This window comes from Sphingobium sp. TCM1, assembly GCF_001650725.1.
Lineage (GTDB): Bacteria > Pseudomonadota > Alphaproteobacteria > Sphingomonadales > Sphingomonadaceae > Sphingobium.
In genome coordinates, this window is the sequence record NZ_LXVX01000005.1 from 221027 (window position 1) to 277133 (window position 56107).

Genomic DNA, 56107 nt, shown 5'->3' on the forward strand with positions numbered 1-56107 from the left:
TGATGCCGAGGAAAAGGGGCTGCTCAAGCCCGGCGGCACCATCGTCGAGGGGACGGCGGGCAACACCGGCATCGGCCTGGCGCTGGTCGCCAATGCGAAGGGATACAAGACGATCATCGTCATGCCCGAAACGCAGAGCCGGGAAAAGATGGACACGCTGCGCGCATTGGGCGCGGAACTGGTGACGGTGCCGGCGGCGCCCTATTCCAACCCCGGTCATTTCGTCCACACTTCCCGCCGGATCGCGGAAGAGACGGAAAATGCGATCTGGGCCAACCAGTTCGACAATATCGCCAATCGCAAGGCGCATATCGTCGGCACCGCCGAGGAAATCTGGACCCAGATGGAAGGGCGCGTCGACGGCTTTACCTGCGCGGCGGGCACGGGCGGCACGATCGCGGGCGTGGGCCTTGGCCTCAAGGCGAAGGATGAGAATGTCACCATCGCGCTCAGCGACCCGCATGGCGCGGCGCTCTATAATTATTATGCCCATGGCGAACTCAAGGCCGAAGGCTCCTCGGTCGCCGAAGGCATAGGTCAGGGGCGCATCACCGCAAATCTCGAAGGCGCGCCGATCGACACGCAATTCCGCATTTCGGACGAGGAGGGGCTGCACTGGGTCCGCCGCCTGCTGGCCGAAGAGGGGCTGTGCCTCGGCCTGTCGTCGGGCATCAATGTCGCGGGCGCGGTGGCGCTGGCCAGGCAGCTGGGGCCGGGCAAGCGGGTCGCGACCATCTTGTGCGACACCGGCTTCCGCTATCTTTCGACCCTCTACAACCGGCAATGGCTCGAATCGAAGGGCTTGACGGTGTTCCCCTGGCTCGCGCACACTGCATGAACGCCGACATGGGTCGCGGCGAAGAAAAAATGAGCGCGAATATGGCTGAAACACCCCGCCGTCAGGAAGGGTTGCAGCGCGTCCAGATCGGCCTGACCGGCCTGGCCGGCGTCGTGCTGCTCGTGGGGCTGGCGAATATCGTGATCGAAAAGGCGCGGATCGACGACGCCGCCCTCCCGCCGCCGACCGTCCCGACGTTGAGCGCCAATGCCGTCTCGCCCAAGGAGCCGCTGGCCGAACTGGGCGTACAGCCCGCGCCCGAACAGGCGCCGATCGTTCCCGATCTTCAGCCCGATCCCAATCTCAACAAGCCCATGGACCGCGACCCGGCGCAGCAGCAGCCGCGCTGATCCATGATGCAGGGCCGGCGTGGGACGCCAAGATGGCGGCGCTGACGCGATTCCTCTGGCTCTGGCTGCCGATGCTGGCTGTTTTGCCCGCGGGTCTGGCGCGCGCCTGGGAAACCGGGCAGGCCGATCCCTGGGATTGGGGCGTTCCGGTGCTGGCGGTCGCGGTGGTGGTCGGCCTGTTGCTCGCGCGCCGTGGCTCGGCCGTCCTGGCCTGGGTGGCGATGGGCGTAGTTGGGCCGGCGCTGCTCTTCTGTGCCCTGGCAGCGGGCCGGATGCCCGACATGGGGGCGTTGCCGGGTTTGCTGGCGCTGGCCGTCATGGGAACATTCGGCGGCGCCTGGCTCCGCTTTCCCCTTCCGTTGGCGCAGGGGCGTCTGGCGGCGGTTGCTCTGCTGGCGCTCGCGGGCCTGCTCCTCTGGCTTGGTCCCGCACGGCCCATCGCGCCCGTCCCCGATCGGCCGAAGCTCGCCGTCCTCACCGCGCTGCCGCTCTTCTGGGCGGAGCCGGGACAGGCTGGGGCGGCGCCGCGCGACGTCCCCATCATCGCCGTGCTGCGCACCCGCTTCACCGTGGAGCCGCTGGACGATCCGCGCTTTCTCGCCGGCTCGGGCGCGCGCAGGCTGCTCGTCGCCCAGCCCCGTGCGCTTGCGCCGGAGCAGCTGGTCGCGATCGACAATTGGGTGAGGGCAGGTGGCACCGCCCTTGTCCTTGCCGATCCATTGCTCCGCTGGCCCTCCGACCTGCCGCTGGGCGACCGCCGCCGGGCGCCTGCGGCCAGCCTGCTGGCGCCCTTGCTCACCCACTGGCGCTTCGATCCCGGCACGCTGGCGTCGGCGGAGGTGCGCCACTTCCTGCCGGATGGCCGCCTGCTCACCCTGTCCGGCGCTGCCATCGGGAAAGTCCTCCCGCAATCCGGGAAGATCGGCCGTGGCCAAGTCCTGCTGCTGGGCGACGCCGACCTGATCGACGACCGGCTGTGGCTGGCCGATCCCGTCCGCCCGCTCGATCCGCGGGCCTGGACGGCTGACACGCCCGCCTTGCTCGGCGAATGGCTCGGCGCACCGATTCCCGGCGAACGGCGCTGGATGCGGACGCCGGCGGCCGTGATTGCGGGCCTGCGCTGGGCGATTCTGGCTGGGACAGGCTGGGCAATTTTGGGTGCGATGTTGTTCGGCCGGCCATTTGCGACGAAAAGGCCGGGAACAAAAAGCGAAAATCGACTGGAAAGGATACAGGAAAACAGTCTAACCCATTTTTGACCGGCTTTTCCCATCCTCTCCCGACTTTTCCCTTTTCAGTCGGCTCCATGCTTGGTAGAAAACCGGCATTGGGGTTCGTCAGGCTTTGTGCAGTCCTGTGCGCCGGATGGTTTCTTCGCGATTCCGGCGAAGGACGGCCTGCGTCCCGGATCAAAGGGGCCTGTTTCCAGCGTGTCGGACGTCATTCTCTATTCGGGCAACGCGTTCAGCGTCGCGGACGGCAAGGGCCGTTTCGTGCTGCCCCTGGAGATGCGCAAGCTGGTCAAGCAGGCCAGCGGCGGCGAGAATCGCCTGTGCCTGTCCGTTCATTTCGACAATGGTTGCGCCACCGGCTTCGGCCTGTCGCACAAGCAGTTCCTGTTCGACGAAGTCGAAAAGCTGGAGCGCCAGGCCTATGAGTCGGGTCGCGACTTCAATGCCGATCTGGAGCGCGAGAATCGCCTCGGCACGATCGAGGATGTGAATTTCGACGATGGCGGCCGTTTCTTCCTCCACCCCGATATCAAGGAAGAGGCCGGCATCACCGATGCAGTCTTCTTCTACGGCGTCGGCCGTTACTTTCAGCTCTGGAATCCGCAAGCGCTGGTCGAAAGCCCCGATCGCCCGGCGCTGATCCGCAACAAGGTTAAACGCTGGCTCGAAGCCCGCGCGGCGGAGGGCGGCAAGTGAGCGCCGTCTCCGCGACCGCCCCCCACATCCCGGTCCTGATCGACGAAGTGCTCGACGCCCTCGCCATTGCCCCTGGCGAGATTCATGTCGACGGCACCTTCGGCGCGGGCGGCTATTCCAGCGCCATGGCCCGCGCCGGCGCGCGCGTCTTTGCCTTCGATCGCGATCCCGATGCTATCCGTGAGGGGCAGGCCGTTGCCGACGCGCATGGCATCACGCTGATCGCGGGCGAATTTTCGCGCATGGCCGAATTGCTGGCGGAACGCGGGATCGATCGGGTGGCGGGCGTCACGCTCGACATCGGCGTCTCCTCGATGCAGCTCGACCGGGCCGAGCGGGGCTTTTCCTTCCAGTCGGACGGGCCGCTCGCCATGACGATGAGCCAGGACGGCATGAGCGCCGCCGATTTCCTCAACACCGCCCCGGAAGAGGAAATCGCCGACGTCATCTACCGCTATGGCGAGGAACCGCGCTCGCGCCGCGTTGCCCGCGCGATCGTGGAGGCGCGCCCGCTGGAACGCACCGGGCAGCTCGCTGCCGTGGTCCGCAAGGCGCTGGGCCACAAGCCGCATGACAAGAAAGACCCGGCGACCCGCACTTTCCAGGCGATCCGCATCCATGTGAATCGCGAACTGGAGGAGCTGGAGCGTGGGCTGGAGGCGGCCGAGGCGCTGCTGGAGGAGGGCGGTCGCTTGGCGATCGTCACCTTCCACAGCCTGGAAGACCGCATCGTCAAGCAGTTCTTCCGCAAGCATAGCGGCGGCGAAGGGGCTGGCTCGCGCCATTTGCCCGAACGCGCCGCCGGGCCGCAGCCGACCTTCGCCAAGCCTGCCAAGCCGGTGCGCCCCGGCGAGGCGGAACTGGCGCGTAACCCCCGCGCCCGATCCGCCACGCTGCGCAGCGCCGTCCGCACGTCTGCCCCTGCCCAGAATTCCTCCCGCCGGAGTCCCCGCGCATGATCGCCGTCAAGAGGTTGCAGAGCCTGATCTGGGTGATCCTGGTCGCGCTGGGCGCGCTGGGGGCCTATATGGTGTCGCTGAAGGTCGCGACCGAGCGCAACGACCTGATGCGCGTGCGCGCGCAGATCGCCGCGACGAAGGCGGAGATCCGCTATCTGGAAACAGAATTCAGCGCGCGCGCCTCGATGCGTCAGCTGGAAAGCTGGAACCAGCATGACTTTCTCTATGCGACGCCGACCTCCCAGCAATATCTGGCGGGCGAGCGCGCCTTGGCGCAGCTGGACGGGGTGCAGCCGAACGGCCCCGACTATGTCGCGCCGCCGGTGATGGTGGCGATGGTCGAAAGCCCCGCCGATCTGCCGTCCGCTCCGCAAAAGGCGCCGGAAAGCCCGGCTGCGACCCAGATCCGCAGCGAGATCGCGGTCATCCGGGAGGCGCACGCCGCCGACAATGTCGACAAGCTGCCCAAGCCCGCGAGGCCCAGTCCGGTGCAGCAGGCAAAGGCCGATGCCGATGTGTCGAAGCCCAATCCGATCGCGCGCAAGGCGGAACGTATGGCGATGCTCGACGCCAAGCTGCTGGATGACAGCACCCTGGGCGACCTGACCGCGAAAGCGGCGCGCGAGCGGCGGAAGGGGGCGCGCTGATGGCCACGATCATCGTCCAGCCGGGCGGGCCGCGGGCGGGCAAGCAACGGGTCAACCTGACCGCCACCGCCCATAACCGGCTGATGTTGCTGCTCATCCTGTTCATGGCAATCACGACGGTGTTGATCGGCCGGCTCCTGTGGGTCGGCATTTTTGCGCATGGGGCGGGCGGCGACGGCGTGCTGGGACCGTTCGTGCCGGCGCGCGCGGATATTGTCGACCGCAACGGCGTGCCGCTGGCGCGGACCATGGACGCCTATTCGATCGCGGTGCGCCCCTCGAAGCTGATCGGCGATCCGGATGAACTGGCGCGCAAGCTGCACGACATCTTCCCCGACGAATCCGAATCGGCCTTCCGCAGGAAGCTGACCGGCCGGGGCTGGGCCTATCTGCGCCGGCGCGCGTTGCCCGAACAGGTGGCGGCGGTGAACGCCCTGGGCGAGATCGGCATCGAATTCCCGCGCGAAAAGGAGCGGCTCTATCCACAGCGGACGCTCGCGGCCCATGTGCTGGGCTTTGCCCCCAACAGCGAGGGCGCGGGCGGCATGGGCGTGGAGGCGGCCTTCAACGACCGGCTGATCGACCCCGCGCTGCGCGGCAAGCCCTTCGCCATCTCGATCGACAGCCGGGTGCAGGGCGCGCTGGAAAGCGAACTCTACAACCAGATGGTGACGCAGCGCGCCAAGGGCGCGGGCGGGATCATCCTGGACGCCAATACGGGCGAAGTGATCGCCATGGCTTCCATCCCGGTGTTCGATCCCAACAAGGTGCAGAAATACGCGGGTACCCGGTGCAGCGACTCGCCGCTCTGCAACCATATGGTGCAGGCGCGCTACGAACTGGGTTCCTCGTTCAAGCCGCTGTCGATCGCCGCCGCCATGGACAGCGGCGTGGTGACGTCGATGGCGAAGCGCTATGACGCGACCGCGCCGCTCGCCGTCGCGGGTTTCCGCATCAAGGACGACCATTCGCTCGGTCGCTGGATCAACGTGCCGGAAATCCTTGTGCACAGCTCCAACATCGGCACCGCGCGCATCGCCGACGAAGTGGGCGCCGCGCCGTTGCAGCGGCTGTTCCGCAGCCTCGATTTCGACCAGCGCGCGCCGATCGAGTTCAATGAGCGCGCGAAGGGCATCTGGCCGTCCAGCTGGGGCCGCATCACCACCATGACAGTATCCTATGGCCATGGCATCGCGGTGACGCCGCTACATCTGGCGACCGCCTATGCCGCGCTGGTCAATGGCGGCATGTGGCGCCCGGCGACGATCCGCAAGCTGGACGCGGACGAGGTGCCGGAGGGACGGCGGGTCTTTTCCGCCGCGACCAGCGCGCGGATGCGGCAACTGTTGCGGATGATCGTGTCGGCGGGTACAGGGCGTAGCGCCGACGCCAAGGGATTCCGGGTGGGCGGCAAAACGGGTTCGGCCGAAAAGCCCCAGGAAGGGCGCTACAACAAGACTTCGCTGGTGACGACTTTCGCTTCTGCCTTCCCGATGGACAATCCCCGCTATGTCGTGGTCGCGATCATGGACGAGGCAACCGGCGCCTTCGGTCTGCGCACCGCCGCCTGGACCGCCGCCCCGGTGGTCAAGCGCGTGGTGGAGCGCACCGGCCCGATGCTGGGGGTGATGCCGGACGAGCGGCGGGACGTCGATATTTCGGATTTGATGCCGCTGCTGCACGGCGACAAGGAGAAAGAATAATGCGCCTCGGGTCGCTTATCGAGGGGCTGGATGTCGAGGTCGGTGAAACCACCGGCCTCGACACGTCCGTTACGGGCTTTGCTATCGACAACCGCAAGGTGGCGCCAGGGACGATTTTCGGCGCTTTCCAGGGGCTGCGCGTGAATGGCGAGGATTTCATCGCTGACGCGGTGAAGGCCGGGGCCGTCGCCGTGGTCGCCCGGCCCGACGCAAGGGTCGAGGGCACGATTCACATCGCCCATGCCAATCCCCGCCGCCTGTTCGCGCTGCTCGCCGCGCGCTATTTCGCGCCCTTCCCGGACGTGACCGTCGCCGTCACCGGCACCAACGGCAAGACCAGCACGGTCGAACTCGCCCGCCAGCTCTGGCGGATGCTGGGTCACAAGTCCGCGTCGATCGGCACGCTGGGCGTCACCACCTCGGTCGATCAGGTGTCGACGGGTCTGACCACGCCCGACATCGTCACCTTCCTGGCCAACATGTCGGGGCTCAAGCGCGAAGGCATCACCCATGCCGCGTTCGAGGCGTCGAGCCATGGCCTGGACCAGTATCGCACCGAAGGTCTGCCGGTGCTGGCCGGCGCCTTCACCAACCTGTCGCGCGATCATCTGGATTATCATGGCGACATGGACAGCTATTTCGACGCCAAGATGCGGCTGTTCGACGAAGTGGTCGCGCCCCACGGCGCGGCGGTCGTCTGGGCGGACGACGCATGGTCGGACAAGGTTATCGCGCGGGCTACGAAGCGGGGGCTTCGTGTGCTGAGCGTCGGGGTGCAGGGGCAGGCTCTCCGCCTCGCCAACCGCACCCCGACCCAGTTGGGCCAGACGCTGGAGATCGAGGCGGACGGTAAGCTCTACAAGGTCAACCTGCCGCTGATCGGCGCCTATCAGGCCGCCAATGCGCTGACCGCCGCCGGTCTCGTCATCGCGTGCGGCGGCGACACCGCCAAGGTGCTGGAACTGCTCGGCCGGGTGCAGCCGGTGCGTGGCCGGCTGGAACGCGCCGTCATCAGCAAGGCGGGCGCCCCCGTCTATGTCGACTATGCCCATACGCCCGACGGCCTCAAGGCCGCGATCGAGGCGCTGCGTCCCCACACGAAGGGGCGGCTGATCGCGCTGTTCGGCGCGGGCGGGGATCGCGACGCGGGCAAGCGTCCGCTGATGGGCAAGGTCGCTGCGGAACTCGCCGACCATGTCATCGTCACCGATGACAATCCGCGTTCCGAAGACCCTTCGGCGATCCGCGCCGCCGTTCTGGCGGGCGCGCCGGGCGCCGAGGAAATAGGCGGCCGCCGCGCCGCCATTGCCGCGGCCATCGGCCGGGCCGGTTCCGACGACATCGTGCTGCTGGCCGGCAAGGGGCATGAGCAGGGCCAGATCATCGGCGACCGCGTCCTGCCGTTCGACGACGTGACCGTGGCGCGGGAGTGCGCGGGGTGAGGCGGCACGCACCTGCATCCGGAGGCTGGCGTTGATGGCCGCGCTCTGGACCTCCGAGGAGATCGCCCAGGCCACAGGCGGCGCCGCGTCGGCGCCGTTCGCCGTTTCGGGCGTCGCTTTCGACAGTCGTGAAGTAGGGCAGGGCGACCTGTTCGTCGCGATGAAGGGTGAAACCACCGACGGCCATAAATTCGTCGACAGGGCGTTCGGCCAGGGCGCGTCCGGCGCGATCGTCAGCGAGCCGGTCGCGCACCCGCATGTGCTGGTCCCCGACAGCGCCGCCGCGCTCGAAGCGCTGGGCAAGGCGTCGCGCGGCCGCATGGCAGGCAAGGCGATCGGCGTCACCGGCTCGGTCGGCAAGACCGGCACCAAGGAGGCGCTTTTCCTCGCCCTCGATCGCGCCGCGCCGGGGCAGGTGCATCGCTCGGTCAAAAGCTACAACAACCATGTAGGCGTGCCGCTGAGCCTCGCCCGGATGCCGCGGACAAGCGCCTATGGCGTGTTCGAGATGGGCATGAACCATGCCGGCGAACTGGCGGCGCTGACCCGGCAGGTGCGGCCCCATGTCGCCATCGTCACCGCCATCGCGCCCGCCCATATCGAATTTTTCGGCACCGAGGACAAGATCGCCGAGGCCAAGGCGGAGATATTCGAGGGGCTGGAACCGGGCGGCGTGGCGATCATCCCCTATGACAGTCCCCATGTCGCCACCCTCTACAGCAAGGCGGAACGCCATGCCGGCCGCATCCTGACCTTCGGCACCAGGGCGGAGGCGGATGTCCATGTGCTGGAGACGGTGGCGGCGCCCGGCGGCGGCACGCTGGTCACGGCCCGGCTGCCCGACGCCGAACTCTGCTTTACCGTCGCGGCGCCCGGCGACCATTGGGTGTCCAACGCGCTGGCGGTGCTGGCGGCGGTCGACGCGGTCGGCGGCGATCTGGCGGCGGCCGGGCTCGCGCTGGCCGAAATGCCGGGCCTGCCTGGACGTGGCGCGCGGCGTATCCTGCCGGTTACGGGCGGCGAAGCGCTGCTGATCGACGAAAGCTACAACGCCAATCCCCTGTCGATGGTCGCGACGCTCAGGCAGCTGGGACGCGAGCGCGCCGAGCGCCGCATCGCCATATTGGGCGGGATGCGCGAACTGGGCGACCGCAGCGCCGAACTTCATGCGGGCCTTGCCGATCCGATGCGGGCAGGGCAGGTCGATTTCGCCATTCTGGTCGGCGCGGAAATGGCGCCGCTGGCCGACGCGCTCGACGGCGCCATCCCCTATGCCCATGTCCCCGACACGGCGAGCGCCATTCCCCTCATCCAAACCGAAATGCGCGCGGGCGACGCGATCCTGGTCAAGGGCTCCAACGGCGTCGGTCTGTCCCGCCTGGTCGCCGCCCTGGCCGAGGCCGTCCGCGACGGAGACCATGACTGATGCTCTACTGGCTGGCCGAAACCCTTGATTTCGCTGGGGTCTTCAACCTTATCCGCTATCTGTCCTTCCGCGCGGGCGCAGCGATCGCGACCGCGCTGATCCTCGGCCTGCTGATCGGCCCCCGGTTCATCGGCTGGCTGCGGGTGCGCCAGGGCAAGGGGCAACCGATCCGCAGCGACGGTCCGCAGAGCCATCTGGCCAAGCGCGGCACGCCCACCATGGGGGGGCTGATGATCCTGACCTCGATGGTGATCTCCGTGCTGCTGTGGATGGACCTCAGTTCCACCTATGTCTGGGCCTGCCTGTTCGTGACGCTGGGTTTCGGCGCGATCGGCTTCCTCGACGACTATGACAAGGTGACGAAGGCCAGTCACAAGGGGCTGTCGGCCAAGATGCGGCTCGCCTTCGAATTCCTGATTGCCGGCATCGCCGCCTGGATGATCGTCAACCAGCATGGCAATACCGCGCTCTACGTGCCCTTCTACAATGGCCCCGCGATCGAACTTGGGCCTTTCTATTTCTGCTTCGCCGCCTTCGTCATCGTCGCGTTCGGCAATGCGGTGAACCTGACCGACGGCCTCGACGGCCTCGCCACCATGCCGGTCATCATCGCCTGCATGGCCTTCATGGCGATCGTCTATCTGGTCGGCCGCGCCGACTTCGCCCAATATCTGGGCATCCCCCATGTGCCCGGCGCGGGCAACCTGACGATCCTGTGCGGCGCGATCATCGGTTCGGGCCTCGCCTTTCTCTGGTTCAACGCGCCGCCCGCCGCCGTGTTCATGGGCGACACCGGCAGCCTGGCGCTGGGCGGGACGATCGGCGTGATTGCCGTCACCGCGCATCACGAGATCGTGCTGGGCATTATCGGCGGCCTCTTCGTGGTGGAGGCGATGAGCGTCATCATCCAGGTCTTCTTCTACAAGCGAACCGGCCGCCGTGTGTTCAAGATGGCCCCGATCCACCATCATTTCGAACAGCTGGGCTGGGCCGAGCCGACCGTGGTGATCCGTTTCTGGATCATCGCCTTCGTCCTGGCGCTCGCCGGGCTCGCCACCCTGAAGCTGAGGTAAGCGGATGATCGTTTCGGACGCTTTTGCAGGCAAGACCTACGCCGTGCTGGGGCTGGCCCGGTCGGGCCTCGCCACCGTCGACACGCTGGTGGCGAGCGGCGCGCGCGTCGTTGCCTGGGACAGTCGTGAGGAAGCCCGCGCGCTGGTGGAGGGAAAGGCGGAACTGGGCGATCCGATGGAGATCGACCTGGCCGGCTTCGACGGGGTGGTCGTTTCGCCCGGAGTGCCGTTGAACAAGCATCCCATCGCCATGCGCGCGAAGCTGGCGGGCGTCCCGATCATCGGCGACATCGAACTGTTCGCGCTCGCACGGCCGACGCTGCCGCCGCACAAGGTCGTGGGCATCACCGGCACCAACGGCAAGTCGACCACGACCGCGCTGATCCATCACATCATCGAGCAGGCCGGCTATCCCGCCGTGATGGGCGGCAATATCGGCCTGCCGATCCTCAGCCAGCCGCCGCTGGAGCCGAACCTGCACGGCGTGGGCGTCTATGTGCTGGAACTGTCCAGCTACCAGATCGACCTGACCCACAGCCTGGACTGCGACGTCGCGGTGCTGCTCAACATCACGCCGGATCATCTGGATCGCTATAATGGCTTCGAGGGCTATATTGCGTCGAAAGCGCGGCTGTTTGAAATGCAGTCGGCCGCGCATGTCGCGGTCATCGCTACGGAGGACGAGCCGAGCCGCACCATCGCCCATATCGTCCGTCATTCCCGCCAAGGCGGCAACCCATCTCCCGACCTGGCGCCCGGTATCCACGCCGGGGAGATGGTTCCTCGCCTCCGCGGGGAGGATGTGGTGGAGGTGGCTTCGTCCGACATCGACCCCGTCGAACAGCTAGGCTGGCCCGCTTTGCAAGGCCCGCACAACGCCCAGAACGCGGCTGTCGCGATCGCTGTCGCAAAGGCGCTGGGCATCGACACGGACACCATCGTCAACGCCCTTGCCAGCTACGCCTCTCTCCCCCACCGGATGCAGGCCGTGGCGACCCGCAATGGCGTCCTCTACGTCAATGACAGCAAGGCGACCAATGCCGCCTCGACCGCGCCCGCGCTCGCCGCCTGGCCCGCGATCGACGGCAAGCCCCGTATCCACTGGATCTTGGGCGGCGTCGCCAAGTCCGACAATCTGGACGAGTGCGCTCCGCATTTCGCCAATGTCGCCCACGCCTACACCATCGGCGAAGCGGGCCATATGTTCGCCGACCTGCTGCGTCCGCATATGGCGGTGGACGACAGCGAGATGCTAAGCGCCGCCGTCCGCCGCGCCGCGCGGGTGGCCCGGCCGGGCGATATTGTGCTGCTGTCGCCGGCCTGCGCCAGTTTCGACCAGTTCCGCGATTTCGAGGCGCGCGGCGATGCGTTCGCTGCGGCCGTGAACGCGCTGGAATAGGAAGGCCATGGGGCGGCGATGAGCAGAAGGGGAACAGGCATGTCCAGGGCTGGCGAACTGGTGAAGGGCTTTCGCACCCGCACCGTCCCGCGCGAGCGGACGGCGCTCGCCATCTGGTTCTGGGAAATCGACCGCGTCCTCCTGTCGCTGATCGTCGCGCTGATGGCGATCGGGCTGGTCGCCGTCGCCGCCGCATCCCCCGTCGCCGCGATCGACCGCTCGACCGCGCAGGTCGCGGTCAACCCGCTCATCTATTTCTATCGCCAGCTCATGTGGGTATTCATCGGCCTGCCGATCATGCTGGTCATCTCCATGCTGCCCCGGCCGCAGGCGCGGCGGCTGGCTATCTTCATGTGCGCCTTCTTCTTCCTGATGCTGCTGTTCGTGCCGCTGCTGGGGTCGACGGTGAACGGCGCCAAGCGCTGGATCGACCTGCCCGGCTTCCGCTTCCAGCCTTCGGAATTCCTCAAGCCCGCCTATGTGGTGACGCTGGCCTGGCTGCTGTCGCTGCGCGCCAAGGACCAGAATCTGCCGGTGATGCAGTTGACCGGCGCGATGACGCTGCTGATCGCGGCGGTGCTGATGCAGCAGCCCGATTTTGGCCAGACGGTGATCTTCCTGGCCTGCTGGGGCTGCCTGCTGCTGCTGTCGGGCCTGGAAATGCGCTGGATCGCGATGCTTGGCGGCGCGGGCCTTGCGGGGCTGGTCGGAGTCTACATGTTCTACGAAAATGGCCGGCAGCGGATCAACGACTTCCTGGGCATCGGCGTGCAGATGGACACCGGCCCGGACCAGACCGACCTTGCCTTCCGCACCATCACCCATGGCGGCTTCACCGGCGTCGGGCCGGGCGGCGGCCAGAACAAGTTTCGCCTGCCCGAAGCGCATACCGACTATATCTTCTCCGTCATCGGCGAGGAGTTCGGCCTGCTCGCCTGCATCGCCATCGCCTGCGTCTATCTTGCCATCGTGGTGCGGGTGCTGCTGCGCCTGTTGGACGAGGAAGATAATTTCACCATCCTCGCCGCCGCGGGCCTCACCACCCAGTTCGGCTTGCAGGCGATCATCAACATGGGCGTCAATGCGCAGATATTTCCGTCGAAGGGCATGACGCTGCCCTTTATCAGCTACGGTGGCTCCTCTATGCTGGCGCTTTGTATCGGCGTCGGCCTGCTGCTCGCATTCACGCGGCGCAACCCCTTCATGGGTCGGCACACGGTCGTCAAATGGAGTGGTCGATGAGCATTTCCCGTCACTTCGTCCTCGCCGCCGGCGGGACGGGGGGTCATATGATTCCAGCCCATGCCGTGGCCGAGGAGCTGATAGCGCGCGGTCATCATGTCGCCCTCGTCACCGATGAGCGCGGCGCCAAAATTCCCGGTATCTTCGATAAGGCACAGGTCCATGTCATGCCGGCCGGGCGCATGACGAAAAATCCGGCGAGCTGGCCGGGCGCATTGAAGGCGATCCTCGCCGGCCGCGCCATGGCCCGTCGCCTCAATGAAACCTTCCGCCCCACCGCCGTCGTCGGCTTCGGCGGTTATCCCGCCATGCCCGCGTTGCTGGGCGCACTGGCGGACGGCATCCCGACCGCCATTCATGAACAAAATGCGGTGCTGGGCCGGGTCAACCGCCTGCTCGCCGGGCGCGTGGACGCCATCGCCACCGCCTATCCCGACGTCCAGCGCCTCAAGCACAGATATGCCGCCAAGGTGCATCTGGTCGGCAACCCCGTGCGCGAGGAAGTGAAGCAGTTGCGCGAGGAGGAGTTTCCCGCGCTGACCGACGAAAGCGTCTTCCGCGTGCTGGTGATCGGCGGCAGCCAGGGCGCGACCGTATTGTCGAGCGTCGTGCCAGAGGGATTGTCGATGCTGCCGGTCGCGCTCCGTCGCCGCCTTCAGGTGACGCAGCAGTGCCGCGCCGAAGATATCGAGCGTGTGCGCAAGGTCTATGCGGAGATGGAAATTCCCGCCGACCTCGCCACCTATTTCAACGATGTGCCGGAAAAGCTCGGCTGGTCGCATCTGGTGATCGCGCGCGCTGGCGCATCGACGCTCGCCGAGCTGACCTGCGCGGGCCGCCCGGCGATCCTCATTCCGCTGCCCAGTGCGATGGACGATCACCAGACCGCCAATGCCAGGGAAATGACCGAGGCGGGCGGCGCACGCACCATCCCGCAGGCGCGCTTCACGGCGGTCGAACTCGCCAAGCAGATGCAGAAGATGGCGATGGAGCCGGGCGCGCTTCAGAATGCGGCGAAGCGCGCGTGGAATTGCGGTCGCCCCAATGCGGCGCGCGACATGGCCGACCTGCTCGAAAGCATCGGCAAGGCGCCGATCATGAATGATCCCGTAAAGGTCGGCCCTACGCCGACCAGCCTCAATCTCCAGGGAGTTCCCGCATGAAGGGTGTCGGCACCGACATCGGCACGATCCATTTCATCGGCATCGGCGGCATCGGCATGTCCGGTATCGCCGAAGTCATGCATAATCTGGGTTACAGCGTGCAGGGGTCCGACGTGGCCGAGGGCTATGTCGTCGAAGGGCTGCGCAAGAAGGGCATCAAGGTGATGATCGGCCACAAGGCCGAAAATCTCGGCGACGCTGCCGTGGTCGTCACCTCTACCGCGATCAAGCGCGGCAATCCGGAGGTCGAACTGGCGCTGGAAACCCGCATCCCGGTGATCCGCCGCGCCGAAATGCTGGCCGAACTGATGCGCCTCAAATCCACCGTCGCGGTGGCAGGCACTCATGGCAAGACCACGACCACCTCGATGGTCGCGGCGCTGCTGGACGCGGGCGGGGTCGATCCGACCGTCATCAACGGCGGCATCATCAACAGCTATGGCTCCAACGCGCGGCTGGGCAATAGCGACTGGATGGTGGTGGAGGCCGACGAGAGCGACGGCAGCTTCCTGCGTCTCGACGGCACGATCGCGGTCGTGACCAATATCGATCCGGAGCATCTCGACCATTACGGCTCGTTCGACCGGGTGAAGGACGCCTTTGTCGAGTTCGTCGGCAATGTGCCCTTCTATGGTGCTGCGATGCTCTGCCTCGACCATCCCGAAGTGCAGGCCATCCTGCCGCGGGTGCAGGACCGCCGGATCGTCACCTATGGTTTTTCCGCGCAGGCCGACATTCGGGGCGAGAATGTCCAGCCGATTCCCGGCGGCAACCGCTTCGACGTGCAGATTCGCGAGCGTGACGGGTCGGTCCGCCGCATCGAGGGAATCGAAATGCCGATGCCCGGCCGCCACAATGTGCTCAATGCCATGGCGGCGATCGGTGTGGCGCTGCAAATGGGCATCGACGACGCGACCATCCAGACCGGCTTCGCCAAGTTCGGCGGCGTGAAGCGCCGCTTCACCAAGGTGGGCGAAATCGCCGTGGGCGGCGGTACTGCGACCGTCATCGACGATTATGGCCACCATCCGGTCGAGATCAGGGCGGTCCTCGCCGCCGCCCGCGAAGGCGCGAAAGGCCGCGTCATCGCCGTGGTCCAGCCGCACCGCTTCACCCGCCTGCGCGACCTGATGGATGAGTTCCAGCAGGCGTTCAACGATGCCGACATCGTCTATGCCGCCCCGGTCTATACCGCCGGCGAACAGCCGATCGAGGGCGTGGACAGCGCGGCGCTGGTCGCCGGCCTCAAGCGACGCGGGCATCGCCATGCCTCGACCGTCACCGACGCCGACGATCTCGTCGCGCTGGTCGCGGCCGATATCCAGCCCGACGACATGATTATCTGCCTGGGTGCGGGCGACATCACCAAATGGGCCGCGGGCCTTGCGGCGGCCGTCTCGGCAAAGGTCAAGGAAACCGCCTGATGTTCGAGCTGTTCGCCGTTGGCCTCGAAATGCAGAAGCGCATGATCGACGTCCAGATGCAGGGCGTCGAAGCCGCGCGCGACATGGTGGAGGCGGCGCAGCGCCAGGTCGAAACCGGCCTTGCCGCGACCCAGGCCAACGAAGCGGGCATGAAGGCGATGAAGAGCTGGATGAACCTCTGGGGCATTCGCGGTTGACTGCGACCGCCACCCTTCCGGCCGTTCGCGGCACGCTCAAGGCCGACGCTCCGCTGGCCCCGCTCGTCTGGTTCAAGGCGGGCGGCGCGGCGCAATGGCTGTTCGAGCCGAAGGATGCGGACGATCTCTCCGCCTTCCTCGCGGCGCTCGATCCGGCGATGCCGGTGATGGCGCTCGGCCTCGGTTCCAACCTCATCGTCCGCGACGGCGGCGTGCCGGGCGTGGTCGTGCGGCTGGGCAAAGCTTTCGCGAAGGTCGAGAGCCTTGACGCCACCACGCTCCTGTGCGGCGGCGGCGCATCGGGCATCCTCGTCTCCTCGACCGCGCGCGACGCAGGCATTGCGGGCCTCGAATTTCTCCGCTCCATCCCCGGCACGGTCGGCGGCTTCGTGCGGATGAACGGCGGCGCCTATGGCCGCGAAACCTGCGACATACTGGCCGAATGCGACGTCGTGCTTCGTTCGGGCGAGCGGGTGACGCTGTCCAACGCCGACCTTGGCTATAGCTATCGTCATTCGACCCTGCCCGATGGCGCGGTCGTGGTGTCCGCGACCTTTCGCGGCCATCCCGGCGAACCCGCTGCGATCCAGGCCGAAATGGACCGCATTGCCGCCGCGCGCGAGGAAAGCCAGCCGCTGCGCAGCAAGACCGGCGGCTCGACCTTCAAGAACCCGGATGGCCACAAGGCCTGGGCGCTGGTGGACGAAGCGGGCTGTCGCGGCCTGGCTCTGGGCGGCGCGCAGGTGAGCGAAAAGCACACCAATTTCCTGCTCAACACAGGCGACGCCACCAGCGCCGACATCGAGGCATTGGGCGAGGAGGTCCGCCGCCGCGTCAAGGCAAAGAGCGGCGTCGAGCTGGAATGGGAAATCCAGCGCGTGGGGTTGGCGAAGTGAACAATGCTCCCAATCCGTTCGCCCTGAGCCTGTCGAAGGGCTTTCCTTCTTTAAAAAGTGAAGGGCGGGGCTTCGACAAGCTCAGCCCGAACGGTTTTAGTGTGGAGTGTTACGCATGACCCGTGGTCCCTGGCATGTCGCCGTCCTGATGGGCGGCTGGTCGGCGGAGCGGCCGGTGTCGCTGTCGAGCGGGGAGGGCGTCGCCAAGGCGCTGGAATCGCGCGGGCATCGGGTCACGCGGATCGACATGGATCGAAACGTCGCCGCGCGCCTTGCCGAAACGAAGGCGGATGTGATCTTCAACGCGCTCCACGGCGTCCCCGGCGAAGACGGCACGGTGCAGGGCATGATGGACCTGATGGGTCTCACCTACACCCATAGCGGCCTCGCCACATCGGTCATCGCCATCGACAAGCAATTGACCAAGCAGGCGCTCGTCCCCCACGGCATCCCCATGCCCGGCGGCCATATCGTGGAGAGCGAAAGCCTCTTCGCCGCAGACCCGATGCCGCGTCCCTATGTGCTGAAACCCGTCAATGAAGGCAGCTCGGTCGGCGTCGCCATCGTCACGGCCGAGGGCAATTACGGCAATCCGATCGCGCGCGATGCCGTTGGCCCATGGCAGGATTTCCCCCAACTGCTCGCCGAACCCTATATTCGCGGCCGCGAACTCACCACCGCCGTGCTGGGCGACGAGGCGCTGCTGGTGACGGAACTCCGCCCCAAGAGCGGCTTCTATGATTTCGACGCCAAATATACCGATGGCATGACCGAACATGTCTGCCCCGCCGACATCCCGGCGGAGATCAGCGAGGCGTGCAAGGCGATCGCGCTGCGCGCCCACCAGCTGCTGGGCTGCAAGGGCGCGTCGCGGGCCGATTTCCGCTGGGATGATAATCAGGGGGTGGAAGGCCTCTATCTGCTGGAGGTCAATACCCAGCCGGGCATGACGCCCTTGAGCCTCGTTCCCGAACAGGCGGCGAAACTGGGCATTGACTATGCGACGCTGGTGGAGACTATTGTCGAGGAGGCGCTGAACCGCGCCGGGGGTAAGCAAGATGGCTGAAGCACGGATCAGGCGCGGCGGCACCGCGCGGCTGAGCAGCGCCAGGGGCAGGGCGACGAAAGGCAGCCGTGGCCGCACGCTCAAGCGCCGCAGCTGGGTCGACCAGCTGATCGAACTGCTGCCGGTCAGCGAAGCCACGCTCCAGCGCATGGCCAGCTGGGTCATCGTCGCCATCGTCGGCGGTCTGGTGATCGCCATCGCCATCTTCATGGGTCTGCCCGGCATGGTGCGGCAGCAGGCGGCGGACATCGCCGCGCGCGCCGGCTTCGAGGTCGAGAAGGTCGAGGTGCGCGGCGTCGAACGGATGGACGAACTGCCCGTCTACAATATCGCGCTGGGGCAGGTGGACCGCTCCATGCTTTCGCTGGACCTGCCCAGGGTCCGCGAGGACATGCTGAAACTCGGCTGGGTCAAGGATGCGCGCATTTCCCGCCGCCTGCCCGACACTCTCGTGGTCGACATCGTCGAGCGCGATCCGGTGGCCGTCTGGCAGCATGAGGGCCAGTTGCACCTGATCGACGTGGCCGGGGTCGTGCTCCAGTCGGTGTCTGCGGGTGCCATGCCAGACCTGCCCCTGGTCGTCGGCCCCAACGCCAATCTCCAGACTGCGGGCCTCAACAAGCTGATGGAAAACGCCCCTGCCTTGAAACCCATGCTGGCCGGGGCGACCTGGGTCGGGAACCGCCGCTGGGATCTGCGCTTTCAGTCGGGGGAAACCCTCTCCCTGCCGGAAGGCGACAGGGATTCGGCATCCGCCTTGGTGAATTTCGCGCGGATGGACGGGGTCAACCGGCTGCTCGGCCGGGGCATCGTCAAGTTCGACATGCGTGATCCCGACCGGTTCGTGCTGCGCCTGCCGCAGGGTCGGGTCGAGGAAAAGCCGGTGGACGCGGCGGCCGCTGCCGCCAAGACGCCGGACGAAGGCGAGGAAGGCTAAGGTCCATGGCGCAGCCCAAGGTCGAAAAGCTCATCACCGCGATCGACATTGGCTCCTGGAAAGTGTCGGCGCTGATCGCCGGCCGCACCGACACCGGCGAACTCGCGATCCTGGGCACGGGCCAGCGCGAAAGCCGGGGCGTGCGCCGGGGCTTCATCGCCGACATGGAGCGGACGGAACTCGCCGTGCGCGAAACGGTGGAGCAGGCCGAGCGGGTCGCCGGCACCAATATCGAGGATGTCTGGGTCAGCTTCTCGGGCGGCAGCCTGGTGAGCGACGTCGTCACGGTCGAGCGCGACATGGGCGGCTATCGCGTCGAGCAGGCGGACATTGACGACCTCCTCACCACCGGCCAGCAGGGCATCGACCCCGATGGCCGCATCGTCCTCCATGCGCAGCCGACCTGCTTCACCATCAACGGCAAGGTGCCGGTCAAGAAGCCGCTGGGGATGCACGCGGATCTTCTGGGCGTCGACATCCATGTGGTGCTGGCCGACGGCGCGCCGCTCGCCAATCTCGACCTGTGCGTGCGCGGCGCCTATCTCAACGTCAATTCGATCGTTGCCTCGCCGATCGCGACCGGCCTCGCATGTTTGTCGGAGGAGGAGCGCGACCTCGGCGTCGCGCTGGTGGAACTGGGCGCGGGCGTCACCAATGTCTCGCTTTATGCTGGCGGAATGCTGGTGGGCCTCCATTCCATTCCGTTCGGCGCGTCCGACATTACCGACGACATCGCCTCGGCCTTCGGCATCCGCCGCAGCCAGGCGGAGCGGATCAAGTGCTTCTACGGTTCCGCGATGCAGAACCCCCGCGATTTTCGCGAGATGATCGAGATCGCACCGCCCCATGGCGAGGTGGCGGTGCCGGGGCAGGCAGCCGGGCCGAATGCGGAAGGGGGCAAGATCACCCGCGCCGCGCTCGTCGGCGTCATCTGCGAACGGCTGAACCAGATCATGACCGAAGTGAATGCGGCGCTGTCGGGCATGGGCTTCAACAGCACCGGGCGCCAGGTCGTGCTGACCGGCGGCGGCGCGGAAATGAAGGGCATTGCCGATTATGCGCAGGGCGCTTTGGGCCGGGCCGTGCGGATCGGGCGGCCAAGGGGCTTGTCCGCCATGCCCGAAGCGCATAGTGGGCCGGCTTTCGCGACATTGGCGGGACTCGCGCTTTACGGCGCTTCCAACCCGGTTGATCTCCGCACGATGGCGCCCGCGCCGCAGACCGTGCATCGTCTTGGCGCGCCCCAATGGTGGCAGCGCATGATGCGCGCGATGCGGACCAACTATTGATATGAATGAACGCAAAGACGAAAATAGCTGGTGAAATCCTCTATTTTCTGGTGTTAACAAATGATGACGGTGTTGCTTCCTGACGAGGAAGCTGAGGGAGCAGTAAATATGAGCATTGAGATCAGCCCGCCTCATGTGGACGAACTGAAGCCGCGCATCGCGGTAATCGGCGTCGGCGGCGCGGGCGGCAATGCCATCGCGAACATGATCGCCGCCTCGGTCGAAGGCGTTGACTTCATCGTGGCCAATACCGATGCGCAGGCGCTCAACAGCTCGCCGGCCGAACGCCGCATCCAGCTCGGCCCGCAGATCACCGAAGGGCTGGGCGCGGGTTCGCGGCCCGAAATCGGCAAGGCGGCGGCGGAGGAAACCATCGCGTCGGTCGAACAGGCGCTCGACGGTGCGCATATGTGCTTCATCACCGCCGGCATGGGCGGCGGCACCGGCACCGGCGCGGCCCCCGTCATCGCCAAGGCGGCGCGCGAACGCGGCATCCTGACCGTCGGCGTCGTGACAAAGCCCTTCACCTTCGAGGGCAATCGCCGCATGAAGTCGGCGGAAAGCGGCATCGAGGAGCTTCAGAAGCATGTCGATACGCTCATCGTCATCCCGAACCAGAATCTCTTCCTGATCGCCAACCCGAACACGACCTTCAAGGAAGCGTTCCAGATGGCGGACGAGGTGCTGCAACAGGGCGTGCGGTCGATCACCGACCTCATGATCATGCCGGGCCTCATCAACCTCGACTTCGCTGACGTCCGTTCGGTGATGGGCGAAATGGGTAAGGCGATGATGGGCACCGGCGAAGCCGAAGGCGATGGCCGCGCGCTCCAGGCCGCCGAGAAGGCGATCGCCAACCCGCTGCTCGACGGCGTGTCGATGCGCGGCGCTAAGGGCGTCATCGTCTCGATCGTGGGCGGCGACGACATGCGCCTGATGGAAGTGGACGAGGCCGCCAACCATATCCGCGAACTGGTCGATCCGGACGCCAACATCATCTGGGGCAGCGCGTTCAACGACAATCTGAACGGCAAGATTCGCGTCTCGGTCGTGGCGACCGGCATCGACAGCGATGTCGGCGCCCAGGCTGCGCCCCTGACCCAGCCTTTCAGCTTCGCCAGCCGCCCGACCGTCGCCGTGCCGCAGCCTGCGTCGCGTCCGGCTGCCGTCGCGCCCGCGCCGCAGCCGATCCCCGCACCCGCGCCCGAACCGGAGACGCTGGAACTGGACGTGCCCGAAGCGCCGGCCCCCGCGCCGGTCGAAAAGCCCGTCGTGGCCGCCCCGGCGAGGCCCGCGGCCGTCTTCTCCGACGAGGGGCCGGACCAGGATGAGCTGGTGCTGGGCGCAGACAATGCCGAACAGCCCGCCCCCGCTCCGGCCGCGCCGGCCCAGCCCGCACCGCGCGTCGCCACCGGCGGCACCCTGTTCGAGCGGATGGCGGGCCTGACCCGTGGCAGCGAGAAAGCGCCCAGTTCCGACGAGAGCGCGCCGGGGGTTGACATCCCGCGCTTCCTCAACCGGCAGAGCAACCAGTAAGGATCGGCCGCGCGGTTCCGCCGCGCGCCGCCGCCAAAATGAGCGCGCCATCGGTCGTCCGGAGCGGCCCGGCGCGCTTTTTTGTGACATCAATTTGCCATTCACCCCGGATCGGTTAAGGCGGGCATGTGATACAATCTCTTGCCTGGATTCTCGTCTCCACCGTTTCTGTCGGTGGCCTGATTTCCGCCAGTCCCGCCCTGGCCCAGACCGATCAGGCGCAGATCGCGCGCCCGACCGACGCTGCCGATCTCAACACCCATCTCACCCGGCTTGCGAGTAATCCTCGTGATGTCGCCGCGCTGATCGGGGCGGGTGAAGCGGCGCTCGCGCTGGACGACCCCCATGGCGCCGCCGGCTTCTTCGCGCGGGCCGATGCGATCGAGAGCGGCAATGGCCGGATCAAGGCGGGGCTGGCGCGGGTCATGCTGAAATTGCAGAATCCGGCCGAAGCCGCGCGGCTGTTCGATCAGGCGTCCCGCCTCGGCTATCCCGACACCGGCATCCTCGCTGATCGCGGACTTGCGCGCGACATGACCGGCGACCAGGCTGGGGCGCAGCGCGACTATCAGGCGGCGCTCGCCCGCACCCCCGACGATGCCGAACTGCGTCGTCGATATGCCGCCTCGCTCGGCATATCGGGGCAGGTGCAGGGGGCCGACAGGATGCTGGAGCCGTTGCTCTACAAGAGTGACCGTGCGGCCTGGCGCTATCGCGCCTTCATCTACGCGATGAACAACCGGCAGGCCGAAGCGAAGAAGATCGCCGATGAGACCATGCCCGCGCAACTCGCCGCGGCGATCACGCCCTATATGCAGAAAATGCCCTATCTGACTGCGTCGCAGAAGGCGGCGGCGGTTCATTTCGGGCAATTCCCGGCGCAGACTGGCACGACGATCGCCGCGATCACGCCGACGCCGCCCGCGCCGGGCGTCGCGGTCGCGCCGAAGCCTCCCGCCGTTGTCGCGGCCGCGCCTGCCACCATCCCGCCGGCCCAGGCCAAGCCGCTCAGCCGCGCCGAACAGCGTCGCCAGCAGCGCGCGGCGGCGCGGATCGCCCGCGCCGAAGGTCTGCCCACCTCCCGCGCCGTGGCATCGGCCCAGCGTCCGCCGGTGCCGACGACCGCCCCGGCACAGGTCGCGCAGGCGCAGACGCCCCCACCGTCCGCTGCGCGTCCGGCTCTGTCGACACCAGCCGCCGCGACGGCACAAATGGCGCCGCCGCCCTCCGCGCGCCAGCCCACGATCCCCTCCACGCCCTCCCCATCGGTGCAGGGACCGCCGGCGCCCGGTTTTGAATCGTTCGACAGTCCGCCGCGCCCGACGCCGCAGCCCTCCAATGCCGGCTCGCAACTCAACGCGATCGCGCTGGCCCAGGCCGGGACGCCGGCCACGCCGCCAGCGTCGCAGGCGGCTGCGCCTCCGCCAACGCAGCCTCCGGCGACGGAATCCGCGCCGTCGTCGGTCCAGCCCATCACCCCGGTGCCGCCCTCGCCCAACCCGGAGGCGACGCGGACGCTGGCCGACATCATCCGTGCGATCGACGTGCCCGACACCGAGCGGCAGGCTAGCGTCGCCGCCGTCGACCTGAATGAGATCGCCGCGCTTCAGGCTCAACGCCGCGCCGAGCGTCAGGCCGCGGCGAAGGCGGCGGCGGACAAGGCGAAGAAGGAAGCCGCCACCAAGGCCAAGGCGGAGGCAGACGCCAAGGCGAAGAAGGAAGCCGAGGAAAAGAAGCGCCTCGCCGCCAACCCGTCGCGCAACTGGCTCCAGGTCGGCGTCGGCCAGAGCAAGTCGGCGCTCGGCTTCACCATGAAGGGCCTGCGCCGGAAATACGCGACGCTCGCGCCGCAGGATGCCTGGAGCGCCAGCTGGAGCCGCACCAATCGCCTGCTCGTCGGCCCCTTCGCCAGTTTCGCCCGCGCCAAGGAACTGGAGGCCAAGCTGAAGGCCGCCGGCGCCGACGTTTTCGCCTGGAAGAGCGACGCCGGCGAGGTGGTCGAGAAATTGCCGGGCGATTGATCGGTCCGCCCGAGGGGCGGGGCGATCAGTCCAGGTCATTCCTCCTCCCTTGAGGGGGAAGGGCCAGAAGGTCCACGCGGCCGGCCGCAAAATGCCCCACGGGAATCGGTAGCCGTTCAATATTGATCGAACCTGTTCTAAGAGGCACCGCATGACGACGCTCGCGCCCTATGCCTGCCATCCCGCCGCCAGCCGTGGCCGCCTCCATGCCGAGCCGGGCGGGGAGATGCGGGGGCCGCGCGATGTCTTCCAGCGCGACCGGGACCGGATCATCCATTCGATCGCCTTCCGTCGGCTGCGGCACAAGACGCAGGTGTTCGTCTCGCCCGACGGCGATCATTTTCGCGTCCGCCTGACCCACAGCCTGGAGGTCGCGCAGATCGGCCGCACCACCGCGCGCACGCTGGGGCTGAACGAGGATCTGACCGAAGCCCTCTGTCTCGCGCATGACATTGGCCACCCCCCCTTCGGCCACGCCGGGGAGGATGCGCTGGAGGTCGCGCTCGACGATCATGGCGGGTTCGATCACAACGCCCATACGCTTCGGACGCTGATGCTGCTGGAAAGCCCCTATCCGCGCTTCCGTGGTCTCAATCTCAGCTGGGAAATGCTGGAGGGGCTGGCCAAGCATAATGGCCCGATCGCCAGTCCGGGCTGGGCGATGCGGGAACTGGACGGGATGTTTCCGCTCGACCTGACGAGCCACGCCTCGCTGGAGGCGCAGCTTGCCGCCATTTCCGACGACATCGCCTATGACAATCATGACATAGACGATGGCCTGCGCGCCGGGCTGCTGACGCTCGAACAGTTGCTGGACGTGCCGTTGGTGCGCCACAGCTGGGATCGGGTGCGCGCCCGCTATCCCGACGTGCCGCAGGACCGGCTGCTGCGCGAACTGGTGCGTGAGCAGATCGGCGTCATGGCCAACGACCTGATCGAGGCGACCCGGCGGAACATCGCGGAGTCCGGCGTCGAGACGGTCGCGGATGTCCGGACGCTCGGTCGCACGCTGGTCGCCTTCTCGCCCGCACTGGCGGCACAGGAACGCGAACTGAAGCGCTTCATGTACGCGACCCTCTATCATCATCCCGATCAGCTCGCGGCGGCGGACCGCGCGCGGGTGATCGTCACCGACCTGTTCCGCGCCTATCAGGCCGATCCGGCCCTGATGCCCGCTGAATGGCGCGACGACTGCGCGTTGGAGGAACCGACCCGCAGCCGCCACATCGCCGACTTCATCGCGGGCATGACCGACCGCTATGCCGAAAAGCGCCATGCGGAGATTTTCGGCGGGGTGCTCGCCTGATCTCGCCCTTTTGGGGGGCAGGCGAAGTTGCGATTGACGCCGCCACGCCTTTGACGCATTGCACAATTGTCTCCCGGTGCTGTGGATTCGGCAGCGGGGCACGATGCGGGAGAGCATGGGAAGCCTTTGAGGCCTTGCCCGTCGCCGAAGGAGCAACCGCCCCGGAATCTCTCAGGCCAAAGGACCGCATCGCGCGCAAGGCACTCTGGAAAGCGGACGGCTTCCCGTCCCACCGAAGGGGTAAGCTTGTCGGCCGCAAGGCCGCTGGTCAAAGCTCTCAGGTTCCGTGACAGAGGGGGTGGCAGAAAGGACGGGTCCGATTCCGGGCCGCGCCGTTTGTCGCCAGCAACTCGCACGGAAAGGCCGCTCCATGTCCGGCACTGATGACGTCGCCCACCTCGAAGAAGAATTGCCGCTGCAGGAACTGCCGCTCGACGCCTGGCACCGCGCCAGAGGCGCGCGCATGGTCGGTTTCGCCGGCTATCATATGCCGATCCAGTATGACGGCATCATGGCGGAACATGCCTGGACCCGCGAACATGCCGGTCTGTTCGACGTCAGCCATATGGGCCAGATCGCCTTTTCGGGCGAGGGCGTGGACGAGGCGCTCGAATATCTGCTGCCCAGCGACATCAAGGGGCTAAAGCCTTTCCGCCAGCGCTATTCGATGCTGCTGGATGAAGAAGGCGGCATTCTCGACGATTTGATGGTGTCGCGGCCGGGCGACGGCGCCTTCGATGGGGCCGCCATCTACATGGTCGTGAACGGTGCGACCAAATATGACGATATCGGCTGGATGATCGAACATCTGCCCGACGAAGTCGTGATGAATCACATGGACGATCAGGCGCTGCTGGCGCTGCAAGGACCGGAAGCGGGCGAGGCGCTTGCCGCGCTGATTCCCGAAACCGCCGACCTCATCTTCATGCAGTCGGGTCTCTTCGCCTGGCGCGGCGTTCCGCTGTGGATCAGCCGGTCGGGCTATACCGGAGAGGACGGGTTCGAGATCAGCGTGCCGGCGCAGGATGCGACCCTGCTGGCGGATGCGCTGTGCGACCTGCCGCAGGTCAAGCCGATCGGCCTTGGCGCGCGCGACTCGCTGCGTCTGGAAGCCGGGCTACCGCTCTACGGCCATGACCTGTCGCCCGCCGTCAGCACCATCGGCGCGGACCTAGGCTTCGCCATCCAGAAGCGCCGCCGCGAGGAAGGCGGCTTCATCGGCCATGCCCGCGTAATCAAGGAACTGGCCGATGGGCCGGGGTCGAAGCGCGTGGGGCTGAAGATCGAGGGGCGCCTGCCGGCCCGCGAAGGCGCGCCGATCTTTGCCGCCGGCGCGCAGGTCGGGGAAGTCACGTCGGGCGGCTTCGCGCCGACCGTCGGCGCGCCGATCGCCATGGGCTGGGTCAGCCTGCCGCACAGCGCGGAGGGCACGGCGCTGGAAATCGAGGTTCGCGGCAAGCGCATATCCGCCACGGTTGCCGCGATGCCCTTCGTGCCGCATCGTTACCGCCGCAAGGCCTGAACCTTATTCTTTCCGACGTTTTTGTTGGTCATGATTTCAAGCAAATCATTCCGGGGAGTATCATCATGAGCCGCTATTTCACCGACGAACATGAATGGATCGACGTGGAGGGCGACATCGCCACCGTCGGCATCACCGATTATGCCCAGGAACAGCTGGGCGACATCGTGTTCGTCGAACTGCCTGCCGAAGGCACGAATTTCGAGAAGGGCGACGACGCCGCCGTGGTGGAATCGGTCAAGGCCGCGTCGGACGTCTATGCGCCGATCTCGGGCGAAGTGGTCGAAAGCAACAGCGCGCTGGAGGACGAACCCGCGCTGGTCAACAGCGATGCCGAGGAAGATGGCTGGTTCTTCAAGCTGCGCATCACCGACGCCAGCGAGCTGGAAGGCCTGATGACCGAAGCCGCCTACAAGAAATTCGTGGCGAGTCTCTGATCTCTTAATCGTCATCCCCGCGCAGGCGGGGGCCCATCTCCCCGGCGTCCCGCTTGGCGCAAGGTCTGGAGTTGGGTTCCCGCCTTCGCGGGAATGACGCCGCAGGAAAAAATCATGCGCTATCTACCCCTTACCGACACCGACCGTCAGGAGATGCTGTCCGTCATCGGCGCGACGTCGATCGACGACCTGTTCGTGGATGTCCCCGCTGAAGCCCGCCTCAGCGGCAAGATCGCGGACTTGCCCGATCATGCCAGCGAACTGGCGGTCGAACGCCACATGGCGGCGCTTGCGCGGAAAAACCTGTCGGCGGGGGAAGCGCCTTTCTTCCTGGGAGCGGGTGCGTACAAGCACCATGTCCCGGCCAGCGTCGATCATCTGATCCAGCGCGGCGAGTTCCTGACCGCCTACACGCCCTACCAGCCGGAAATCGCGCAGGGCACGCTCCAGGTGCTGTTCGAATTCCAGACCCAGGTGGCGCGCCTGCTGGGCTGCGACGTGGCGAACGCCTCCATGTATGATGGCTCGACCGCCTGCTGGGAAGCGATCGGCATGGCCCGTCGCATCACCAAGCGGGGCAAGGCACTGCTCTCGTCCGGCCTGCATCCCCATTATGTCTCGGTCGCCAACACCATGGCGAAGTTCACCGGCGACGCGCTGGTGCATGAAGCGCCCACGCTCGACGCCGCGACCGACATCGACGGGCTGATCGCTGCCATCGACAAGGATACGAGCTGCGTCGTCGTGCAATATCCCGACATATTGGGCCGCATCGCCGACCTGACCCCGCTCGCCGACGCCGCCCATGCGGCCGGGGCGCTGCTGGTCGCGGTTGTGACGGAGCCGGTAGCCCTCGGTGCGATCAAGGCGCCAGGCCATATGGGCGCGGACATTGTCGTCGGCGAAGGCCAGTCGATCGGCGTCGGCCTCCAGTTCGGCGGGCCCTATCTCGGCCTCTTCGGGTGCAAGCAGAAATATGTCCGCCAGATGCCCGGCCGCCTGTGCGGCGAGACGGTGGACGCGGCGGGCAAGCGCGGCTTCGTGCTGACCCTCTCCACCCGCGAACAGCATATCCGCCGTGAGAAGGCGACGTCGAACATCTGCACCAATTCGGGCCTGTGCGCGCTGGCGTTCAGCATCCACATGACCCTGCTGGGCGAGCGGGGCCTGCGCGATCTCGCGGCGCTCAACCACGGTCTTGCGGTTCAGGCCGCCGACCGTCTGGCTCAGGTGCCGGGCGTGACCTTGCTCAACGACAGCTTCTTCAACGAATTCACGCTGATCCTGTCGAAGGACGCGCGCGACGTCGTCCGCAACCTCGCCGACAGGGGCGTGCTGGGCGGCGTCTCGCTCGGCCGTCTCTTCCCGGCCGCGCCGGAGATCGGCCACGGCCTGGTCGTCGCCGTCACAGAGACGGTAACTGCTGAGGATATCGAAACCCTTGCCAAGGCGCTTGAGGAGGAACTGGCATGACCATGCTGAAGGAAGGCCGCCCCACCGCGCCGCAAGCCGTCGACGAACTGGACAGCTCCCCCGCGACCGCCACGGGCAATCGTGCGCTGATGCTGGAGGAAGCGCTGATCTTCGAGATCGGATCGACCGCCACCACCGGCGTCGATCTGGCCGATGCGCCGAAGGTCGCCAGTCGCCTCGGCACTCTCGCCCGTACCGACTCCATCGGCCTGCCCGGCCTGTCGGAGCCGGAAACGGTGCGCCACTATACGCGCCTCAGCCGCCAGAACTATGCCATCGACCTCGGCCTGTTCCCGCTCGGCTCCTGCACGATGAAGCATAATCCGCGCCTTAACGAGAAGGTCGCCCGGATGCCGGGCTTTGCCGACGTTCACCCCCTCGCACCCCAATCGACGGTGCAGGGCGCGCTGGGCGTCATCAACGAACTGGCCGTCTGGCTGATCAAGCTGACCGGGATGCATGGCGTTGCCATGACCCCCAAGGCCGGCGCCCATGGCGAACTGTGCGGCCTGCTCTGCATCCGCGCCGCGCTGGAAGCGCGCGGCGACGCGCGGCAGGTCGTGCTGGTGCCCGAAAGCGCGCACGGCACCAATCCCGCCACCGCCGCCTTCTGCGGCTACAAGGTGGAGGATATTCCCGCGACCCCGGACGGCCGTGTCGATCTGGAAGCGCTCAAGGCCCGTCTCGGCCCGGACGTGGCGGCGGTGATGATCACCAACCCCAACACCTGCGGCCTGTTCGAGCGCGACATGAAGACGATCTCCGATGCGGTCCATGCCGCAGGGGGGTTCGTCTATTGCGACGGCGCGAACTTCAACGCGATCGTCGGCCGGGTCCGCCCCGGCGACCTCGGCGTCGATGCGATGCACATCAACCTGCACAAGACCTTCTCCACGCCGCATGGCGGCGGCGGTCCCGGTTCGGGGCCGGTGGTGCTGTCCGAAGCGCTCGCGCCCTTCGGCCCGCTCCCCTATACCGCGCGCATGGCCGACGGCAGCATCCACCTGATCGAGGAGGAGAATGTCGGCGAGGAAATGCCACAGAGTTTCGGCCGCATGTCGGCCTTCCATGGTCAGATGGGCATGTTCACCCGCGCGCTCACCTACATCCTCAGCCATGGCGCGGACGGCCTGCGGCAGGTGGCGGAGGATGCGGTGCTCAACGCCAACTATATCCTGCGCAGCCTGGAGGATGTGCTGGACGCGCCCTTCGCCGCCAGTGGTCCCTGTATGCACGAAGCGCTGTTCAGCGATAAGGGACTGGCAGAAGGCTTCACCACGCTCGACATCGCCAAGGGGCTGATCGACGAGGGCTTCCACCCGATGACCATGTATTTCCCGCTGGTCGTCCATGGCGCGATGCTGGTCGAACCGACCGAGACGGAAAGCAAGGCCGCGCTCGACCAGTTCATCCTGGCGCTGCGCAGCCTGGCGCAGCGCGCCAAGGCCGGGGACGAGGCGCTCAAGGGCGCGCCCTATCACGCCCCGCGCCGCCGCCTCGACGAAACGCTGGCCGCGCGCAAGCCGGTGCTGACCTGGACAGAAGCCGCGCTGGCGCAGGCCGCCGAATGACGGACAGGCCGGAACCGTGGGAACCCGGTTCCGGCCCCGTCGCGGCGGGCAAGCGATATGCCCCTGCGACCGAACGCAACCGCGACGCCATCCTTGGCGTGCTGCGCGACCAGCTGCCATCCTCCGGTCTGGTGCTGGAGGTAGCGAGCGGCAGTGGCGAACATGCTGTCCATTTCGCTGTCGCCTTTCCCGATCTCGACTGGCAGCCAACCGATCCCGACCCGGCGGCGCTCGCCTCGATCGCGGCCTGGCGGGCCGAAGCAAGGCTGCCCAATCTCCGCGCGCCGCTCCGGCTGGACACGACAGGTGACTGGCCGATCGCGCAGGCCGATGCGATCCTCTGCATCAACATGGTCCATATCAGTCCATGGACCGCGACGGTCGGGCTGCTCGAACGGGCAGGGGCCGCGCTGCCGCGCGGCGGCCTCCTCTATCTCTACGGCCCCTATCTCCGCGACGGGGTGGAAACCGCCCCCGGCAACCGCGCCTTCGACGCCTCGCTCAAGGCCCGCGACCCGCGCTGGGGGCTGCGGCGTCTGGAGGATGTGATCGTGGCGGCTGAGGCGGAAGGGCTGGCGTTCGACCGGCTGGTCGAAATGCCCGCCAACAATCTGTCGCTGTTGTTTCGACGCCGGGATTGAAACAAGGCCCTGCTCCTGCGAAGGCTGGCACTATCCTTCGTCGCGGCGCTCGCAACGGCGAGATCATCAACTGATAGTCATCCATGCCCAGCCAGCTTCTCCCCCTCGTCACCGCCGAACTGACCGCGCCGGCGGATCCCCGCGCCGCCGCCATGGCCGGCGCGCTCGCGTCCCAATATCCCGATGCCGCGCGCGCGGTGCTGTTCTACGGCTCCTGCCTGCGGGAGAAGAATCTCGACGGGCTGATGCTCGATTTCTATCTCATCGTGTCGGACTATGCGGTGGCTTATGGCAAGGGCTGGCTGGCGCGCGCCAACCGGCTGATCCCGCCCAATGTCTTCCCGTTCGAACATCATGGCCTGATCGCCAAATATGCGGTGCTGTCTGAAGCCGACTTCGTGCGCCTGAACAGTCCGGGGGCGGACAATGTCTCCGTCTGGGCGCGCTTCGCCCAGCCATCGCGCCTGCTCTGGGCCTCCGACGACCTCGCCCGCCAGCGCGCCATCGCCGCCGTGGCGCACGCCGCGCCGACGCTGCTGTCGCTTGCCCGGCCGATGACGGAAGGGCAGGGCGACGCGCTCAGCCTGTGGAAGGCCGGCTTTACCCTGACTTACAATGCGGAATTGCGCGCGGAAAAGAAGGGGCGCTCGCTCTCGATCGTTGACGCCGATCCGGCCCGCTATCGCCGGTTCGGCGACGCCGCCCTGGCCGACGGCCTGCCGCCGTCGCCCGTGGATGCGCCCGCGCTCTGGCGCCGTCTCCAGCGGCGCGGCAAGCGGCTCTCCGTGATCCGCCTGGCCAAGGCGAGCTTCACCTATGCCGGTGGCATCGATTATCTGGCCTGGAAGATCAACCGCCACGCAGGCACGCAGATCGAAATCAAGCCCTGGCAGCGGCGCTGGCCGCTGCTGGGCGCGGTCACTCTGCTGCCGCGGCTGTTCCGGGGTGGTGCGATCCGTTGAGCGCCGTCGCCAGCGCCTGGCCCAGCGTCATCAGCGTATAGGGTTTGCGCAGCACCGCATGGCCTTCGAAATCTGCGGTTTCGCTGGCATCGCCGGCATAGCCGGTCACGAACAGCACCGGCAGGTGGCGGTAATGGGCCGGCAGGCCCTTTATCATCTCCGGCCCGGTCATGTCGGGCATCAGCACGTCGCTCATGATGAGGCCGATATCGTCATTATTGGCGAGCAGCCGCGGCGCCTTTGACGGATGATCGCAGGCGACGGGCAAATGGCCCAGTTCGCTGAGCGCCGCCATCGTCTGGTTCAGCACGCGCGGATCATCCTCCACCACCAGAATGCGCGTGGGCGGATGCTGTACCGGCGTGCGGGCGAAGGCGCCGTCGTCCATCGCCAGCCCTTCCAGTTCCTGCGTCGAGCGCGGCAGGTAGAGATGCACGCTGCTGCCCTTGCCCGGTTCGGACTCGATGCGGATCTCGCCTTCGCTCTGGCGCACGAAGCCGAAAATCTGGCTGAGGCCGAGGCCCGTTCCCTTGCCGACCGGCTTGGTGGTGAAGAACGGCTCGAACACCCGCGCCAGAACCTCCGGCGTCATGCCGCATCCATCGTCAGCGACGGTCAGCACGACATAATCGCCGGCCATGCATTCGCCGATCTCCCCGGCCTTGAGCGTCGCGCGGTCGGTGGACAGGGTCAGCTTGCCGCGACCCTCCATCGCGTCGCGCGCATTGACGCACAGGTTCAGGATCGCATTTTCCATCTGATGCTGGTCGACGAAGATGCGCCAGCCGCGCGCTTCATGCGTGAAATCCACGATGATCTGGTCGCCGATGGTGCGGTCCACCAGGTCCGCCAGGCCACGCAGCAGGCTGTCGGGATCGACCGCGCTGGGCAGCAGCGGCTCGGACCGGGCGAAGGCCAGCAGTCGCCGGGTCAGCGCGGCGGCACGGTTGGCGCCCTCCATCGCATTGTCGAGGTGCCGGCCCGCCTCGTCGGGCTTCAGCCGCAGGTTGCGCTTGGCCAGTTCCAGCCCGCCGACGACGACGGCCAGCATATTGTTGAAGTCGTGGGCGATGCCCCCGGTGAGCTGGCCGACCGCGTCCATCTTCTGCATCTGGCGCAGATTGTCCTCGGCCGCCTCGCGCTCGGCCGATTCTTGCTTCAGCTGTTCATAGGCGTCGGACAGTTCGGCGGTGCGGGCGCGCACGGCGTCCTCCAGCCGGTCGGCGCGCTCGGTTTCCAGTTCGGCCTGCCGCCGCGCCTTGCGCCGCTCGCCATAGGCGACATTGGCGAACCAGGCGGCAAAGAGGATGCAGACCAGCATCGCCAGCCCCAGCAGCTGCGACGTCTTGCCGACCAATTCGCTACGGTCGCCCGCCAGCGTCACCGCCAGGCTGCGTTCGCGCAGCCGCGCATTCTCGGCATTGATGACCAGGTCGAGCAGGGCGGTGATGCGCCGAAGATCCTGCGACTTTCCGGCCTGGTGGAAGCGGGCGAGCGCCGCCATCTTCTGGTCATAGGTGGTGCGCAGGCCGATTTCGTTCAGCGTCTTGCCGCGCTGCTGGAACGCATATTGCAGCGCTTCCACATTGCCGCGTTGCCAGCCCGATCCGCGCGTGGCGTAATGGAGCGCCTTGAGCTGGCTCGCCGCGCCGCGCCACTGGTCCTGGAACAGGCGCCCGGTGTCCGGGTCCAGGCTGATGACATAGCGGGCCAGCGTCACTTCGGACCGGGCGATGCGCGCCTCGAACCCGCGCGCCAGGGCGATGATCTCGAAGCTGCGCTGCTGTTCGGCCAGCGCATGTTGATGGTCGCGCGTGGCGTTGCTGGCGGTGTAGAGCAGGGCGCCCAACGATCCGATCAGCAGGGCGACGAGCAGCAATGGCACGGCGCGCCGGACCAGGGCACGCAGCCGTTCGCTCGGATCGTCGAGAAATTCGCCGTCAGCCATCGACCGTTACACTAGTCGAACGAGCGGGATGGAGGAATATGGCAGATCAAAGCTTCCCCCTGAAAGCAACATTTCGTCGCGGCTAGGACTCGGCTCACCCTACTCCCGCACGCATCGCCGATCAACCGATAGCGCCGGTCGCCTTGCCTGCCGCCTCGAACATGGCGATGATCTGGCCGACCTGCTCGTCGCTATGCTCGGCGCAGAGCGAGCAGCGCAGCAGGAAGGTGCCGGCCGGGGTCGCCGGCGGGCGCGCCATGTTGACGTAGAGGCCCAGTTCCAGCAGCGTCTGCCACATGGCGACGGCCTGCGTCTGGTCGGTCAGGATGACCGCGATGATCGCCGACTGTGGCGTCTCGCTGCCCAGCTTGAAACCGAGGTCGGAGAGGCCCTTGTGCAGCCGCTGGCTGTTCTTCCACAGGTGCGCGCGCTTTTCGCCGGCGTGCATCAGCTTGCGGATGCTCGTCGCGGCGGTCGCGACGACGCTGGGCGGCAGCGACGCGGTGAAGACATAAGGACGACACACGAGGCGCAGGATTTCGAACTTGGGGTGGTTCGACACGCAGAAGCCGCCGACCGTGCCGACCGACTTGGAGAAGGTGCCGACCACGAAGTCGATCTCGCCCTCGACGCCCTGCTCCTCATAGGCGCCACGCCCATTGGGGCCGAAGAAGCCCATGCCATGCGCCTCGTCGCACAGGATCATGCAGTTGGGATGCTTGCGGATCGCGGCGACCATTTCGGGTAGGGGAGCGACGTCGCCCAGCATCGAATAGACGCCTTCCAGCACCACCAGTTTCAGCGCATCGGCGGGCAGGCGGCCGAGGCGCTTGTCCAGATCTTCGACACTGTTGTGGCGGAAACGGACGATCTCCGCATTGCCAAGGCCGCAGCCGTCATAGATGGACGCATGGCTGTCGGCGTCCAGCACGACATAGTCGCCCTTGCCCGCGAGGGTGGAGATAATGCCCAGATTCGCCTGATAGCCGGTCGAGAAGACCATGGCGCCCGATGTGCCGTAAAACTCCTTGAGCGCGTCCTCGACTTCCTTGTGGCCCTGATAGGTGCCGTTTAGCACGCGGCTGCCAGTGGTGCCCGCGCCGAACTCGTCCAGCGCCTTCTTGCCGGCCGCGACCACGTCGGGATCGAAGGTCATGCCCATATAATTGTAGGTGCCGAGCAGGATGGTTTCCTTGCCCTGGATGATCGCGCGCGTTGGCGAGAGCACCTTGTCCATCACGATCGCATACGGGTCGCGGACGCCCGTCGCCAGCAGCGCCTCGCGCTCGGCGATCAGCGGATCGAACTTGGAAAACAGGTCGCGCGTTTGGGTGGCGATGGCGGCGTCGGTCATAATATCAGCTATCCCTAAACCGTTCGGGCCGAGCGAAGTCGAAGCCCTCTGTCGAGCGGAGGCGAGGCTGCCTTCCGCGCTTTCGCTCGGGGCGAACGGCAAATTCCAGATCAGGCGGCCTTCAGCTTCGCGACCGCATCCACCAGCTGGCCGACGGTCTCGATCTCGGCCTGCATGTTCATGGTGATGATGATGTCGAACTCATCCTCGATCGCCGCGACGAAGTCCATCACCGTCAGGCTGTCCCATTCCAGGTCGCCGGCGAAGGTCGTGGCCTCGGCCAGCTCCACACCCTTTTTGTTGAAGGGTTCGATCTGCGTTGCGACGCTGTCGAAAATCTCGGCGCGATCCGTCATTATCGTGAAATTCTTTCCGTCAAAGCGCGGCCCTCGCCGCTCCGTCCCGCCCTTTGGCAGGCGATTAAGGCGTCAATCGGGCAGTATCGCGCCCGAATGTGCAAGCATAGGGATTTTCAGTCAGATGGCATCATCTGATGACCCCCACATCGGGGACGGCAAAAGGGGGCAGGCCGCCGATCAGCGAAAATTGTCGGCGTAGGCCTGCAATTTCAGCGTCTTGGGCGGAGTTGCGATGACAGTGTAAGCCACGCCTTTCTTCTCCGCATAGGCGACCGCGCTTTCCTGCGACGGGAAGCTCAGCTTCAGCTGCTGTTGCGTGTCGCCTGAGCCGGCCCACCCGGTCAGCGGATCGGCCTGCTTCGCTTCGGCGGGCGCATATTCCAGCACCCATTTGTGGGTCAGCGCCTTGCCGGACTGGAGGGCGTTCTTCTGGATCTGATAGATGCGCGCGGTCATCGCGATGGGACTCCGTAAAATCGTGATGGTGCGTTGCACCAGCGGTTGCCGCGAAGTCAAGACCTCCGGCGGGCATCCGCATTTTTGGTGCGCAATGTGGCGCTGGCTGCGGCAGGATCGTCGGGCCAGGGGTGGCGCGGATAGCGGCCGCGCATTTCCTTGGCGACGTCGCGCCAGTTGCCGGCCCAGAAACCGGGCAGGTCGCGCGTCGTCTGGATCGGCCGCCCGGCTGGCGAGGTGAGCGACAGGACCAGCGGGATGCGCTGGCTGCCGACGGTCGGATGCTCCGACAGGCCGAACAGCGCCTGCACCCGCAGTTCGACCCGCGGCCCGCCCTCCGCCGCATAGTCGATCGCATGACTGCTCCCGGCGGGCGACCGGAAGTCGGGTGGGGCGAGCCGGTCGAGTTGCTGCTTGCCGTCCCAGCCGATCAGCCCCTCCAGCACCGCCGAAAGCTGCGACCGGTCGATATCGGACAGTCGTCGCTTGCCGGCCAGCAGCGGCGGGAGCCAGTCGTCCAGCGTCTCGATCAAGGCGGTGTCGGACAGCGCCTCGATCCCAGCAAATTCGCCCCGCATCCGCAGCGATTGCGCCGCTTCCGACCAGGGCAGGAGGGCAAGGCCGCCCTGCCGCACGCCGTCCACCAGCGCGGCGACCACCGCTTGCGGGTCGGGCCGGTCATCGGACCCGGACGACAGCCGCACCGCACCCAGCCGCCGTTCGCGCAGCGCTTCGATGCCGCCATTGGCGGGGCGGAACTTCACCGTCCGATGCTCCGCGATCCGCGCGCCGAACAGCCCGATCACGCCGGCTTCGTCGATCGGCGCGGCGGACAATATGCGCGCGCCGGCGGCGCTGCCCTGCACCTCGCCCACCGCCAGCCATGGCTCGCGCGCCAGCGGCGACAGCGGATCGAGCCGGAAGCCGCGCCCGCCGACGCTCGCCCAGTCCGCGCCATCGGCGGAGCGGCGCTTGGCCACGCGATCAGGGAAGGCGAGCGCGAGGCAGAGGCCCGTGGCATCCGCAGGGGTCATGCTGTCGCTTCCGCTGGCGACGAGCCGCGCCCACCGCTTCGCCAGCCCTCTGGCCGCATCCGCACGCTTGCCGCTCTCGCGCCGCCAGCGCTGCCGCCGCAGCGTCAGGTCCGTGTCCTGTCCGCCGATGCCGCGCTCGCCCAGCAGCACCGCCACCTCGGCCGCCACTTCCGCCAGCCCCATCTCCCCCGCGCGCACCAGCATATGGGCGATCCGCGGGGACAGCGGCAGCGCCGCCAGTGCCTTGCCATGCGGCGTGATCCGTCCGTCCGCGTCCAGCGCCTCCAGCACGGTCAACCGCCGCCGGGCTTCCTCGACCGCTGCCGCCGGCGGGGCGTCCAGCCAGCGCAGCGCCCCCGGATCGCTCACCCCCCAAAGCGCGCAATCCAGCAGCAGGCTGCTGAGGTCGCTCTCCAAAATCTCCGGTGGATCGAAAGGCGGCATCCCCGCGCTTGCGGCCGCTTCCCACAGCCGATAGGCGACGCCCGGCCGCTGCCGTGCGGCGCGGCCCGCACGTTGAGTCGCGGACGCCTGGCTCGCCCGCTCGGTGACGAGCCGGGTGACGCCCGCTGCCCGATCGTAGCGGGGCCGCCGCGCGAGGCCGCTGTCCACGACGATCCGCACACCGTCGATGGTCAGGCTCGTCTCCGCGATCGCGGTCGCCAGGATCACCTTGCGCTTCCCCTCGCGCGAAGGCCGGATCGCGGCCCGCTGCGCGCCGGGGTCAAGGCTTCCGTGCAGCATATGCACTTCCGCCACACCCTCGATCCGCTCCGCCGTCCGCTCGATCTCGCGCACGCCCGGCAGGAAGGCGAGCAGGTCGCCTTCCGCTTCCTCGCTCAGCGCGCGGCGGATCGCCGCCGCCATCTCATCCTCGATCTTCCTTTCCGCCGCGCGGCCGATATGGCGATAGTCCAGCGGCTGGATGCGCCCCTCGCTCTCGATCACCGGCGCGCCGTTGAGCAGAGACGCAAAGCGCGCACCGTCCAGCGTCGCCGACATGGGTACGATCCGCAGGTCCGGCCGCAGCGCGCCCTGCGCGTCCAGCGCCAGCGCGAGCCCGAAATCGCTGTCCAGGCTGCGCTCATGCACTTCGTCGAACAGCACGGCCGACACGCCCGCCAGTTCCGGGTCGTCCTGTATCCGCCGCACGAAAATGCCCTCGGTCAGGACCAGCAGCCGGGTCTTGCCCGAAACCTTGCTGTCCATCCGGGTCGCATAGCCAACCGTGCCGCCCGGCTGCTCGCCCATCAGTTCGGCGATCCGCTCCGCCGCCGCGCGCGCCGCCAGCCGCCGGGGCGACAGCAGCAGCACCTGGCCCGCGCACCAAGGCTCGTCCAGCAGCGCGGGCGCCACCGCGGTCGTCTTGCCTGCGCCCGGCGGCGCCACCAGCACGGCATTGCTCCCCGCGCGCAACGCAGCTAGCAGGTCCGGCAGTACGGCATGGATCGGCAGGTCGGTCATCGCCGTTCCTCTCGCGCCAATCGGCTCAAATCGCAAGGCGCGGAAAAATCGATTGTGCAGGGAAATAGTTGCCCGGCAGCACGTTACGCGTCCACAAGGGATCGTACCATGTTTGCGGGGGCGCGCATGGCAGCAAAGGGCGACAAGGATGGCGACTCTGCCGGGGGATGCGCAACGCTATCGCACCCTGTTCGAAACGATGGACGAAGGTTTCTGCATCATCGAATTCTTCGATGGTCCGCACGGACCGCTCAGCGACTATATCCATATCGAGGCGAACGCCGCCTATGAACGCCACGCCGGCATTCCCAATGTCGTGGGGCAGAAGGTCCGCGAAATGGTGCCGGACGAGGCGGACGGCTGGGTCGAACTCTATGGCGGCGTGCTCCACAGCGGCCAGCCGATCCGGTTCCAGCGGGAACTGGTCGCGACCGGCCATTTTCTGGAAGTGCATTCCTTTCGCGTCGGCCCCTTCGAACATCGCCAGGTGGCCGTGCTGTTCAAGGACATCACTGACCGCATCCAGGCGGAAAAGGCGCAGCAAGATGTGAATGCGACGCTGGAGGCGCGTGTTACGGAGGCGCTGGCCGAGCGGGAGGAAGTGGAGGCCGCGCTGCGCCAGGCGCAGAAGATGGAAGCGGTCGGCCAGCTGACCGGTGGTCTCGCGCATGATTTCAACAATCTGCTCGCCGGCATATCGGGCGCGTTCGAGATGATCGGGGTGCGGCTGGCACAGGGGCGGACGGCCGATGTCGAACGCTATCTGGCCGCGGGGCAGGGCGCCACCCGCCGCGCCGCTGCGCTGACCCATCGGCTGCTGGCCTTTTCCCGCCGCCAGACCCTGTCGCCCCGGCCGACCGTCATCAACCGGCTGCTCGGTGATTTTTCCGAACTGGTCCGCCGCACCGTCGGCCCGCAGATAGAGGTTCAGACGATCGCCTCCAGCGGCCTCTGGCCGGCGCTGGTCGATGCCAACCAGCTGGAAAACGCGTTGCTCAACCTGTGCATCAACGCCCGCGATGCCATGCCCGACGGCGGCAAGATCACGATCGAGACGGCCAATCGCTGGCTCGACGATCGCACCGCGCGCGACCATGGGCTCACCCCGGGCCAATATGTAACCATCTGCACCAGCGACACCGGCACAGGCATCGACAAGGCGATCCTCGACCGCGTGTTCGATCCCTTCTTCACCACCAAGCCGATCGGGCAGGGGACGGGGCTGGGCCTGTCCATGGTCTATGGCTTCGCGCGCCAGAGCAACGGCCATGTCCGCATCTATTCCGAAGCCGGGGAAGGGACGATGGTCTGCATCTACCTGCCCCGCCATCGCGGCGAGGAAGAGGAGGACGTGGTGCTGCCCGCCGACATGGCGGTGGAGGCGGATCCCGGCGAGACCGTATTGGTCATCGACGATGAGCCGTCGGTGCGGATGCTGGTCGCGGACGCGCTGGGGGATCTTGGCTATCATTGCCTGGAAGCGGGCGATGGCGCGGCAGGGCTGCGCATCCTCGAATCCAGGTCACGGATCGACCTGCTCGTCACCGATGTCGGCCTGCCCGGTGGATTGAACGGCCGCCAGGTGGCCGACGCCGCGCGCGCCCTGCGCCCGGACCTGCGCATCCTGTTCGTCACGGGCTATGCGGAAAATGCGGTGCTCAACCACGGTCATATCGCGCCGGGCATGGAAGTGTTGACCAAGCCTTTTGCCGTCGACGAACTGCGCCGCCGGGTCGCGACATTGTTGCAGGCGGAATAACTACCTCCGCTCGAAGCGAGCGGGGCATGTTCAGCCGAACAGATAGATGTGGATCGGGTTCTTGGGGTCGAGCAGCATCTTCGTCGTGAGCGCCAGCGACATCAGGATGAGCAGCGGCTTGATCAGCCGCGATCCGAAACGCATCGCCAGATGCGATCCGATTTGCCCGCCGACCAGGCTCCCTGCCGCCATCGCCAGCCCTGCGATCCAGATCACATGGCCGCCCGCGACCATGGTCAGCAGCCCGGCGACATTACTCGCGAAGTTCGCCGCCTTGGTCTGCGCCGTCGCGCGCAGGATGGACAGGCCGCCCAGCGCCAGGAAGATGGTGGTATAGAAAGCCCCTGCGCCGGGCCCGAAAAATCCGTCATAGAAGCCCACGATGCCGATCAGCCCCGACAGGCCCGCAATGCCCAGCCGCGCATGGCGGTCGGCGTCGCCCAGCTTGGGGGAGAAGGTGAAATAGGCGGCCATCGCGATCAGCAGCGCGGGCATCAGTCCCGCCAGGATCGACGGATCGACCCGCTGCAACAGCCACGCCCCGCCCACCGATCCCACAAAGGCGGCGATCACCGGTCCCTTGTAGGTCTTGAGGTCCATATGCCCTCGCCGCCCATAGGCGACGCAGGCGCCGAAAGTGCCGAAGCAGCTCTGCAGCTTGTTGGTCGCAACCGCCTGCACCGGCGGCACGCCGGCCGCCATCAGCGCGGGCAGGGTGATGAGGCCGCCACCGCCCGCCATCGCATCGATGCACCCCGCCATCAGTGCGGCGGCCATGAGGAAGGCGATGGTTTCGGGGGACAGGATCATGAAATGACGGGCCTAACTTGTTTCCCGTTCGCCCCGAGCTTGTCGAGCGAGCGAACGGAACAGCAAACGAACCGGACGGCCCGTCCCCTCAATAGGCGCGCGCTATCGCGAATTCGACCGCCTCGGTAAGGGCCGCTTTCGCCTTGCCGGCATCGAACATGCCCAGTGCGTCGATCGCCCGCTGGCCATAATGGCGCGCGCGGGCCATCGTGTCGGCGATCGCGCCGGTCTTGCGCAGCAGGCCAGTCGCATGGGCGAGGTCCGCGTCGCTGATCTTGTGACCCGCGATCGCCGCCTTCCAGAAGGCGCGATCTTCCTCGGACCCCCGCGCATAGGCCAGGATCACCGGCAGCGTCACTTTGCCGTCGCGGAAATCGTCGCCCGCATCCTTGCCCATGGTCGCCCCGTCCGACTCATAGTCGATCGCGTCGTCGATCAGCTGGAACGCGATGCCGAGGTTGCGGCCATAGACGTCCAGCGCCTGCTCCTCGCCCTCGCTGCGGTCGGCGACCACGGCGGAAATGCGGCAGGCGGCGGCGAACAGGGCGGCGGTCTTGGCGCCGATGATGTCGAGATACTGCTCTTCGCTGGTGTCGATCTTGCGCTGGGCGGTCAGCTGGTTGACCTCGCCCTCGGCGATCACGGCCGACGCGTTGGACAGGATCTTGAGCACCTTCAGCGACTCGGCCTCGACCATCAACTCGAACGAACGGGAGAAGAGGAAATCGCCCACCAGCACGCTGGCGCTGTTGCCCCAGATGATGTTGGCGGTCTTGCGGCCGCGGCGCAGGCCAGATCCGTCTACGACATCATCATGCAGCAGCGTGGCGGTGTGGATGAACTCGACAGCGGCGGCCAGCTTGTAGTGGCGGCTGCCCGCATAGCCGACCAGATCGGCGCAGGCGAGCGTCAGCATCGGCCGAAGCCGTTTCCCCCCACCCGCGATCAGGTGGCCCGCCAGTTCCGGGATCAGGGGAATGCGCGACTGCATCCGATCGAGGATGACGGCATTGACCTGGTTCATGCCGTCGGCGACCAGGTTCAGGATGGGCGTGAGCGATGGCTCCGCTTTCGCGCGGCCGATCGGATGGACGTTACCGGGGGCGGGTGCTGTCATGACCTGCGTCCTCTGGCGATGCAAAAAGCTAAAGGCAAGCGGGAATAGCTTGCGCGCCGGCCCGGATGCGGCAAAAAGCGCGCCATCTGGAACCGGAGGCCCAAGTGGACGAGACATTGACGCGCTATCGTGAAAGCATCGACAATATCGACGCGGCGTTGGTGTTCATGCTGGCCGAGCGGTTCAAGATCACCCAGGCGGTTGGCGAGTATAAGGCGACTCACGACCTGCCGCCGGCCGATCCGGGCCGCGAGGAACGCCAGATCGCCCGCCTGCGCCAGCTTGCGCTCGACGCGAATCTGGACCCGGACTTCACCGAGAAATTCCTGCGCTTCATCATAGACGAGGTGATCCGCCACCACGAACGGCTGCGCGAGGGCTGAAAAGCCGATCTCGGCCCGACCCTACCCCGCCGGATAGCCCTCATGCCCGGCATTGGGCCAATGGAATCCGGTATAGGTCAGCATCGTGGAGAAGCTCTCCGACCGCACCTGATGCCACCAGCCGATCGGGATGAACAGCAGGTCGCCCGGCGTCAGCAGCACCTCGTAGCGCAGCACGTCCCGCGCCTGCGGATGGACCGCCAGCCGCGCCGCATCGGTCACGTCGCCCACATCGCTGAACACATGGGTGCGGTGCGCCAGCCGGGGAGTCTGCGACGGCGGGATCAGGATCACGCGCTTGGTTCCCGTCACCTGTGCCAGCAGATTGTTGGTCAGGTCGAAATGCAGCGGCGTGAACGCGCCCTCGCCACCGATCCACAGCATTCCCGGCGCGCGCGTCAGATAGGCGTCGATGGTTTCCAGATCGGCCTGGAGCGGGGCGAGCGCCGGGCCATTGGCGGCGCTGTTATAGGCGGTGAGATAGGCGTCGTTGCCGCCATCGCGCACCAGCGCTATGAATTCGCGGAACGGCCCGCGCCTCTTGTGCCGGTCCTTCGCCAGTTCATAATCCCCAGCGCCGCTGCGACCGCCCTGATATTCGATCACCGCGTCGCCGACCGCATCCGTCAGATAATCGGGCGTCCACCGCGCCAGCGCCGGCCAGTCCGCCATTGCCCCCTTGATGACCACCGGCCGCCCCGGCGCATAGAAATTGTGCAGGAAATCCTCACCCGACAGATGTTCCGCCGTCAGCAGGCCCGACGCATAGGGGGACAAGGCGCGCTGCCCCTCCATCACATCGAGCAGCCAGTCCCGCCGTTTCAGCGCCAGCCGGTCCTCGGACATTTGCGGCGGGGGCTGCGGCGCGACGGCGCGCGGGGCAGGGGCTGCGGGTCCGCCGAAACCGATCTGGCGCAGGGCCATCTGCATCCGCATGTCGGCGGCATGGGTAGGAAGGGAAGGCGGGCGCTTGCTCATGCCGCCCGATAGCGCAGGATGATGACGCCGATGTTGCAGGATGTGACGATCCTGTGACGGGGGGCGGGTCAGGCCGGTTCGGTCACTGCCACCGCCGCCTTCTTTCCCTGCGACCGGCCCAGCAGCACGCCGCCCAGCGCCAGCGCGAAGCCCACCAGCTGCACCGGCCCCAGCCTCTCCCCGAACAGCAGCCACGCCTCGACCGCAGCCAAGGGCGGCACCAGCAGCAACAGCATCGACATGCGCGTCGCGCCCTGATGCCGCACCAGCCACACCAGCAGGCTCAGGCCCGCGGCCGACAGCCCCAGCACCGACCAGCTGAGGCCGACCCACAGGATGGGATCATTGTCCCAGCGCCATTCGCCCACCACCAGCGTCGCCGCGATCGCGACCAGCGCGCCGCCCAGATTCTGCGCCGCGCCCGACATCAGGATCGGGTCGCCTGCAATCGCGCCCCGCTGGATCAGCGTGCCGCCGGTCATCGCGATGATCGCGCAGATGCCGGCGACGACCGGGACGACGGGCACCGCGCCCGCGCCGCTGCGCTCGATCGCGGGCAGCAACACGCAGGTGACGCCCGCGATCGCGATGGCAAGGCCACCCCAAGCGCGTCCGGGCAATTTCTCTCCCAGCAACGCCACGCTGGCGACGGCCACCATCAGCGGCTGTGTCGCGCCCAGCAGCGACATGATCCCCGCCGGCATCCCATGGCTCACCGCCCACCAACTGACCGTCAGGTACAGGCCGTGCAGCATCGCGCCCGCGCCCAGATGCAGCCCCAGCCGCCGCCCGCGCGGCCATTGTTGCCCAGCATAGGCCGCCGCGCCCGCCAGCAGCAGCGTGGTGGCGCTCAGCCGCACCGCCAGCACCAGTTCCGGCGCGCCGTGCGGGACCACCGCCCGCGCGACGATGAAGCCGGTGGACCAGATCAGGACGAAGAGGATGGACGCGAACAGGCCGAACATGCCGCCGCCTTTGACCGAAGGGCAGGGCAATGTCGAGCCGGCAGAGGGCGGACGGCGTGCGGCCATGCCTCCCGTCAGCCAGGCGAGCGCCGGCCTTCCGTCCTACTGGAGCGGGATCGCGCTTCGTTCGTGGGTGCCAAGCGCCATCATGGCCGCTTCGATCATCTGGCGGTGGGCGTCGCTGCCGCGCGCGACATCGGGCCATGGCTGGCCCGTCAACGACCCATGGCTATCCTGCCAGATCTTGCCCGCAACCAATTCTATCTCGTCTTCGGTGGGCTGATGTTGTTCGGCAAGACAGCGAATTAAAAGCTCATGAAAAAGCTTTCCGGAACTCGTGTGAATTCGGTTCATGGGCATCCTCTCCGTGGCGCCAATGTTTTCTCGGCTGCCGTAGGGGAAACTGCATGATTCGCGCGTCACCGTCAACGGACCCTACCAACCATGAAAATCTTGCAGAATCAGTAATATACCCAACAATATTGCTCTATGTTATATATTATTGTTCGAAAATCGGAAAAATACTTGGGTATGTCCGGAACGTACAATCAGAATCGCGGCAATTGCTTAAGGTGATCGGGCGACCCGGGGGCTCTTATGGTTATAGGGGACTCCGACTTGGGCCGGCCCTACGGGTCGGCCCAGTTTTTTGATGCGCCCCAATCCTGACATGTGCGTCGCCGAGCGAAGGGATTATTCCCGGCCCGCCCGGATCGCGGCACCCCCGGCGAAGGGCGTGATCGCCACCAGCAGCAGCGACGCCGCACCCAGGAACTTCAACGCCGCGCCGCTGCCGTCGCCCAGCGTCCCCGCTCCGAAGATCAACAGCGGCACCGCCAGCGGCAGCGCCAGCAGCCCGGCCAGCGCCCCGCTCGAGCGCAGCCCGGCGGTCAATGTCGCCACCAGCAGTCCGAGCGCCGCCAGAGCGGGCGTCCCGACAGCCAGCCCGATCTCCAGCTTCATGATGGTCGCGGCGTCGAGCTTGAGCAGCGCCGCGGCGGGCAGGGTCGCGATCATCAGCGGCGGCCCGAAGCCCAGCCAGTGCGCCGCCAGCCGCGCGATCACCACCCATTCCTCGCCGATGCCGCGCAACGCGATCTGGTCCAGCACGCCTGCATCCCGGTCCGGCGCGACCAGCCGGTCGACCGGCAACAGGCTGGCGAGCAGGGCCGCGATCCACAACATTCCGCCGCCCGTTCGCCCCAGCAGCGCCGCATCCGGCCCGACGGCGAATGGGTAGAGGCTGGCGACCAGCAACAGGAAGGCGACGGGCAGCCACAGTCCAGCCGATGCCCAGGCCTGGCGCAGGTCGCGCGCCGCCAGCAGCCAAAGCAGCCTCATGCCGCCTCCGCCCGATGATCGGCGAGTGCGAGCGTCACCGGCGCATCGATCGGCAGCGGCTGGTGCGACGCCGCGACCACGATCCCGCCTGCCGCCAGATGCGTCGCCACGGCTCGGCCGAGCAGGTCCAGCGACGCCATGTCGAGCCCATTGCCCGGCTCGTCGAGCAGCCATATGCCCGCGCCGCTGGCGATCACGCGCGCCAGCATCGCCCGCTTGCGCTGCCCGGTGGACAACATCCGCACCGGCACGTCGGCGAGGCGCGTAAGCGCCATCGCCTCCAGCGCCGCGGCCACGGCATCCGGCTCGGCCCGATCCAGCTTCGCCCAGAAATCCAGCGCCCTGCCCAGCGGCAGGTCCATGTCCAGCGCCAGCCGCTCATCGGCCATGCCCACGCCGCCCGACAGCGTGATCGTCCCGGCAAAGGCGGGCAGCAGCCCCCCGATCACCCGCAGCAGGCTGGACTTGCCCACGCCGTTCGGCCCGGTCAGCAGCGCGCCGCCACCCGGCTCCAGCGTCAGGCTCACGCCCCGGAACAGCATCCGTCCGCCGCGCAGGCAGGCGACATCGGCCAGGCGCAGCGCGGCGCCGGTCATAGGGTGACCATGTCCTCCAACACATGCATGTCGATGTCGGACAGGCCGAAATGATGGCCGATCTCATGCACCACCACATGGGTGACGAGCGCGTCGAGCGGTACGCCCGTCTCCACCCATTCATCCAGCAGCGGCCGGCGGAACAGATGGACGGTCGGCGGCATGTCCCCGGTCTGCGCCTCCTGCCCGATGCTGCGCCCGCTGTAGAGGCCGGTCAGCTCGAACGGGTCGTCCAGTTCCATCTCCTTGAGGAGATCGGCCGACGCGAATTCCTCCACGAACAGCAGGACATTGGCGAGATGCTCGTCGAATGGCGCGGGCAGGCGATTGAGCGCTGCCAGCGCGAGCGTTTCGATCTCTTCCTTGGTGGGCGCGAAGCGGGGCGATGACATGGCTGCGGCATAAAGTGGTTTCGCGGCAAATGGAACATTCCCCAGCCCCGAAATCACGCTAAACAATCACGGGAGACAAGCAATTTCGAGGATGAGGCCATGATTGCCAGATTGAACGAAGCGGAACGGGCGGTCGCGCTGGCCGACCTGCCCGAATGGACGCCGGCGGCCGGGCCGGAGGGTATCTCGCGCCGCTTCATCTTCGCCGACTTCAACGCCGCCTTCGGCTTCATGACCCGCGTCGCGATCCTCGCGGAAAAGGCCGACCATCATCCCGAATGGTCGAATGTCTACAACCGCGTGGACATTCTCCTCACCACCCATGATGCGGGCGGCCTGTCACGGCGCGACATAGACCTCGCCCATGCGATCGATGCGCTGCTCGGCTGAGGGGGCGGTGCCGATCCGGCCGGGGTCAGTAAAGGGTGCTGGTCTCGATCCGGTCATCATAGCCGTGCAGCGCGGAGATGACCGACGGATCGCCGGCATAGCGGCGACGCAGCATGGCCAGCTTCGCATCGGTGCCCCGGCATAGTTCGGCGATGCTTTCCTCGATATAGACGCGTCGCTCTGCATCATAGGGCTCCTCGCCCCGGAAATGGTCGCAACCATCGCGCGCCACCATGAACTCGGTGACTTCGCGCGGGAAGGGGGCCGCGCTCGCCGCGACGTCGGAGGGCGGCAGGTCGAGCGGGAAGTAAGGTGCGGGCTGGGCGCGGACGGTCACCACCGGTCCGGGTTTGGGCGCCTCGGCCGGCGGAGCAGGAGGGACCGGCGTCGCGGCATTGTCGGCGACGGCGGCGATGGGCGGCGCGGTCGGGCCATTGTCGGCCTGCGCGGCTTCGTCCGACGCACGGCAGCCGGCGACCAGCGCCAGCATCATCACCATCGGAACCAGCACCACCTGCCTGCTCAACCGATTTCCTCCCGCAAGCTGGCGATCAGATCCGCAACATGCGGCAGCCGCGACTCTTCCTCGTCGAGGATCGCCAGAAACGCGGCACGCCTATAATCGGCGAGCAAGACGGGGGAAAGACGGCTTGCCGCGGGTGTTGCCGAATTCACGATATCCAGAAGCCGCTCGACCCCATGGAGCCGGCCCCAGAGATAGTCGTTCTCGCGATAGACCCTGCTAAAGAAGGCTCCGAAATTGTTGAATTCTATGCCTTTAAGCATGGATTCCGCGCCGCCCGCGCGGATCGCCGTGCAATCCTCGGGCGAGATGCGGTCGACCTTCACCGGATCATATTCATCCAGAGTGTCACCCTGAAGCAACGGTAGGGTGGCAATGTCGGTGAAGGGAAAGCCGAGATAGGCGAGCAGCATCGTCCTGCGCCCGACCCTGGGCAGCCCCGCGAAGGCTTCCGCCAGCATCAGGTCGGCCGCGTCGTCGCGCGCCTTCAGGCCGCGCGCCTGCGCCACCGCGTCCAGCGCGGCGGCGGCGTCGGCCGGTACTGCCTTGGCGGCCGCGACCACCTCGGCGCCGTGGAAATCGCTGTCCTCGCATTCGGCATAGAGGGTCAGCGCGCCATAGATGGCGTCGTGCATCGCCTGCACCGCCGGATCGTCGGCATCCGCCTCCAGTTCCAGCGTGTCGGCCAGCCGTCGCGCCAGATAGCGCAGGCGGCGGATGCGGAAGGCCAGGTCATGCGCGCGGAAGAAGGCGACCGGGGCGGAGGCCGATCCGTTCTCCTCGGCCAGCTGGTCCGCCCCGGCCTTGCGAATCTCCGCCCAGATCGCCTGGCGATAGGCTTCGCGCATCATCGCGCTGTCCTCGCCGCTGAGGCGGAACAGCAGCGCGCAGAGCGATTCGACGATGCCCGACAGTTTGAGGTGGCCATAGGCCGGATAGGCAAAGCCGGCCGCGCTCGCCGCCCGCTGCTGGGCCTTGGCGCGCCAGGCGGAAAGGCGGGCGGGCGTTGGCCGGTCGAGGAAGAGCATCCGGCCGATCGCGCTTTCCACCTCTTCCTCGATGCCCGGCCGCAGCGCATCGAGGATGCGCCGCATCCTTCGGATGCGCGCGCTATGGCGGTCGATCGCCTCCAGATTGTCACGGATCGGCTGCTCGCGCGGAATGTCGCTCAGCGCGCCGAAGATGGTGCGGAAAAATCCGGGCAGGGGTGCGCTCTCGCCGGTCGGCGCATCTTCCTGCTCGCCTTCCTTGTTGAGCCGGATCGATCGATGGCCCGGCTTGGGATCGATATAGACGAAGCGCCGGTCGACCTCGCGCCGCGACGGCCGGTTGCGCAGCGCGCCGATCGCCTGGGCGAAGGGGGCGTTGGCCAGCACCGATCCGTCGATCAGCACCGCGTCCTCGGCCGTCCCGCGCGCGGCATGGCGGGGCAGGGCGCGGGCCAGGAAGGCGTCGCGCGTCGGCCAGCCGCGATGGCGGCGCCTGAGCACCCGGTCCAGTTCGCGCACGGTGAAGGGCGGGAAGGCGCCCGGAAAGCTGGCGGTCGCCCGCGCGGCAAAGACCAGCTCGGCCGTATCGGCGAAGGTCCGTTTCCCCCGTCCGCGCGCCTTGAAGCCGATCGACAGCCGATGCTCTGTCTCGATCACCTGCGGCGGGCTGTTGAGATTCAGGCTCTGGGGATGGCCCTCGAAGTCGGTCACGGTGACGAACAGGTCGAGCGGATGGCCCTCGGGCAGCAGTGGCGATCCTGCCTCGGCCGCCGCCATCGCATCGAAGGCGTCGATCAGCATCGTCGAGAATATCTCCCCGCCAAAGGGCGGTTCGAACCAGCGCGACCGGATGAAGCGGGACAGCTTCATCCGCACCTCCTCGCGCGTGTCGGGTGCGACGGTGCGCTCCACCGCATCGCCCGGCCGCCGCGCCGCCATCCACACCAGCGGCGTCGCCCAGAATTTGGTCAGCGCCCGCGCCGGCCGTGCGTCCGGGTCGAGCAGCCGGTCGACATCGGCATTGTCCAGCCACAGGTCGGTCAGCGGGTCCAGCGACTGGCCGGTCTCGATCGCCTGCGCCAGGAAGATGCCGTTGATCCCGCCCGCGCTCGCCCCGGCGATGATGTCGGGCATGACGCGCAGCCTGATGCCGCCGTGCGCCTCGATCGCTTCCAGCATCTGGCGATAGACCGCCTCGCTGCTGCCGCTGGGCGGGCTATTGTCGTGAAAGGCTCGGCTCGCCCGCGCCAGCCGCCAGACTTCCTTGGTGATGCCGTGCATGTAGATGGCCAGGCTGATCCCGCCATAGCAGACCAGCGCCAGCCGTAATTCCCTCTCCTTCATGGCGCAGGAATCGCAGAGGGCGGCAGGAATGGCAACCAAAAGGAGCGGTGCCTACCCAAGGGCAAATTCGGCCCAGATCGGCAGATGGTCCGACGCTTTCCTGGCCGCCGCGCTTTCATGCACGCCGCAATCCTTCAGCGTCAGCTTCCCGCAATGCATGATCCGGTCGAGCCGCGCCACCGGCCGCCGCGCATGGAAGCTGCGACCGCATGGCGCAAAGCTGTAGTGGCGGGCGAAGTCGGCCAGGCAGCCCCGCTCGGCACTCCATTCGTTGAGGTCGCCCATCAGCACGGTCGGCATCGCCGTGCCCTGCGCCGCGGCGTGGATCACCGCAGCCGCCTGCTTGCGCCGCCACAGGCCCGACAGGTCCAGATGCATCCCGAACACGCGCACCGCCGCGCCCTTCAGGGAAACCTCCGCCATGGTCGCGCCGCGCGGCTCCAGATAGGGCAGGTGCAGCACGTCATGCGCGCCGATCTCGGCTTCCTTGCGCACCAGCAGCGCATTGCCGTGCCAGCCCATGCTGTCCACCTGGACGTTGAGCGGCACCGGCCGATAGCTGCTCTGCTGGTCCATCAGCAGCGGCGGAATGGCGGCGGAGCGCACCCCGAATCGCCGGTCCGCCTCCTGCAAGGCGACGATATCCGCATCCACCTCGGCCAGCACTTCCAGCACCCGCTCGGGCACCCGTCGCCGGTCCGTGCCGATGGCCTTGCGGATATTATAGCTGGCGACACGGATCGTTTTCATGCCGTATCAATGCGCCAGCGCGCTGTATGTTTCCAGCTCAAGCCGCGATGTTCTTGCAATGTTCGCGTCGGCTCGGCATATCGGAAGCATGGCCAAGGCAAAACGCAAATTCGTCTGTCAGCAATGCGGCACCGTCACCACCCGGTGGCTGGGCCAGTGCGAGGATTGCGGCGAATGGAACAGCATCGTCGAGGAAGCGGGCGAGACCGTTTTCTCCGCGCGCCATGACCTGCAAAATGGCGGCCGGGCGATCACCCTGGTCGGCCTCGACAGCGCGGTCGAGCTGCCGCCGCGGACCAGCACGGGCATTGCCGAGTTCGACCGGGCGCTGGGCGGCGGCATCGTCACCGGGTCCGCGACGCTGATCGGCGGCGATCCGGGCATCGGCAAGTCGACCCTGCTGCTTCAGGCGGCAGCGCGCATCGCCTCGCGCGGGCTGTCGGTTGCCTATATCAGCGGCGAGGAAGCGGCCGATCAGGTCCGCCTGCGCGCCCAGCGCCTCGGCCTCGGCAACGCGCCGGTCCAGCTCGCCAGCGCCACTTCGGTCCGCGACATATTGACGACGCTGGGGGAGGGGGCGCCGCCCGCCTTGCTGATCATCGATTCGATCCAGACGATGCACAGCGACCTGATCGAGGGCGCGCCCGGCACCGTCAGCCAGGTCCGCGCCTCATCCCAGGAACTTATCAAATTCGCCAAGCAGCGCGGCACCGCGCTCATCCTCGTCGGCCATGTCACCAAGGATGGCAGCATCGCGGGCCCGCGCGTGCTGGAACATATGGTCGACACGGTGCTGGCCTTCGAAGGGGAACGCAGCCACCAGTATCGCATCCTGCGCGCGGTCAAGAACCGCTTTGGCGGCACCGACGAGATCGGCGTTTTCGCCATGGTCGCCGAGGGGCTGGAGGAGGTCGCCAACCCGTCCGCCCTGTTCCTCACCAACCGCGACGAGACGGTGACGGGCGCGACTGTATTCCCCGCGCTGGAGGGCACTCGCCCGGTGCTGGTGGAAATACAGGCGCTGGTCGTGCGCCTCTCCAGCGGCGCGACGCCTCGGCGCGCGGTGGTCGGCTGGGACAGCGGCCGGCTCGCCATGATCCTGGCGGTGCTGGAGGCGCGCTGCGGCCTCAGCTTCTCCACCTGCGAAGTCTATCTGAACATCGCGGGCGGCTATCGCCTGTCGGACCCGGCGGCCGACCTCGCCGTCGCGGCGGCGCTTATCTCCGCCATGTCGGAACGGCCGGTCCCCGCCGATATCGTCCTCTTCGGGGAAATTGCCCTGTCGAGCGAAATCCGCCCCGTCGCCCATTCACCGCTGCGTCTGCGCGAAGCGGCGAAACTGGGCTTCGACCGCGCCTATATTCCGGCGTCCGCCGCCGACGGGGTGAAGGGAATCGCGGTCAGCGGTTTTCGCACCCTTGCCCAGCTGGTTGACCAGATGCTGGGACGCGGATAGCCACGCTGGCAATGAACGCCATCGACATTCTCGTCCTGCTCGCCATCGGCGGCTGCGCCGTGCTGGGCCTGCTGCGCGGCTTCGTGCTGGAAACCCTCTCGCTCATCGCCTGGGTGCTGGCGATCTTCGCCATCCGCCTGTTCCACGCCTCGGCCGCCGAACTGCTCAGCGCCTTCGTCGGCAACAGCAGCGGCGCGGCGATGCTGGCGCTGGTCCTCGTCTTCGGCGTCACCTTCGGCGTCGGCAAGCTGATCGCCCATGCCATCGGCCGCCGCACGCGCCAGTCGATCCTCGGGCCGGTGGACCGTGTGCTGGGTGCGGGCTTCGGCGCGGTGAAGGGATTGATCGGCGCGACGCTCGTCTTCCTCGCGTTCAGCCTGGTCTATGACACATTCTACGGCAGCGCTGCCCGGCGTCCTGACTGGCTGAGCGATGCGCGCACTTATCCGCTGCTCAACGCCAGCGGCCAGGCGATCAGTGAGTTTCTGGCGGAGCAGCGCGCGAAGAAACCTGCGGCGGAGGATCGCGATTAGGCGATGCCGAACAAGCCGCCCTTGCCTGTCGGTGCACTCAATGCCGCGGGAAAGCGCACAGGGGCTGGGATCGATCCGGCGCTGGCGGCATCGCTGAAGGCGGTCGGGACGGTGATGGCCGCCGCTTGTGATACTTGGTGGATCATCGCCAGCGCGGCGGTTGCCCTGCATGGCGCCGATGCCGGGACGGTCGCCGATGTGGACGTGCTGCTGAGCGTCGCCGACGCCGCCCGCATCCTGCCCGCCATTGGCGTGATCTGTCAGCGGGACACAGGCTCTGACATCTTCCGCTCCGCCATCTTCGGCATCTGGCTGGAAGCGCCGTTGCCGGTCGAGTTCATGGCCGGCTTCCACTATCGGTCGACGGAGGGCTGGCGCGCGGTCCAGCCTGAAACCCGTTGCCCGGTTCAGATCGACGGGGTGACGCTCTTCATGCCTGAACGGCTGGAGCTTCAGCAACTCCTGACCGGCTTTGGCCGTCCCAAGGACAGGGAGCGGGTCCGCCGCCTCGCCGCCTTGCCCTGATGGACGTTCTGGCCGGCGTTATAGCCAGCCCTTCTCCCGATAGGCTTCGGCGGTCGCCTTCAACCCCTCCTCCGTCTGCACCTGCGGCAGCCACAGCCGCTTGGGTGGCTGCTTGCGCTTCGTGACCACCCAGTCGGGGTGACAGAAATAATCGACCCGATCAGGCGTCAGCTTGGCCTTCCGTCCGCGCACCAGCCGGTCGGTGCGGGCGGCGACGTTCAGCAGCCATTCGGGCGTCGCCACGGTCCTGACTGCCCGCCCGACCGCCCGGCCGATCGCTGCGCCGAATTCCTTGTGATCCCAGCCCTCGGGCGTGCCGTCATCCACCTCGAAGGTGCGGGTCAGGCTGCTTTCCTTCTCCTGCGCCAGCGCCAGCAGCAACCGGGCGAGATCGCCGACATGGATGACCGACAGCCGTCCGCCCGGCGGCAGCATCATGATGCCGCGCCTGGCCATGCGGAACAGCTCCAGCATTTCCCGGTCGCCCGGCCCGTAGATGGCGGGCGGCCGCACGATCGTCCAGTCGAGGCCGCTCGCCTTCACATGGCGTTCGGCCAGCGCCTTGGACCAGCCATAGTCGGACAGCCCCGGTTCGCGCGCCGCCAGCGAGGACACATGCACTAGCCGCCTGATCCCGCGCCGGCGCATCGCGTCGACCACCGCCACGGTGCCGCGCGCATTGCCGGCCTCGAACCCGTCGCGATCGGGCGCATTCACGACGCCCGCAATATGCACCACCGCGTCGGCGTCGCGCACCAGCGTGTCGAGCGCGGCAGCATCCTCCAGCGACCCCGGCACCCATTTCAGCTTCGCGCGCGGCGGCTGCGCCCGGCGAGTCAGCGCGTTGACGCGCAGTCCTTCGCCCAGCGCCTGCTCCAGCACTTCGGCGCCGACGAACCCCGTCGCGCCGGTCATTGCAATCCGGAAGGGGGTCATGGTCAGATCATCGCCATATGGTCGCGATGGACCAGCACCGACCGTGGCATTTCGCCCAGCAGCACGGGGATCTCCTCGCTGCGGCGACCGGCGATCTTCCCTGCCGCTTCGCTGTCATATTCGATCAGCCCGCGCGCGATCACCCGGCCATCCTGCGCGACGATGTCGACAACGTCACCGCGATCGAACACGCCTTCCACATGGGCGACGCCGGCGGGCAGCAGGCTGTTGCCCTTGCCCAGCGCCTTTTCCGCGCCCGCGTCCACGATCAGCCGCCCGCGCGTCGTCAGGCGACCCGCCAGCCAGCCCTTGCGCGCGCCTTTCGCTTGCGCCGCCAGGAAAATCGACCCCTTTCCGCCATTCGCCCAGTGCGAAAGCGGCGCATCGACCTTGCCCGAAATGATGGCCAGGTGCGCGCCCGCGCCGGTCGCGATGCGCGCGGCCTGGATCTTCGACACCATGCCGCCCGAACCCATGCCCGACGCCGAACCGCCGTCCGCCATCGCCGCGATCCGCGCGTCGATCGTCTCGATTGTCTCTATCAGCATGGCGCTGGCATCGGCGTGCGGATTGGCGGTGTAAAGCCCGTCCACATCGGAAAGCAGCGCAACCGCGTCAGCCCGTGCCGCCTGTCCGATACGCGCCGCCAGCCGATCATTGTCGCCGAAGCGGATCTCGGCCGTCGCCACGCTGTCATTCTCGTTGACCACCGGCACGACGTCCAATGCCATCAGCCGCTCCAGCGTCGCCGACGCATTGAGGTAGCGCCGCCGGTTCTCCAGATCGTCCAGCGTCACCAGCATCTGCGCGGCGGTAATGCCCTTTTCCGCGAGCAGGCTGGCCCAGCATTGCGACAGGGCGATCTGCCCGGTGGCTGCCGCCGCCTGCGCGTCTTCCAGGCTGCCGCGCCCGCCCTTGGGCAGCTTCAGCCGCCGCGCGCCCAGCGCGATCGCGCCCGACGACACGATGATGACCTGTTGCCCCGCCGCCTTGCGGATCGCGACATCAGCGACCAGCGTGCGCAGCCAGTCGACGCGCACCTCGCCGGCCGGATCGACCAGCAGGGCCGACCCGATCTTGATGACCAGGCGACGGACAAGTTCAGGGGGAAAACCGGAGAGGGGGTTGGTCACGGGACTGAATATCCGTTTAGCCTATTCGCGGTCAGATCGGCGACCAGGTGGCTTCGCCTTCCTCGCCGCCATCCTCATCCTCTTCATCCTCGGCGTCCTGATCCAGCATCGGCAGCACGGCGTCCATCAGCGCGCCGACGCCTTCGCCGGTCGCGCCGGAAATGATGAACACGTCCTCCACGCCCGCTTCCTCGCGCAGTTGTGCGGCGATGTCCTCCATCAGTTCCTTCCCCAGAAGGTCGCCCTTGTTGAGCGCCACGATCTGCGGCTTGTCTTCCAGTCCGCCGCCATAGGCGGCCAGTTCGTCGGTCACGATGCGGAAGGCATCGACGGGATCGTCGCCGGTCGCGTCGATCAGGTGCAGCAGAACGCGGCAGCGCTCGATATGGCCCAGGAAGCGGTCGCCGATGCCCGCTCCCTCGGCGGCGCCCTCGATCAGGCCCGGAATGTCGGCCAGCACGAATTCGCGGTCGCGGTGCAGCACCACGCCCAGCTGCGGCTTGGTGGTGGTGAAGGCGTATGCGCCGACCTTCGCCTTGGTGTTCGTCACCTGGTTGATCAGCGTCGACTTGCCTGCATTGGGCATTCCGACCAGGCCGACATCGGCCAGCAGCTTGAGGCGCAGCCACACCCACATTTCCTGCCCCGGCCAGCCCGTGCCATGCTGGCGCGGCGCGCGGTTGGTGCTGGTCTTGTAGGACAGGTTGCCCCGGCCGCCGTCGCCGCCGCGCAGGAAGGTGACGCGCTGCCCGACCTCGGTGAAGTCGGCGAGCACTTCCTGCTCCTCGAAGTCGGGATAGCCGTCCTCGTCCTCGCTGCCCTCGATCGGCTGGGGATCGGACAGGATCTGGGTGCCGACCGGCACCTTGATGACCAGGTCGTTGCCGCCCGCGCCATAACGGTTCTTGCCCATGCCCGGCTGGCCGCGCTGCGCCTTGAAATGCTGGGTGTAGCGGAAATCGATCAGCGTGTTGAGGCCGGCCACGGCCTCGAAGATGATGTCGCCGCCCTTGCCGCCGTTGCCGCCGTCCGGGCCGCCATATTCGACATATTTTTCACGGCGAAAGCTGACCGCGCCGGGGCCGCCCCAGCCGGACTTGATATAGATTTTGGCTTGATCGAGA

Annotated in this window: 53 protein-coding genes and 1 riboswitch (2 of these 54 cut by a window edge); of the genes, 34 read left to right on the forward strand and 19 right to left on the reverse strand. The window is 67.2% G+C overall.

Going from position 1 to position 56107, the window contains the following annotated elements; all coding sequences use genetic code 11:
- The 28 genes from A7Q26_RS05465 to A7Q26_RS05600 all read left to right on the forward strand — a co-directional run.
- Nucleotides 1-838, forward strand: partial view of a cysteine synthase A gene (locus A7Q26_RS05465; protein WP_066858051.1) — the 3' portion only. It extends 158 nt beyond the left edge of the window; 838 of the gene's 996 nt are visible here — the last part of the coding sequence; its start codon lies beyond the left edge, outside the window; its stop codon occupies nucleotides 836-838.
- A gap of 41 nt (nucleotides 839-879) precedes the next feature.
- Nucleotides 880-1188 carry a hypothetical protein gene (locus A7Q26_RS05470; RefSeq protein WP_066858048.1) on the forward strand — a complete coding sequence of 103 codons (309 nt, stop codon included), beginning with the start codon at nucleotides 880-882 and terminating at the stop codon, nucleotides 1186-1188.
- 32 nt (nucleotides 1189-1220) lie between these two features.
- Nucleotides 1221-2447: an ABC transporter gene (locus A7Q26_RS05475; RefSeq protein WP_066857705.1), complete on the forward strand. Its 1227-nt coding sequence runs from the start codon at nucleotides 1221-1223 to the stop codon at nucleotides 2445-2447.
- 171 nt (nucleotides 2448-2618) lie between these two features.
- A complete protein-coding gene (locus A7Q26_RS05480; RefSeq protein ID WP_066858054.1) occupies nucleotides 2619-3116 on the forward strand; it encodes a division/cell wall cluster transcriptional repressor MraZ in 498 nt (165 codons plus the stop codon).
- Nucleotides 3113-4075 carry a 16S rRNA (cytosine(1402)-N(4))-methyltransferase RsmH gene (gene rsmH / locus A7Q26_RS05485; protein WP_066857708.1) on the forward strand — a complete coding sequence of 321 codons (963 nt, stop codon included), beginning with the start codon at nucleotides 3113-3115 and terminating at the stop codon, nucleotides 4073-4075. The genes A7Q26_RS05480 and rsmH overlap by 4 nt, the downstream gene beginning before the upstream one ends.
- On the forward strand, nucleotides 4072-4722 hold the full coding sequence (locus tag A7Q26_RS05490; RefSeq protein WP_066857711.1) for a colicin transporter: 651 nt from the start codon (nucleotides 4072-4074) through the stop codon (nucleotides 4720-4722). Before rsmH ends, A7Q26_RS05490 begins: the two co-directional genes overlap by 4 nt.
- Nucleotides 4722-6425: a peptidoglycan D,D-transpeptidase FtsI family protein gene (locus A7Q26_RS05495; RefSeq protein ID WP_066857714.1), complete on the forward strand. Its 1704-nt coding sequence runs from the start codon at nucleotides 4722-4724 to the stop codon at nucleotides 6423-6425. Before A7Q26_RS05490 ends, A7Q26_RS05495 begins: the two co-directional genes overlap by 1 nt.
- On the forward strand, nucleotides 6425-7867 hold the full coding sequence (locus A7Q26_RS05500; RefSeq protein WP_066857717.1) for a UDP-N-acetylmuramoyl-L-alanyl-D-glutamate--2,6-diaminopimelate ligase: 1443 nt from the start codon (nucleotides 6425-6427) through the stop codon (nucleotides 7865-7867). The genes A7Q26_RS05495 and A7Q26_RS05500 overlap by 1 nt, the downstream gene beginning before the upstream one ends.
- 34 nt (nucleotides 7868-7901) lie before the next feature.
- A complete protein-coding gene (locus tag A7Q26_RS05505) occupies nucleotides 7902-9293 on the forward strand; it encodes a UDP-N-acetylmuramoyl-tripeptide--D-alanyl-D-alanine ligase (protein WP_066857720.1) in 1392 nt (463 codons plus the stop codon).
- Nucleotides 9293-10366 (forward strand): phospho-N-acetylmuramoyl-pentapeptide-transferase, encoded by a 1074-nt coding sequence (mraY, locus tag A7Q26_RS05510; RefSeq protein ID WP_066857723.1) that lies wholly within the window; start codon nucleotides 9293-9295, stop codon nucleotides 10364-10366. Before A7Q26_RS05505 ends, mraY begins: the two co-directional genes overlap by 1 nt.
- 4 nt (nucleotides 10367-10370) lie before the next feature.
- A complete protein-coding gene (gene murD / locus A7Q26_RS05515; RefSeq protein ID WP_066857726.1) occupies nucleotides 10371-11765 on the forward strand; it encodes a UDP-N-acetylmuramoyl-L-alanine--D-glutamate ligase in 1395 nt (464 codons plus the stop codon).
- Between the two features lie 39 nt (nucleotides 11766-11804).
- On the forward strand, nucleotides 11805-13007 hold the full coding sequence (locus A7Q26_RS05520; RefSeq protein WP_066857729.1) for an FtsW/RodA/SpoVE family cell cycle protein: 1203 nt from the start codon (nucleotides 11805-11807) through the stop codon (nucleotides 13005-13007).
- Nucleotides 13004-14170: an undecaprenyldiphospho-muramoylpentapeptide beta-N-acetylglucosaminyltransferase gene (gene murG / locus A7Q26_RS05525; protein WP_066857732.1), complete on the forward strand. Its 1167-nt coding sequence runs from the start codon at nucleotides 13004-13006 to the stop codon at nucleotides 14168-14170. Before A7Q26_RS05520 ends, murG begins: the two co-directional genes overlap by 4 nt.
- A complete protein-coding gene (gene murC / locus A7Q26_RS05530; RefSeq protein WP_066857735.1) occupies nucleotides 14167-15594 on the forward strand; it encodes a UDP-N-acetylmuramate--L-alanine ligase in 1428 nt (475 codons plus the stop codon). The genes murG and murC overlap by 4 nt, the downstream gene beginning before the upstream one ends.
- Nucleotides 15594-15791 (forward strand): hypothetical protein, encoded by a 198-nt coding sequence (locus A7Q26_RS05535; RefSeq protein WP_066858057.1) that lies wholly within the window; start codon nucleotides 15594-15596, stop codon nucleotides 15789-15791. The genes murC and A7Q26_RS05535 overlap by 1 nt, the downstream gene beginning before the upstream one ends.
- Complete coding sequence (gene murB / locus A7Q26_RS05540) at nucleotides 15788-16687, forward strand: UDP-N-acetylmuramate dehydrogenase (RefSeq protein WP_198162853.1); 900 nt, start codon at nucleotides 15788-15790, stop codon at nucleotides 16685-16687. The genes A7Q26_RS05535 and murB overlap by 4 nt, the downstream gene beginning before the upstream one ends.
- Nucleotides 16688-16802: 115 nt before the next feature.
- A complete protein-coding gene (locus tag A7Q26_RS05545; RefSeq protein ID WP_066857738.1) occupies nucleotides 16803-17753 on the forward strand; it encodes a D-alanine--D-alanine ligase in 951 nt (316 codons plus the stop codon).
- Nucleotides 17746-18690: a cell division protein FtsQ/DivIB gene (locus tag A7Q26_RS05550; RefSeq protein ID WP_066857741.1), complete on the forward strand. Its 945-nt coding sequence runs from the start codon at nucleotides 17746-17748 to the stop codon at nucleotides 18688-18690. The genes A7Q26_RS05545 and A7Q26_RS05550 overlap by 8 nt, the downstream gene beginning before the upstream one ends.
- A 5-nt stretch (nucleotides 18691-18695) precedes the next feature.
- Nucleotides 18696-19979, forward strand: a complete 1284-nt coding sequence (ftsA, locus tag A7Q26_RS05555) for a cell division protein FtsA (RefSeq protein ID WP_066857744.1) — start codon at nucleotides 18696-18698, stop codon at nucleotides 19977-19979.
- A 108-nt stretch (nucleotides 19980-20087) separates the two neighbouring features.
- Complete coding sequence (ftsZ, locus tag A7Q26_RS05560; protein ID WP_066857747.1) at nucleotides 20088-21515, forward strand: cell division protein FtsZ; 1428 nt, start codon at nucleotides 20088-20090, stop codon at nucleotides 21513-21515.
- Between the two features lie 128 nt (nucleotides 21516-21643).
- Complete coding sequence (locus tag A7Q26_RS05565; RefSeq protein ID WP_066857750.1) at nucleotides 21644-23536, forward strand: tetratricopeptide repeat protein; 1893 nt, start codon at nucleotides 21644-21646, stop codon at nucleotides 23534-23536.
- A 151-nt stretch (nucleotides 23537-23687) separates the two neighbouring features.
- The gene (locus A7Q26_RS05570; RefSeq protein WP_066857753.1) at nucleotides 23688-24842 is read left to right on the forward strand and encodes a deoxyguanosinetriphosphate triphosphohydrolase; all 1155 of its coding nucleotides are present in this window, start codon (nucleotides 23688-23690) and stop codon (nucleotides 24840-24842) included.
- 96 nt (nucleotides 24843-24938) lie between these two features.
- Nucleotides 24939-25039: riboswitch (glycine riboswitch) on the forward strand.
- 173 nt (nucleotides 25040-25212) lie between these two features.
- Complete coding sequence (gene gcvT / locus A7Q26_RS05575) at nucleotides 25213-26364, forward strand: glycine cleavage system aminomethyltransferase GcvT (protein ID WP_066857756.1); 1152 nt, start codon at nucleotides 25213-25215, stop codon at nucleotides 26362-26364.
- 65 nt (nucleotides 26365-26429) lie between these two features.
- A complete protein-coding gene (gcvH, locus tag A7Q26_RS05580) occupies nucleotides 26430-26801 on the forward strand; it encodes a glycine cleavage system protein GcvH (protein WP_066857760.1) in 372 nt (123 codons plus the stop codon).
- Between the two features lie 114 nt (nucleotides 26802-26915).
- Nucleotides 26916-28274, forward strand: coding sequence for an aminomethyl-transferring glycine dehydrogenase subunit GcvPA (gcvPA, locus tag A7Q26_RS05585; RefSeq protein ID WP_066858065.1), 1359 nt, complete (start codon nucleotides 26916-26918; stop codon nucleotides 28272-28274).
- On the forward strand, nucleotides 28271-29845 hold the full coding sequence (gene gcvPB / locus A7Q26_RS05590) for an aminomethyl-transferring glycine dehydrogenase subunit GcvPB (RefSeq protein WP_066857763.1): 1575 nt from the start codon (nucleotides 28271-28273) through the stop codon (nucleotides 29843-29845). Before gcvPA ends, gcvPB begins: the two co-directional genes overlap by 4 nt.
- Nucleotides 29842-30486 (forward strand): DUF938 domain-containing protein, encoded by a 645-nt coding sequence (locus A7Q26_RS05595; protein WP_066857766.1) that lies wholly within the window; start codon nucleotides 29842-29844, stop codon nucleotides 30484-30486. Before gcvPB ends, A7Q26_RS05595 begins: the two co-directional genes overlap by 4 nt.
- 83 nt (nucleotides 30487-30569) lie before the next feature.
- Entirely contained in the window at nucleotides 30570-31448 is an 879-nt protein-coding gene (locus A7Q26_RS05600) for a hypothetical protein (protein ID WP_066857769.1), read from the forward strand.
- Here the strand turns inward: A7Q26_RS05600 and A7Q26_RS05605 are convergent.
- The 5 genes from A7Q26_RS05605 to hrpB all read right to left on the reverse strand — a co-directional run bounded on the left by A7Q26_RS05605 (nucleotide 31405) and on the right by hrpB (nucleotide 38063).
- A complete protein-coding gene (locus A7Q26_RS05605) occupies nucleotides 31405-33396 on the reverse strand; it encodes an ATP-binding protein (protein WP_066857772.1) in 1992 nt (663 codons plus the stop codon). The two genes, A7Q26_RS05600 and A7Q26_RS05605, sit on opposite strands and share 44 nt — an antisense overlap.
- Before the next feature lie 121 nt (nucleotides 33397-33517).
- Complete coding sequence (spt, locus tag A7Q26_RS05610) at nucleotides 33518-34750, reverse strand: serine palmitoyltransferase (RefSeq protein ID WP_066857775.1); 1233 nt, start codon at nucleotides 34748-34750, stop codon at nucleotides 33518-33520.
- 110 nt (nucleotides 34751-34860) lie between these two features.
- Entirely contained in the window at nucleotides 34861-35106 is a 246-nt protein-coding gene (locus A7Q26_RS05615) for an acyl carrier protein (protein WP_066857777.1), read from the reverse strand.
- A 180-nt stretch (nucleotides 35107-35286) separates the two neighbouring features.
- Complete coding sequence (locus tag A7Q26_RS05620; protein ID WP_066857780.1) at nucleotides 35287-35565, reverse strand: ETC complex I subunit; 279 nt, start codon at nucleotides 35563-35565, stop codon at nucleotides 35287-35289.
- A gap of 56 nt (nucleotides 35566-35621) precedes the next feature.
- Nucleotides 35622-38063, reverse strand: a complete 2442-nt coding sequence (hrpB, locus tag A7Q26_RS05625) for an ATP-dependent helicase HrpB (RefSeq protein WP_066857783.1) — start codon at nucleotides 38061-38063, stop codon at nucleotides 35622-35624.
- A 148-nt stretch (nucleotides 38064-38211) separates the two neighbouring features.
- Here hrpB and A7Q26_RS05630 point away from each other — a divergent pair, with 148 nt between their 5' ends.
- Entirely contained in the window at nucleotides 38212-39822 is a 1611-nt protein-coding gene (locus A7Q26_RS05630) for an ATP-binding protein (protein WP_066857786.1), read from the forward strand.
- A gap of 30 nt (nucleotides 39823-39852) precedes the next feature.
- On the opposite strand, the gene A7Q26_RS05635 is transcribed toward A7Q26_RS05630, so the two are convergent.
- A complete protein-coding gene (locus A7Q26_RS05635) occupies nucleotides 39853-40632 on the reverse strand; it encodes a TSUP family transporter (RefSeq protein WP_066857790.1) in 780 nt (259 codons plus the stop codon).
- A gap of 88 nt (nucleotides 40633-40720) precedes the next feature.
- The gene (locus A7Q26_RS05640; RefSeq protein WP_066857793.1) at nucleotides 40721-41749 is read right to left on the reverse strand and encodes a polyprenyl synthetase family protein; all 1029 of its coding nucleotides are present in this window, start codon (nucleotides 41747-41749) and stop codon (nucleotides 40721-40723) included.
- A gap of 104 nt (nucleotides 41750-41853) precedes the next feature.
- On the opposite strand from A7Q26_RS05640, the gene A7Q26_RS05645 reads away from it, so the two are divergent.
- Nucleotides 41854-42132, forward strand: coding sequence for a chorismate mutase (locus A7Q26_RS05645; protein ID WP_066858068.1), 279 nt, complete (start codon nucleotides 41854-41856; stop codon nucleotides 42130-42132).
- Between the two features lie 21 nt (nucleotides 42133-42153).
- Here the strand turns inward: A7Q26_RS05645 and A7Q26_RS05650 are convergent, their stop codons facing one another.
- The 6 genes from A7Q26_RS05650 to A7Q26_RS05675 form a co-directional block, all read right to left on the reverse strand.
- Entirely contained in the window at nucleotides 42154-43110 is a 957-nt protein-coding gene (locus tag A7Q26_RS05650; protein ID WP_066857796.1) for a cupin-like domain-containing protein, read from the reverse strand.
- A gap of 68 nt (nucleotides 43111-43178) precedes the next feature.
- Entirely contained in the window at nucleotides 43179-44075 is an 897-nt protein-coding gene (locus A7Q26_RS05655) for a DMT family transporter (protein WP_066857799.1), read from the reverse strand.
- A 102-nt stretch (nucleotides 44076-44177) separates the two neighbouring features.
- On the reverse strand, nucleotides 44178-44504 hold the full coding sequence (locus A7Q26_RS25040) for a hypothetical protein (protein ID WP_157102457.1): 327 nt from the start codon (nucleotides 44502-44504) through the stop codon (nucleotides 44178-44180).
- A 264-nt stretch (nucleotides 44505-44768) separates the two neighbouring features.
- The gene (locus A7Q26_RS05665) at nucleotides 44769-45416 is read right to left on the reverse strand and encodes a heme exporter protein CcmB (RefSeq protein WP_066857805.1); all 648 of its coding nucleotides are present in this window, start codon (nucleotides 45414-45416) and stop codon (nucleotides 44769-44771) included.
- Nucleotides 45413-46012 (reverse strand): heme ABC exporter ATP-binding protein CcmA, encoded by a 600-nt coding sequence (gene ccmA / locus A7Q26_RS05670; protein ID WP_066857808.1) that lies wholly within the window; start codon nucleotides 46010-46012, stop codon nucleotides 45413-45415. Before ccmA ends, A7Q26_RS05665 begins: the two co-directional genes overlap by 4 nt.
- Nucleotides 46009-46404, reverse strand: coding sequence for a metallopeptidase family protein (locus A7Q26_RS05675; protein WP_066857811.1), 396 nt, complete (start codon nucleotides 46402-46404; stop codon nucleotides 46009-46011). Before A7Q26_RS05675 ends, ccmA begins: the two co-directional genes overlap by 4 nt.
- Before the next feature lie 99 nt (nucleotides 46405-46503).
- Between A7Q26_RS05675 and A7Q26_RS05680 the strand changes: the two genes are divergently transcribed.
- Nucleotides 46504-46794 carry a 4a-hydroxytetrahydrobiopterin dehydratase gene (locus A7Q26_RS05680; RefSeq protein ID WP_066857814.1) on the forward strand — a complete coding sequence of 97 codons (291 nt, stop codon included), beginning with the start codon at nucleotides 46504-46506 and terminating at the stop codon, nucleotides 46792-46794.
- 25 nt (nucleotides 46795-46819) lie between these two features.
- On the opposite strand, the gene A7Q26_RS05685 is transcribed toward A7Q26_RS05680, so the two are convergent.
- The 3 genes from A7Q26_RS05685 to A7Q26_RS05695 are packed head-to-tail and all read right to left on the reverse strand — an operon-like array spanning nucleotide 46820 to nucleotide 50400.
- A complete protein-coding gene (locus tag A7Q26_RS05685) occupies nucleotides 46820-47287 on the reverse strand; it encodes a hypothetical protein (RefSeq protein ID WP_066858071.1) in 468 nt (155 codons plus the stop codon).
- Nucleotides 47288-47316: 29 nt separating this feature from the next.
- The gene (locus A7Q26_RS05690) at nucleotides 47317-49650 is read right to left on the reverse strand and encodes a patatin-like protein (RefSeq protein WP_066857816.1); all 2334 of its coding nucleotides are present in this window, start codon (nucleotides 49648-49650) and stop codon (nucleotides 47317-47319) included.
- 51 nt (nucleotides 49651-49701) lie between these two features.
- Complete coding sequence (locus tag A7Q26_RS05695; RefSeq protein ID WP_066857819.1) at nucleotides 49702-50400, reverse strand: endonuclease/exonuclease/phosphatase family protein; 699 nt, start codon at nucleotides 50398-50400, stop codon at nucleotides 49702-49704.
- Between the two features lie 88 nt (nucleotides 50401-50488).
- On the opposite strand from A7Q26_RS05695, the gene radA reads away from it, so the two are divergent.
- From radA to A7Q26_RS05710, 3 genes are read left to right on the forward strand one after another with little or no spacing between them, the layout of a single operon-like run.
- Entirely contained in the window at nucleotides 50489-51856 is a 1368-nt protein-coding gene (gene radA / locus A7Q26_RS05700; RefSeq protein ID WP_066858075.1) for a DNA repair protein RadA, read from the forward strand.
- Between the two features lie 11 nt (nucleotides 51857-51867).
- Nucleotides 51868-52389: a CvpA family protein gene (locus A7Q26_RS05705; RefSeq protein ID WP_066857822.1), complete on the forward strand. Its 522-nt coding sequence runs from the start codon at nucleotides 51868-51870 to the stop codon at nucleotides 52387-52389.
- 3 nt (nucleotides 52390-52392) lie between these two features.
- Nucleotides 52393-52914, forward strand: a complete 522-nt coding sequence (locus A7Q26_RS05710; RefSeq protein ID WP_232313691.1) for a hypothetical protein — start codon at nucleotides 52393-52395, stop codon at nucleotides 52912-52914.
- Between the two features lie 18 nt (nucleotides 52915-52932).
- Here the strand turns inward: A7Q26_RS05710 and A7Q26_RS05715 are convergent, their stop codons facing one another.
- The 3 genes in view from A7Q26_RS05715 to obgE are tightly spaced (at most 31 nt apart) and all read right to left on the reverse strand, a layout consistent with a single transcriptional unit that may run on beyond the window.
- Nucleotides 52933-53829, reverse strand: a complete 897-nt coding sequence (locus A7Q26_RS05715) for an NAD-dependent epimerase/dehydratase family protein (RefSeq protein ID WP_066858081.1) — start codon at nucleotides 53827-53829, stop codon at nucleotides 52933-52935.
- 23 nt (nucleotides 53830-53852) lie between these two features.
- A complete protein-coding gene (proB, locus tag A7Q26_RS05720; protein WP_066857825.1) occupies nucleotides 53853-54983 on the reverse strand; it encodes a glutamate 5-kinase in 1131 nt (376 codons plus the stop codon).
- Between the two features lie 31 nt (nucleotides 54984-55014).
- Nucleotides 55015-56107, reverse strand: the 3' portion of a protein-coding gene (gene obgE, locus A7Q26_RS05725; RefSeq protein WP_066857828.1) for a GTPase ObgE. Its footprint extends 8 nt past the window's final position; the window shows 1093 of its 1101 coding nt (coding positions 9-1101); its start codon lies beyond the right edge, outside the window; it ends in the stop codon at nucleotides 55015-55017.

Coding starts and splice junctions, on each gene's coding strand:
- murG (WP_066857732.1), top strand. CDS start 13,004: ATGAGCATTTCCCGTCACTTCGTCCTCGCCGCCGGCGGGACGGGGGGT.
- A7Q26_RS05695 (WP_066857819.1), bottom strand. CDS start 50,400: ATGAAAACGATCCGTGTCGCCAGCTATAATATCCGCAAGGCCATCGGC.
- mraY (WP_066857723.1), top strand. CDS start 9,293: ATGCTCTACTGGCTGGCCGAAACCCTTGATTTCGCTGGGGTCTTCAAC.
- A7Q26_RS05655 (WP_066857799.1), bottom strand. CDS start 44,075: ATGTTCGGCCTGTTCGCGTCCATCCTCTTCGTCCTGATCTGGTCCACC.
- A7Q26_RS05495 (WP_066857714.1), top strand. CDS start 4,722: ATGGCCACGATCATCGTCCAGCCGGGCGGGCCGCGGGCGGGCAAGCAA.
- A7Q26_RS05680 (WP_066857814.1), top strand. CDS start 46,504: ATGATTGCCAGATTGAACGAAGCGGAACGGGCGGTCGCGCTGGCCGAC.
- A7Q26_RS05705 (WP_066857822.1), top strand. CDS start 51,868: ATGAACGCCATCGACATTCTCGTCCTGCTCGCCATCGGCGGCTGCGCC.
- A7Q26_RS05605 (WP_066857772.1), bottom strand. CDS start 33,396: ATGGCTGACGGCGAATTTCTCGACGATCCGAGCGAACGGCTGCGTGCC.
- ftsZ (WP_066857747.1), top strand. CDS start 20,088: ATGAGCATTGAGATCAGCCCGCCTCATGTGGACGAACTGAAGCCGCGC.
- A7Q26_RS05520 (WP_066857729.1), top strand. CDS start 11,805: ATGTCCAGGGCTGGCGAACTGGTGAAGGGCTTTCGCACCCGCACCGTC.
- A7Q26_RS05710 (WP_232313691.1), top strand. CDS start 52,393: ATGCCGAACAAGCCGCCCTTGCCTGTCGGTGCACTCAATGCCGCGGGA.
- A7Q26_RS05630 (WP_066857786.1), top strand. CDS start 38,212: ATGGCGACTCTGCCGGGGGATGCGCAACGCTATCGCACCCTGTTCGAA.
- A7Q26_RS05475 (WP_066857705.1), top strand. CDS start 1,221: ATGGCGGCGCTGACGCGATTCCTCTGGCTCTGGCTGCCGATGCTGGCT.
- radA (WP_066858075.1), top strand. CDS start 50,489: ATGGCCAAGGCAAAACGCAAATTCGTCTGTCAGCAATGCGGCACCGTC.
- gcvT (WP_066857756.1), top strand. CDS start 25,213: ATGTCCGGCACTGATGACGTCGCCCACCTCGAAGAAGAATTGCCGCTG.
- gcvPA (WP_066858065.1), top strand. CDS start 26,916: ATGCGCTATCTACCCCTTACCGACACCGACCGTCAGGAGATGCTGTCC.
- A7Q26_RS05500 (WP_066857717.1), top strand. CDS start 6,425: ATGCGCCTCGGGTCGCTTATCGAGGGGCTGGATGTCGAGGTCGGTGAA.
- gcvH (WP_066857760.1), top strand. CDS start 26,430: ATGAGCCGCTATTTCACCGACGAACATGAATGGATCGACGTGGAGGGC.
- ccmA (WP_066857808.1), bottom strand. CDS start 46,012: ATGACCGGCGCCGCGCTGCGCCTGGCCGATGTCGCCTGCCTGCGCGGC.
- A7Q26_RS05595 (WP_066857766.1), top strand. CDS start 29,842: ATGACGGACAGGCCGGAACCGTGGGAACCCGGTTCCGGCCCCGTCGCG.
- A7Q26_RS05715 (WP_066858081.1), bottom strand. CDS start 53,829: ATGACCGGCGCGACGGGGTTCGTCGGCGCCGAAGTGCTGGAGCAGGCG.
- A7Q26_RS05570 (WP_066857753.1), top strand. CDS start 23,688: ATGACGACGCTCGCGCCCTATGCCTGCCATCCCGCCGCCAGCCGTGGC.
- A7Q26_RS05470 (WP_066858048.1), top strand. CDS start 880: ATGGCTGAAACACCCCGCCGTCAGGAAGGGTTGCAGCGCGTCCAGATC.
- murC (WP_066857735.1), top strand. CDS start 14,167: ATGAAGGGTGTCGGCACCGACATCGGCACGATCCATTTCATCGGCATC.
- A7Q26_RS05685 (WP_066858071.1), bottom strand. CDS start 47,287: ATGATGCTGGCGCTGGTCGCCGGCTGCCGTGCGTCGGACGAAGCCGCG.
- A7Q26_RS05635 (WP_066857790.1), bottom strand. CDS start 40,632: ATGATCCTGTCCCCCGAAACCATCGCCTTCCTCATGGCCGCCGCACTG.
- hrpB (WP_066857783.1), bottom strand. CDS start 38,063: ATGACCGACCTGCCGATCCATGCCGTACTGCCGGACCTGCTAGCTGCG.
- A7Q26_RS05675 (WP_066857811.1), bottom strand. CDS start 46,404: ATGTCATCGCCCCGCTTCGCGCCCACCAAGGAAGAGATCGAAACGCTC.
- A7Q26_RS05615 (WP_066857777.1), bottom strand. CDS start 35,106: ATGACGGATCGCGCCGAGATTTTCGACAGCGTCGCAACGCAGATCGAA.
- A7Q26_RS05545 (WP_066857738.1), top strand. CDS start 16,803: ATGACCCGTGGTCCCTGGCATGTCGCCGTCCTGATGGGCGGCTGGTCG.
- spt (WP_066857775.1), bottom strand. CDS start 34,750: ATGACCGACGCCGCCATCGCCACCCAAACGCGCGACCTGTTTTCCAAG.
- A7Q26_RS05640 (WP_066857793.1), bottom strand. CDS start 41,749: ATGACAGCACCCGCCCCCGGTAACGTCCATCCGATCGGCCGCGCGAAA.
- A7Q26_RS05690 (WP_066857816.1), bottom strand. CDS start 49,650: ATGAAGGAGAGGGAATTACGGCTGGCGCTGGTCTGCTATGGCGGGATC.
- gcvPB (WP_066857763.1), top strand. CDS start 28,271: ATGACCATGCTGAAGGAAGGCCGCCCCACCGCGCCGCAAGCCGTCGAC.
- A7Q26_RS05650 (WP_066857796.1), bottom strand. CDS start 43,110: ATGAGCAAGCGCCCGCCTTCCCTTCCTACCCATGCCGCCGACATGCGG.
- A7Q26_RS05550 (WP_066857741.1), top strand. CDS start 17,746: ATGGCTGAAGCACGGATCAGGCGCGGCGGCACCGCGCGGCTGAGCAGC.
- A7Q26_RS05620 (WP_066857780.1), bottom strand. CDS start 35,565: ATGACCGCGCGCATCTATCAGATCCAGAAGAACGCCCTCCAGTCCGGC.
- A7Q26_RS05535 (WP_066858057.1), top strand. CDS start 15,594: ATGTTCGAGCTGTTCGCCGTTGGCCTCGAAATGCAGAAGCGCATGATC.
- A7Q26_RS05665 (WP_066857805.1), bottom strand. CDS start 45,416: ATGAGGCTGCTTTGGCTGCTGGCGGCGCGCGACCTGCGCCAGGCCTGG.
- murD (WP_066857726.1), top strand. CDS start 10,371: ATGATCGTTTCGGACGCTTTTGCAGGCAAGACCTACGCCGTGCTGGGG.
- ftsA (WP_066857744.1), top strand. CDS start 18,696: ATGGCGCAGCCCAAGGTCGAAAAGCTCATCACCGCGATCGACATTGGC.
- A7Q26_RS05490 (WP_066857711.1), top strand. CDS start 4,072: ATGATCGCCGTCAAGAGGTTGCAGAGCCTGATCTGGGTGATCCTGGTC.
- A7Q26_RS05505 (WP_066857720.1), top strand. CDS start 7,902: ATGGCCGCGCTCTGGACCTCCGAGGAGATCGCCCAGGCCACAGGCGGC.
- A7Q26_RS05600 (WP_066857769.1), top strand. CDS start 30,570: ATGCCCAGCCAGCTTCTCCCCCTCGTCACCGCCGAACTGACCGCGCCG.